Origin of the sequence: Eubacterium sp. An3 (genome assembly GCF_002159465.1) — a bacterium.
Classification (GTDB): Bacteria; Bacillota; Clostridia; order Lachnospirales; family Lachnospiraceae; genus Anaerobutyricum; species Anaerobutyricum stercoris.
On sequence record NZ_NFIR01000001.1, the window covers coordinates 345,042 to 402,712 of the forward strand.

General features: G+C 47.0%; 57 protein-coding genes and 2 pseudogenes (2 of these 59 cut by a window edge). 43 read left to right on the plus strand and 16 right to left on the minus strand.

Annotated features, from left to right (window positions below):
• The 4 genes from B5F87_RS01620 to B5F87_RS01635 form a co-directional block, all read left to right on the plus strand.
• A protein-coding gene (locus B5F87_RS01620) for a hypothetical protein (RefSeq protein WP_087275704.1) crosses the window boundary here: on the plus strand, positions 1-691 show its 3' portion. It extends 41 nt beyond the left edge of the window; the window shows 691 of its 732 coding nt (coding positions 42-732); the start codon falls outside the window, past its left edge; its stop codon occupies positions 689-691.
• Between the two features lie 312 nt (positions 692-1,003).
• Positions 1,004-2,599: a peptide chain release factor 3 gene (locus tag B5F87_RS01625; RefSeq protein WP_242964210.1), complete on the plus strand. Its 1,596-nt coding sequence runs from the start codon at positions 1,004-1,006 to the stop codon at positions 2,597-2,599.
• 11 nt (positions 2,600-2,610) lie between these two features.
• Complete coding sequence (locus tag B5F87_RS01630; RefSeq protein ID WP_087275707.1) at positions 2,611-3,546, plus strand: nucleoside hydrolase; 936 nt, start codon at positions 2,611-2,613, stop codon at positions 3,544-3,546.
• 331 nt (positions 3,547-3,877) lie between these two features.
• The gene (locus B5F87_RS01635) at positions 3,878-4,414 is read left to right on the plus strand and encodes an isochorismatase family cysteine hydrolase (RefSeq protein WP_087275710.1); all 537 of its coding nucleotides are present in this window, start codon (positions 3,878-3,880) and stop codon (positions 4,412-4,414) included.
• Positions 4,415-4,503: 89 nt separating this feature from the next.
• Here the strand turns inward: B5F87_RS01635 and B5F87_RS01640 are convergent, their stop codons facing one another.
• Positions 4,504-5,076 carry an HD domain-containing protein gene (locus B5F87_RS01640; RefSeq protein WP_087276172.1) on the minus strand — a complete coding sequence of 191 codons (573 nt, stop codon included), beginning with the start codon at positions 5,074-5,076 and terminating at the stop codon, positions 4,504-4,506.
• 470 nt (positions 5,077-5,546) lie between these two features.
• Between B5F87_RS01640 and B5F87_RS01645 the strand changes: the two genes are divergently transcribed.
• From B5F87_RS01645 to B5F87_RS01705, 12 genes and pseudogenes are all read left to right on the plus strand, one after another.
• Positions 5,547-6,176, plus strand: a complete 630-nt coding sequence (locus B5F87_RS01645) for a GTP pyrophosphokinase (protein WP_158096915.1) — start codon at positions 5,547-5,549, stop codon at positions 6,174-6,176.
• 240 nt (positions 6,177-6,416) lie between these two features.
• Complete coding sequence (locus tag B5F87_RS01655) at positions 6,417-7,352, plus strand: substrate-binding domain-containing protein (RefSeq protein WP_087275716.1); 936 nt, start codon at positions 6,417-6,419, stop codon at positions 7,350-7,352.
• 28 nt (positions 7,353-7,380) lie between these two features.
• A complete protein-coding gene (gene pstC / locus B5F87_RS01660; protein ID WP_087275720.1) occupies positions 7,381-8,232 on the plus strand; it encodes a phosphate ABC transporter permease subunit PstC in 852 nt (283 codons plus the stop codon).
• A 66-nt stretch (positions 8,233-8,298) separates the two neighbouring features.
• Positions 8,299-9,156 (plus strand): phosphate ABC transporter permease PstA, encoded by an 858-nt coding sequence (gene pstA, locus B5F87_RS01665; protein WP_242964224.1) that lies wholly within the window; start codon positions 8,299-8,301, stop codon positions 9,154-9,156.
• 42 nt (positions 9,157-9,198) lie between these two features.
• Positions 9,199-9,939, plus strand: a complete 741-nt coding sequence (gene pstB / locus B5F87_RS01670; RefSeq protein ID WP_087276174.1) for a phosphate ABC transporter ATP-binding protein PstB — start codon at positions 9,199-9,201, stop codon at positions 9,937-9,939.
• A gap of 4 nt (positions 9,940-9,943) precedes the next feature.
• A complete protein-coding gene (gene phoU / locus B5F87_RS01675) occupies positions 9,944-10,585 on the plus strand; it encodes a phosphate signaling complex protein PhoU (RefSeq protein ID WP_087275725.1) in 642 nt (213 codons plus the stop codon).
• Positions 10,586-10,690: 105 nt separating this feature from the next.
• Positions 10,691-11,671 (plus strand): annotated as a pseudogene (locus B5F87_RS01680) (Na/Pi symporter); the annotation flags it as partial.
• A gap of 142 nt (positions 11,672-11,813) precedes the next feature.
• Complete coding sequence (locus B5F87_RS01685) at positions 11,814-12,485, plus strand: response regulator transcription factor (RefSeq protein WP_087275733.1); 672 nt, start codon at positions 11,814-11,816, stop codon at positions 12,483-12,485.
• 3 nt (positions 12,486-12,488) lie between these two features.
• Entirely contained in the window at positions 12,489-13,802 is a 1,314-nt protein-coding gene (locus B5F87_RS01690; RefSeq protein WP_087275735.1) for an ATP-binding protein, read from the plus strand.
• A gap of 240 nt (positions 13,803-14,042) precedes the next feature.
• A complete protein-coding gene (locus B5F87_RS01695) occupies positions 14,043-14,906 on the plus strand; it encodes a transporter substrate-binding domain-containing protein (protein WP_087275738.1) in 864 nt (287 codons plus the stop codon).
• A gap of 73 nt (positions 14,907-14,979) precedes the next feature.
• Positions 14,980-15,765 carry an amino acid ABC transporter permease gene (locus tag B5F87_RS01700; protein WP_087275742.1) on the plus strand — a complete coding sequence of 262 codons (786 nt, stop codon included), beginning with the start codon at positions 14,980-14,982 and terminating at the stop codon, positions 15,763-15,765.
• Positions 15,765-16,511: an amino acid ABC transporter ATP-binding protein gene (locus B5F87_RS01705; RefSeq protein ID WP_087275745.1), complete on the plus strand. Its 747-nt coding sequence runs from the start codon at positions 15,765-15,767 to the stop codon at positions 16,509-16,511. Before B5F87_RS01700 ends, B5F87_RS01705 begins: the two co-directional genes overlap by 1 nt.
• A 169-nt stretch (positions 16,512-16,680) precedes the next feature.
• On the opposite strand, the pseudogene B5F87_RS01710 reads toward B5F87_RS01705, so the two are convergent.
• Together B5F87_RS01710 and B5F87_RS01715 are read right to left on the minus strand one after the other, a co-directional pair.
• Positions 16,681-17,544: pseudogene (locus B5F87_RS01710) on the minus strand (nucleoside recognition domain-containing protein); the annotation flags it as partial.
• A gap of 57 nt (positions 17,545-17,601) precedes the next feature.
• Complete coding sequence (locus B5F87_RS01715; RefSeq protein ID WP_087275751.1) at positions 17,602-18,771, minus strand: recombinase family protein; 1,170 nt, start codon at positions 18,769-18,771, stop codon at positions 17,602-17,604.
• A gap of 202 nt (positions 18,772-18,973) precedes the next feature.
• Between B5F87_RS01715 and B5F87_RS20875 the strand changes: the two genes are divergently transcribed.
• The 3 genes from B5F87_RS20875 to B5F87_RS01725 are packed head-to-tail and all read left to right on the plus strand — an operon-like array spanning position 18,974 to position 20,199.
• A complete protein-coding gene (locus B5F87_RS20875) occupies positions 18,974-19,147 on the plus strand; it encodes a hypothetical protein (protein ID WP_158096916.1) in 174 nt (57 codons plus the stop codon).
• Entirely contained in the window at positions 19,131-19,349 is a 219-nt protein-coding gene (locus tag B5F87_RS01720) for a holin (RefSeq protein ID WP_087275754.1), read from the plus strand. Before B5F87_RS20875 ends, B5F87_RS01720 begins: the two co-directional genes overlap by 17 nt.
• Positions 19,342-20,199 carry a GH25 family lysozyme gene (locus tag B5F87_RS01725; protein WP_087275757.1) on the plus strand — a complete coding sequence of 286 codons (858 nt, stop codon included), beginning with the start codon at positions 19,342-19,344 and terminating at the stop codon, positions 20,197-20,199. Before B5F87_RS01720 ends, B5F87_RS01725 begins: the two co-directional genes overlap by 8 nt.
• On the opposite strand, the gene B5F87_RS01730 is transcribed toward B5F87_RS01725, so the two are convergent.
• Together B5F87_RS01730 and B5F87_RS01735 are read right to left on the minus strand one after the other, a co-directional pair.
• Positions 20,119-21,528 carry a ferrous iron transporter B gene (locus tag B5F87_RS01730; RefSeq protein ID WP_087275761.1) on the minus strand — a complete coding sequence of 470 codons (1,410 nt, stop codon included), beginning with the start codon at positions 21,526-21,528 and terminating at the stop codon, positions 20,119-20,121. The genes B5F87_RS01725 and B5F87_RS01730 overlap by 81 nt on opposite strands.
• Positions 21,519-21,980, minus strand: a complete 462-nt coding sequence (locus B5F87_RS01735; RefSeq protein WP_343215705.1) for a FeoA family protein — start codon at positions 21,978-21,980, stop codon at positions 21,519-21,521. The genes B5F87_RS01730 and B5F87_RS01735 overlap by 10 nt, the downstream gene beginning before the upstream one ends.
• A 194-nt stretch (positions 21,981-22,174) precedes the next feature.
• On the opposite strand from B5F87_RS01735, the gene B5F87_RS01740 reads away from it, so the two are divergent.
• Positions 22,175-22,645: a methylglyoxal synthase gene (locus B5F87_RS01740; RefSeq protein ID WP_087275764.1), complete on the plus strand. Its 471-nt coding sequence runs from the start codon at positions 22,175-22,177 to the stop codon at positions 22,643-22,645.
• Position 22,646: 1 nt separating this feature from the next.
• Here B5F87_RS01740 and B5F87_RS01745 read toward each other — a convergent pair whose 3' ends face one another.
• The 4 genes from B5F87_RS01745 to B5F87_RS01760 all read right to left on the minus strand — a co-directional run bounded on the left by B5F87_RS01745 (position 22,647) and on the right by B5F87_RS01760 (position 25,550).
• Positions 22,647-23,657 (minus strand): DUF4097 family beta strand repeat-containing protein, encoded by a 1,011-nt coding sequence (locus B5F87_RS01745; protein ID WP_087275767.1) that lies wholly within the window; start codon positions 23,655-23,657, stop codon positions 22,647-22,649.
• Positions 23,650-24,330 carry a DUF1700 domain-containing protein gene (locus tag B5F87_RS01750; RefSeq protein ID WP_087275770.1) on the minus strand — a complete coding sequence of 227 codons (681 nt, stop codon included), beginning with the start codon at positions 24,328-24,330 and terminating at the stop codon, positions 23,650-23,652. Before B5F87_RS01750 ends, B5F87_RS01745 begins: the two co-directional genes overlap by 8 nt.
• Positions 24,327-24,644, minus strand: a complete 318-nt coding sequence (locus B5F87_RS01755; RefSeq protein ID WP_087275773.1) for a PadR family transcriptional regulator — start codon at positions 24,642-24,644, stop codon at positions 24,327-24,329. Before B5F87_RS01755 ends, B5F87_RS01750 begins: the two co-directional genes overlap by 4 nt.
• Positions 24,645-24,818: 174 nt before the next feature.
• The gene (locus B5F87_RS01760; protein WP_087275777.1) at positions 24,819-25,550 is read right to left on the minus strand and encodes a PepSY domain-containing protein; all 732 of its coding nucleotides are present in this window, start codon (positions 25,548-25,550) and stop codon (positions 24,819-24,821) included.
• Between the two features lie 256 nt (positions 25,551-25,806).
• Between B5F87_RS01760 and B5F87_RS01765 the strand changes: the two genes are divergently transcribed.
• The 6 genes from B5F87_RS01765 to B5F87_RS01790 all read left to right on the plus strand — a co-directional run bounded on the left by B5F87_RS01765 (position 25,807) and on the right by B5F87_RS01790 (position 31,610).
• Positions 25,807-26,517 (plus strand): DNA alkylation repair protein, encoded by a 711-nt coding sequence (locus tag B5F87_RS01765; protein ID WP_087275780.1) that lies wholly within the window; start codon positions 25,807-25,809, stop codon positions 26,515-26,517.
• Positions 26,518-26,708: 191 nt separating this feature from the next.
• Entirely contained in the window at positions 26,709-27,146 is a 438-nt protein-coding gene (locus tag B5F87_RS01770; RefSeq protein WP_087275783.1) for a GntR family transcriptional regulator, read from the plus strand.
• Entirely contained in the window at positions 27,139-28,038 is a 900-nt protein-coding gene (locus B5F87_RS01775; RefSeq protein ID WP_087275786.1) for an ABC transporter ATP-binding protein, read from the plus strand. The genes B5F87_RS01770 and B5F87_RS01775 overlap by 8 nt, the downstream gene beginning before the upstream one ends.
• Positions 28,013-30,103 carry a DUF6449 domain-containing protein gene (locus tag B5F87_RS01780; RefSeq protein WP_087275789.1) on the plus strand — a complete coding sequence of 697 codons (2,091 nt, stop codon included), beginning with the start codon at positions 28,013-28,015 and terminating at the stop codon, positions 30,101-30,103. The genes B5F87_RS01775 and B5F87_RS01780 overlap by 26 nt, the downstream gene beginning before the upstream one ends.
• A gap of 96 nt (positions 30,104-30,199) precedes the next feature.
• The gene (locus tag B5F87_RS01785; RefSeq protein ID WP_087275792.1) at positions 30,200-30,640 is read left to right on the plus strand and encodes a DUF4869 domain-containing protein; all 441 of its coding nucleotides are present in this window, start codon (positions 30,200-30,202) and stop codon (positions 30,638-30,640) included.
• 10 nt (positions 30,641-30,650) lie between these two features.
• Positions 30,651-31,610 (plus strand): translation initiation factor 2, encoded by a 960-nt coding sequence (locus B5F87_RS01790; protein WP_087275795.1) that lies wholly within the window; start codon positions 30,651-30,653, stop codon positions 31,608-31,610.
• 130 nt (positions 31,611-31,740) lie between these two features.
• Here B5F87_RS01790 and B5F87_RS01795 read toward each other — a convergent pair whose 3' ends face one another.
• The 4 genes from B5F87_RS01795 to B5F87_RS01810 form a co-directional block, all read right to left on the minus strand.
• Positions 31,741-32,127, minus strand: a complete 387-nt coding sequence (locus B5F87_RS01795; RefSeq protein ID WP_087275799.1) for a hypothetical protein — start codon at positions 32,125-32,127, stop codon at positions 31,741-31,743.
• A gap of 86 nt (positions 32,128-32,213) precedes the next feature.
• The gene (locus B5F87_RS01800; protein ID WP_087275802.1) at positions 32,214-32,858 is read right to left on the minus strand and encodes an ABC-2 transporter permease; all 645 of its coding nucleotides are present in this window, start codon (positions 32,856-32,858) and stop codon (positions 32,214-32,216) included.
• 52 nt (positions 32,859-32,910) lie between these two features.
• Positions 32,911-33,798: an ABC transporter ATP-binding protein gene (locus tag B5F87_RS01805; protein WP_087275805.1), complete on the minus strand. Its 888-nt coding sequence runs from the start codon at positions 33,796-33,798 to the stop codon at positions 32,911-32,913.
• A 57-nt stretch (positions 33,799-33,855) separates the two neighbouring features.
• Positions 33,856-34,230 carry a GntR family transcriptional regulator gene (locus tag B5F87_RS01810; RefSeq protein ID WP_087275809.1) on the minus strand — a complete coding sequence of 125 codons (375 nt, stop codon included), beginning with the start codon at positions 34,228-34,230 and terminating at the stop codon, positions 33,856-33,858.
• 314 nt (positions 34,231-34,544) lie between these two features.
• Between B5F87_RS01810 and B5F87_RS01820 the strand changes: the two genes are divergently transcribed.
• The 10 genes from B5F87_RS01820 to B5F87_RS01860 all read left to right on the plus strand — a co-directional run bounded on the left by B5F87_RS01820 (position 34,545) and on the right by B5F87_RS01860 (position 45,109).
• Positions 34,545-35,873: an AAA family ATPase gene (locus B5F87_RS01820; RefSeq protein ID WP_087275816.1), complete on the plus strand. Its 1,329-nt coding sequence runs from the start codon at positions 34,545-34,547 to the stop codon at positions 35,871-35,873.
• A 215-nt stretch (positions 35,874-36,088) separates the two neighbouring features.
• Complete coding sequence (locus B5F87_RS01825; protein WP_087275820.1) at positions 36,089-37,540, plus strand: hypothetical protein; 1,452 nt, start codon at positions 36,089-36,091, stop codon at positions 37,538-37,540.
• Between the two features lie 264 nt (positions 37,541-37,804).
• Complete coding sequence (locus tag B5F87_RS21635) at positions 37,805-37,993, plus strand: hypothetical protein (RefSeq protein WP_343215706.1); 189 nt, start codon at positions 37,805-37,807, stop codon at positions 37,991-37,993.
• Positions 37,990-38,385, plus strand: a complete 396-nt coding sequence (locus B5F87_RS01830; RefSeq protein ID WP_343215707.1) for a PD-(D/E)XK nuclease domain-containing protein — start codon at positions 37,990-37,992, stop codon at positions 38,383-38,385. The genes B5F87_RS21635 and B5F87_RS01830 overlap by 4 nt, the downstream gene beginning before the upstream one ends.
• Positions 38,386-38,413: 28 nt before the next feature.
• Positions 38,414-39,157 (plus strand): peroxide stress protein YaaA, encoded by a 744-nt coding sequence (yaaA, locus tag B5F87_RS01835; RefSeq protein ID WP_343215708.1) that lies wholly within the window; start codon positions 38,414-38,416, stop codon positions 39,155-39,157.
• A gap of 80 nt (positions 39,158-39,237) precedes the next feature.
• Positions 39,238-39,864, plus strand: coding sequence for a DUF1003 domain-containing protein (locus B5F87_RS01840; protein WP_242964211.1), 627 nt, complete (start codon positions 39,238-39,240; stop codon positions 39,862-39,864).
• Between the two features lie 141 nt (positions 39,865-40,005).
• Positions 40,006-40,974: a DMT family transporter gene (locus tag B5F87_RS01845; protein WP_087275824.1), complete on the plus strand. Its 969-nt coding sequence runs from the start codon at positions 40,006-40,008 to the stop codon at positions 40,972-40,974.
• Positions 40,975-41,039: 65 nt separating this feature from the next.
• A complete protein-coding gene (gene nth, locus B5F87_RS01850) occupies positions 41,040-41,717 on the plus strand; it encodes an endonuclease III (protein ID WP_087275827.1) in 678 nt (225 codons plus the stop codon).
• A 157-nt stretch (positions 41,718-41,874) separates the two neighbouring features.
• The gene (locus tag B5F87_RS01855; protein WP_087275830.1) at positions 41,875-42,750 is read left to right on the plus strand and encodes a phosphoribosylaminoimidazolesuccinocarboxamide synthase; all 876 of its coding nucleotides are present in this window, start codon (positions 41,875-41,877) and stop codon (positions 42,748-42,750) included.
• A 454-nt stretch (positions 42,751-43,204) separates the two neighbouring features.
• Complete coding sequence (locus tag B5F87_RS01860; protein WP_087275833.1) at positions 43,205-45,109, plus strand: C69 family dipeptidase; 1,905 nt, start codon at positions 43,205-43,207, stop codon at positions 45,107-45,109.
• An 83-nt stretch (positions 45,110-45,192) separates the two neighbouring features.
• Here the strand turns inward: B5F87_RS01860 and B5F87_RS01865 are convergent, their stop codons facing one another.
• The gene (locus B5F87_RS01865; RefSeq protein WP_087275836.1) at positions 45,193-46,119 is read right to left on the minus strand and encodes a DUF1848 domain-containing protein; all 927 of its coding nucleotides are present in this window, start codon (positions 46,117-46,119) and stop codon (positions 45,193-45,195) included.
• Between the two features lie 182 nt (positions 46,120-46,301).
• On the opposite strand from B5F87_RS01865, the gene B5F87_RS01870 reads away from it, so the two are divergent.
• Positions 46,302-46,721: a GtrA family protein gene (locus B5F87_RS01870; RefSeq protein ID WP_087275840.1), complete on the plus strand. Its 420-nt coding sequence runs from the start codon at positions 46,302-46,304 to the stop codon at positions 46,719-46,721.
• A gap of 204 nt (positions 46,722-46,925) precedes the next feature.
• On the opposite strand, the gene B5F87_RS01875 is transcribed toward B5F87_RS01870, so the two are convergent.
• Positions 46,926-47,681, minus strand: a complete 756-nt coding sequence (locus B5F87_RS01875) for a hypothetical protein (RefSeq protein ID WP_087275843.1) — start codon at positions 47,679-47,681, stop codon at positions 46,926-46,928.
• 117 nt (positions 47,682-47,798) lie between these two features.
• The gene (tsaA, locus tag B5F87_RS01880; protein WP_087275846.1) at positions 47,799-48,569 is read right to left on the minus strand and encodes a tRNA (N6-threonylcarbamoyladenosine(37)-N6)-methyltransferase TrmO; all 771 of its coding nucleotides are present in this window, start codon (positions 48,567-48,569) and stop codon (positions 47,799-47,801) included.
• Between the two features lie 142 nt (positions 48,570-48,711).
• On the opposite strand from tsaA, the gene B5F87_RS01885 reads away from it, so the two are divergent.
• From B5F87_RS01885 to B5F87_RS01910, 6 genes are all read left to right on the plus strand, one after another.
• Positions 48,712-49,662, plus strand: coding sequence for a tRNA-dihydrouridine synthase family protein (locus B5F87_RS01885; protein WP_087275849.1), 951 nt, complete (start codon positions 48,712-48,714; stop codon positions 49,660-49,662).
• A gap of 44 nt (positions 49,663-49,706) precedes the next feature.
• A complete protein-coding gene (locus tag B5F87_RS01890) occupies positions 49,707-51,839 on the plus strand; it encodes a S8 family serine peptidase (protein WP_087275852.1) in 2,133 nt (710 codons plus the stop codon).
• A gap of 9 nt (positions 51,840-51,848) precedes the next feature.
• Complete coding sequence (locus B5F87_RS01895) at positions 51,849-55,385, plus strand: DUF5717 family protein (RefSeq protein ID WP_087275855.1); 3,537 nt, start codon at positions 51,849-51,851, stop codon at positions 55,383-55,385.
• Positions 55,386-55,407: 22 nt separating this feature from the next.
• A complete protein-coding gene (locus B5F87_RS01900) occupies positions 55,408-56,523 on the plus strand; it encodes a DUF5716 family protein (protein WP_087275858.1) in 1,116 nt (371 codons plus the stop codon).
• A gap of 15 nt (positions 56,524-56,538) precedes the next feature.
• Positions 56,539-57,411 (plus strand): hypothetical protein, encoded by an 873-nt coding sequence (locus B5F87_RS01905; protein WP_087275861.1) that lies wholly within the window; start codon positions 56,539-56,541, stop codon positions 57,409-57,411.
• Positions 57,412-57,548: 137 nt separating this feature from the next.
• Positions 57,549-57,671, plus strand: partial view of a valine--tRNA ligase gene (locus tag B5F87_RS01910; RefSeq protein WP_087275864.1) — the 5' end (the start) only. Its footprint extends 2,520 nt past the window's final position; 123 of the gene's 2,643 nt are visible here — the first part of the coding sequence; it begins with the start codon at positions 57,549-57,551; its stop codon lies beyond the right edge, outside the window.

A 57,671-nucleotide genomic window follows, 5' to 3' on the forward strand; every position in this document is an offset into this window, starting at 1 on the left:
TCTGCTCTCTGTCACAGACGTAAAGGATGGCAAAAAGCTGGAAAAAATATTTGATGAAATGCATCTGCCGATTTTTTATCAGTGCCGCGGTAAGGGAACGGCTCCTTCGGAACTCATGGACATTTTCGGCCTGGGAGGTTCCACCCGCCTGCTGACGCTCGCTATTCTTCCGAAATGCAAAGTGCAGGAGCTCTTTTCTGAGATGAGCAGAAGGCTTTCCTATCGGCATAAGGGAGGCGGTATCGCCATCAGTCTGCCGGTGACCGGACTGCAGAATCTTGTGGCGCGTATGATCGGCGGGGAATCCGGGGCGCCGGAAGTCTCCATGGAAGACAAAATAAAAGAAAGGGTGAGGAAGGATATGAGCGAAGTGCGTAAAAAATCAAAGTATACGGTGATATGGGTCTCTGTTGCCAGCGGATACAGTGATGATGTGGTTGATGTGGCAAGGGAGGCAGGCGCCCGCGGCGGCACAGTTATGAAAGGGCGCAGAAGAAGCTCTGAGCGGGCAGGGCAGCATCTGGGTATTGCCATGCAGGATGAGCAGGAGTTTGTGATGATCGTGACGCCGACAGAGAAAAAGAGCGAAGTCATGGCAGCTATCGGAAAGTCCTGCGGTTTGTGCACGCCGGCTCATGGTGTGATGGTAGCGTTGGCTGTGGACGAGGCCATCGGTCTGGATGAACAGTGAGTAAAACATCAGTCGAAGGGGCGCACATTGTCTGAGGACGAAGCCGCGTCCGTGGAAAATCACTGAGGAAAAATGGCAGAAGCGATTGATTTTTTGCAAAAAGCAGATATAATTAGGAATGTGTTGTTTCTGCCGCTTAAGGGGGAACGCCGGAAACGGTGTTCCTTTTTTGCTGTGTAGGAAACTGCATTTCTGTAAAACAAAAAGCCCTCTGCGGAGATTATTGGAATCTTCGTGAAATAAAGGATCTTTTGGCAGAAGATTTGAGTATGAAAAATATTTAGAGTAAGATAAGAGATAAGGAGAATCGGTATGAACAAGAGCATGACAGAGGCAATCAGAAAACGACGGACCTTTGCGATTATTTCCCATCCGGACGCCGGAAAGACGACGCTGACGGAGAAGTTTCTTTTATATGGAGGAGCTATTAATCAGGCAGGTTCCGTTAAAGGAAAGGCTACGGCGAAGCACGCGGTATCCGACTGGATGGATATTGAAAAAGAGAGAGGTATCTCGGTAACCTCTTCCGTATTACAGTTTGAGTACGGCGGATGCTGCATCAACATTCTGGATACGCCGGGTCATCAGGATTTCTCGGAGGATACCTACCGGACGCTGATGGCGGCAGATTCCGCCGTCATGGTCATCGACGCTTCCAAGGGCGTGGAGGCGCAGACCAGAAAGCTTTTTAAAGTCTGTGCCATGCGCCATATCCCTATCTTTACATTTATTAATAAAATGGACCGGGAGGCGAGGGATACCTTTGACCTGCTGGATGAGATCGAGAAGGAGCTGGGGATTCCGACCTGCCCGGTCAACTGGCCTATCGGCTCAGGTAAACAGTTTGCCGGAGTTTATGACCGGAAGAAAAAGGTCATTGATCTCTTTGAGGACACCATGAAGGGAACCCGCATGGGAACCATGAAAGAGGTGGCGCTGGACGCGCCGGAGGTGACTTCTTATGTATCCGAAGATGCGCTGGATGTGCTGCAGGAGGAAATCGAGCTGCTGGACGGCGCCAGCGCCGAGTTTGACCAGAGCGAGGTGGATGCGGGACGACTGTCTCCGGTGTTCTTCGGCTCTGCCCTCATGAACTTTGGTGTGGAGACTTTCCTGAATTACTTCCTCGATATGACGACCTCCCCGCTGCCGCGAATGACCGAGCAGGGGCTGGTGGACCCGATGGAGGAGGAAGATTTCTCCGCCTTTGTGTTCAAGATCCAGGCCAATATGAATAAGGCGCACCGGGACCGTATCGCCTTCATGCGTATCTGTTCCGGACGATTTGAGGCGGGAATGGACGCTTTCCATGTGCAGGGCGGCAAAAAAGTCCGTCTGGCGCAGCCGCAGCAGATGATGGCCAGCGAAAGAAAGATGATTGAGGAAGCGTACGCCGGAGATATCATCGGTATTTTTGATCCGGGCATTTTCTCCATCGGTGATACTTTGACCACTTCCGAGAAGAAGTTTGCCTATGAAGGCATCCCGACCTTTGCGCCGGAGCATTTTGCCCGGGTACGACAGGTCAACACCATGAAACGGAAACAGTTCATCAAGGGTATCAATCAGATTGCCCAGGAGGGCGCTATCCAGATCTTCCAGGAGTTCAACACCGGTATGGAGGAGATCATAGTCGGCGTAGTGGGAACTCTGCAGTTTGACGTGCTGAAATACCGGCTGAATCATGAATATAACGTGGAGATTATCATGGAGGGGCTTCCGTATGAATACATCCGCTGGATTGAGAATCCGGACATTGATCTGGATAAGATTCGCGGAACCTCTGATATGAAGAAGATTAAAGACCTGAAAGGAAGACCGCTGCTGCTGTTCATCAACAGCTGGAGTATCGGCATGACCCTGGAGCGAAATGAGGGACTGGAGTTATCTGAGTTCGGACGGTCATAAGGAGGGCAGACATGGAAAAGATAAACATCTGGATTGACTGCGACCCGGGCATCGATGACGCCGTCGCCCTTGCCATGGCGGCGGCCAGCCGGGACAGGCTGCATATTCTCGGCATATCCACGGTGGCGGGTAATCAGACCAGCGACAGGGTGACAGGAAATGCATTGAAGCTGGCGTCATTTCTCGGTATGGACGACGTGCCGGTGGTACGCGGGGCGCGCGGTCCGCTGGTTCGGGAGGTAGAACCGGCCGGCGACATCCACGGAGCCACCGGTCTTGGAAACTGCGAGTTGCCGGCGACGACGAAGCAGACGGCGTCCGATAGCGGCATCTTTTATATATATTCCCGTATCATGGAGCTGCCGGAAGAGGAGAAGGTGACGCTGGTTCCCACGGGACCGCTCACCAACATCGCTCTGCTCCTTCGTACATTTCCTCAGGTGCAGGCGCGCATTGAGAAGATCGTGCTGATGGGAGGCTCCTCCTCAGGAGGAAATGTGACGCCGGCAGCGGAATTTAATATCTGGGCTGACCCCGAAGCGGCTCAGATGGTCTTTGCTGCCGGCCTGCCCACCGTCATGTGCGGTCTGGATGTGACGCTGAAAAGCGGCCTGAACAACGGACAGATTGAGGAACTCTGCCGCAGCCGCCGCAAGGTGGAACAGGCCTGCGGACAGATGCTTGCGTTCTATCTGGACACCACCAGACACGAAGGCGAAGAAAATATGGTCGCCATCCACGACGCAGTGACCATCCTCTATCTCACCAATCCGGAACTGTTCTCCGGAAGAAATGTGTCGGTGAGCGTGGACTGTTCCTGGGACGAAGAACGCGGACGGACGATATGTACAGCGGACGGGCAGGAGCAGAAAGTTTATCTTCTTGATCAGGTGAATCTGCCGGAGTTTCAGCGGGTATTGCTGGCGAAGCTCAGGAGTCTTTCGTAGACAGCGAAAGTCCGGCGCAGAAGAACAAAGAGTTCTGCTCGGCAGAACTCTCGCGCCGAGCGCGGTCGCTTTAGCGACAAAGTTCGTTTGCGCGCGAGTGCGCATCCCGCCCGGAGGTTCCACAACAAAAGAGAGAAAAGTATGAAAAAATTTATGAGTCCAAAACGTTGTTCGTTTTGTGATTTATACTATACAGGGAGTGTATGAACAACCTGTGAATTCTAAATCAAAATTTCGTGAAGGATTTCTGAAGAAATTCTGACGAGACTTTTTTGTCGGAAAAATTATCCGTCAGGGTGAGAGAGACATTTTATGAGTAAAGGAGGTTATCATGAAAGGAAATGTATTGATTGTCATTGACATGCAGAAGGATTTTGTGGACGGCGCGCTGGGAACCGCTGAAGCGCAGGCGATTCTGCCGGCTGTGGAAGAAAAGGTGAAAAACTGGCCGGGAACGGTGATTTTTACCAAGGATACCCACGAAGAGGATTATCTCTCCACGCAGGAGGGCGGACTGCTTCCGGTAGAGCACTGTATCCGCGGCAGCGAGGGATGGCAGCTGGCAGGCTGCCTGGAACAGCTGCGGCAGGAACACGAGTGGCCGGTTTATGAAAAGCCAGCCTTCGGTTCCATGGAGCTGATGGAAGCAGTAAGAAAAATGCACAGCGAACAGCCGCTGGAGAGCATTGAATGTATCGGCCTTTGCACAGATATCTGCGTGGTATCCAATGCGCTGCTGTTAAAAGCCGCTCTGCCGGAGGTGCCGGTTTATGTGGACGCCTCCTGCTGCGCGGGCACGACGCCGGAGAATCATCAGGCTGCGCTGACGACTATGGCGTGCTGTCAGGTACTGCCGGTGGATAATTAATCGCCTGGATAAACGAAGCAGTGCCGGCGATTATACTGCCCGGCGGAAGAGGCAGCCGCCCAGCTTCGCCGGCACCGGCTATGTCGCGGTTACTCGTCCGGTGTGATTTTTCCGGCTGCCAGATTCGGCAGAATAAAATTTTCATAAGCATAATCCCAAAGCTGGGAGGAGCCTTTGGAGGTCTCTTTATTGCGGTTCAGAATCTGCGAGAGATGCACTCCGTGCTCCTCCCAGCTTTTTCCGTGGGTGGCGGCGTTGAGCATCAGCGGCTGGATGTGATCCATGGCCCGGGCAAACCGGGATTCCGGTGTATCGCCGGACTCAAATTCTTCCCACCAGGAGCGCAGGCGGCTGCCCTGATCCTCCGGCAGCATGCCGAACAGCCGGTCTGCGGCGGCTGTTTCCCGGGCGTGCTGGGTCTTCTTGCCTTCCTCATCGTAAGCATACGTATCCCCGGCGTCAATCTCCACCAAATCGTGAATCAGCAGCATGCCCATGGTTTTTAAGACGTCAATCTCTTCGTTGGCATACTCACTCAGAAGAAGCGTCATGATAGCCATATGCCAGGCATGCTCCGCATCATTTTCCTTTCGTTCTCCGTCAGACAGATATGTCTGGCGTCCGATAAATTTCTCCTTATCAATTTCCAGACAGAACGCCATCTGGCGGCGCAGCCGGTCTTCCCGCTCCAGGGCGGCAGCATGGGCGTCTGCTTCCCCGGCTGTGCGGGCGGTCGATTCCGGAGCGATGGTATTTTGTTGATTCTTATCCATAAAAGTCAGTCCTTTCAAAATATATTTCGGGCGTTTTCAGAGCACGATTCTCATGATAACGTTATCCTAATTATATAAGAAAGAATGGTATTTATGAAGCGCTTTTTTGTCTGAAAAAACATCACTTTTTTCTCATAATATTTACAGAAAAATTTCATAAATATTGAACAAAATTTACATACTACAGCTATACTATTGCCATCTGGCAGAGATTTAAGTGGTTTTTTATGAAGAAAACAAAAAGAAACAGGATGTGTTCGTAGAAAATGTACAAAAACAGACGGATGTTCTTGTAACTGCCGGAAATATACTTATGAAAAAAAGAAAAAACAGGAAAAATGAGGGAGGAATGTAATTTAGTGAAGGAAGACTCTTTTGAACAAAAGAAAAAGCAGATAGAGCAGGAACTGGAGGAAAGCGGGCTTAAGAATATTTATTCGGAGGTCATATGGGATATTATTCCGGAGATAAATGAAGTCAGCCGCCGGATTTCCGCGGAATGCGGGCGGCAGGTCATGGATAATATTACCTGGCGTATAAAGTCGCCGGAGAGCATCGCCAATAAACTGCGGAGAAAAAACCGGGAGATTTCTCTGGACTGCGCACTGAGGACATTAAATGATATGGCTGGTATCCGGGTAGTGTGTCCGTTTCAGGATGATGTATACCGGATGGCAAAAGCGATCCGGAAACTGCCGGGGCTGAAGGTGATCAAAGTAAAGAATTATATTTCTCATCCCAAAGCCAGTGGATACCGCAGTATTCATGTGATTGTAGAAGCGCTTCATAATGAAGAAACAGTGCGAGTGGAGATTCAGGTGCGTTCGGTGGCTATGAATTATTGGGCGATTCTGGATCATCAGCTTTGTTATAAAAATGAAAGGAAAGAAACAGAAAAGCTCAGAAGAGAGCTGAAAGCATGTTCTATTGATATTGCGGAGATTGATAAGCGATTTTTAAAGTTGAGAAAGCAGATTGAAAAATTATGAGAATCCGACGTGGCATTCCCCGGGGAATGGGCGGCGGGTTCCTTTTATTTTTGCACATTGTTCTTGTAGAAAAACAAAAGTGTAGGAAATATAAAATAATATACAAAAACTTTTCACAGATTTTACATAACTCGGGTTTTGGACTTTACAAAAGGGTAATAATCTATGGGGGAAGCAAAGGTAAGGCTTTGAGAAACAAAATTCAAAAAATTCAGTAAAGAGAAGAAAGGAAATTTCATTATGAGAAAGTTTTTAGGTACAGCATTGGTAGTAGCATTATCTGCAGCATGTTTAGCAGGCTGCGGCGGTAACACAACAACAGAGAATGGAGGCGCAGAAGGCGGCGCTACAGAAGCAGCAGCTAATGAGAGCGCAGGCGGAGCAAGCGGAGCTATCACCGTATTATCCAGAGAGGATGGTTCAGGTACAAGAGGAGCTTTCATCGAGCTGTTCGGTATCGAGCAGGAAGACGAGAGCGGCGAGAAAGTGGATATGACCACAGTGGACGCCAGCATCACAAACAGCACAGCCGTTATGATGTCCTCCGTTGCAAACGACCCGAACGCTATCGGATACATTTCCCTTGGTTCTTTAGATGATTCTGTAAAGGCAGTCAACATTGACGGCGCCGCAGCATCTGTTGAGAACGTAGAGAACGGTTCTTATAAAGTAGTAAGACCTTTCAACATTGTGGTAAAAGAAGGCAACACCAACCCGGCCATCACAGACTTCACAAACTATATCATGAGCGCTGAGGGACAGGCAGTTGTAGAAGAGCAGGGTTACATCCCGGTAGGCGAGGCTCCGGCTTACGCAGCAGACGCAGCAGCAGAGGGTAACATCGTTATCGGCGGTTCTTCTTCTGTATCTCCGGTTATGGAAGCAATCATCGAAGCTTACGGCGAGGCTAACCCGAACGTGACAGTTGAACTTCAGACCACAGACAGTACTACAGGTGTTTCCTCTACTGTAGAGGGCAGCTACGATATCGGTATGGCTTCCAGAGAAGTAAAAGAGGACGAGCTGGCTCAGGGCGTAGTTCCTACTACTATCGCACAGGATGGTATCGCAGTTATCGTAAATCAGGAGAACGCATTAACAGATTTAACAAGCGATCAGGTTATGGGTATCTTCACCGGTGAGATTACAGACTGGGCAGATGTTTCTGCTGAGTAATATTAATATATAAAGGAGCAAATGACACATGGCAAAGTATAAAGAAAAAACAATGGAAGTTGTCTTCCTCGTCGCTGCCTGTGTCTCTATCCTTGCTGTCGCATTGATTTGTATATTCTTATTTGCAAATGGTGTTCCGGCTATGAAGGAAATCGGCTTTGCCGATTTCCTTTTAGGTAGAGAATGGAGACCGGGAAATGATATTTACGGCATTTTCCCGATGATTATCGGCAGTATTTATGTAACGGCAGGAGCAATTGTGATTGGTGTGCCGATCGGACTTCTCACAGCAGTTTTTCTGGCTAGATATTGTCCGGCCGGCATTTATAAAGTAGTGAAACCAGGTGTGGAACTGCTGGCAGGTATCCCGTCTGTTGTCTATGGTTTCTTCGGTATGGTCGTGATCGTACCGTTTATCAGAAATAATTTCGGAGGTGGAAACAGTATCCTTGCTGCATCCATCCTTCTGGGTATGATGATTCTCCCGACCATCATCAGTCAGTCCGAGGCATCCATTCATGCCGTGCCGGAAAGCTATTATGAAGGCTCCCTGGCGCTGGGGGCCACCCATGAGAGAAGCGTATTCTGCGCGGTTCTGCCTGCAGCCAAATCCGGTATCCTGGCAGGTATCATCTTAGGCGTAGGACGTGCCATCGGCGAGACCATGGCGGTTATTATGGTAGCTGGAAACCAGGCGAGAATGCCGGGAAGTATTTTAGAAGGCGTTCGTACCATGACGGCAAATATCGTAATTGAGATGGGATATGCAGAAGGTCTCCACAGAGAAGCGCTGATTGCGACAGGCGTGGTGCTTTTCGTATTTATTCTGATTATCAACCTGGCATTTTCCATTGTGAAGATGCGTGGAGAAAGGAATTAGGACATGGCTGTTTTAGATAATATTGAAGAAAATGTACAGGAAGTTATTCCGGAGAATATTGACGCCATGAACCGTCAGTCCTTAAAGGATCGTCTTCTTTCCTACAGAAGAACACCGGGATCTCTGATCGTGATGATTCTGGTCCTGCTGGCGGCGGCGCTGACCATTGCCGCGCTGTTATTCCTTCTGGTATATATATTGATTAATGGTATTCCGTATCTTAACGCGGACTTATTCTCCTGGGAGTATAACTCAGAAAATGTATCCGTGGTGCCCGCTATGATTAATACGGTCATCATGGCTGTGATTTCCCTGATCTTCGCCATTCCGTTCGGAATCGGTTCTGCCATCTATCTGGTGGAGTATGCGAAGAAGGGTAATAAACTGGTAAAGGTAGTCCGTGTGACTGCCGAGACGCTGACAGGTATTCCGTCCATCGTGTACGGCCTGTTCGGTATGCTGTTTTTTGTAACGGCACTGCACTGGAGATTCTCCATTCTGGCCGGCGCCTGCACCCTGGCAATCATGGTCCTGCCGGTCATCTTAAGAACAACAGAGGAAGCGCTCATGGCGGTTCCGGATTCCTTCAGAGAGGGAAGCTTCGGTCTTGGAGCAGGAAAGCTCCGTACGATCTTTAAGATTATTCTGCCTTCGGCTGTGCCGGGCATTCTTTCGGGCGTTATTCTTTCCATCGGACGTATTGTCGGTGAGACGGCCGCCCTCATGTATACAGCGGGTACGGTAGCAGCGATCCCAAAGAGTCTGTTCTCCTCAGGAAGAACACTGGCGGTACATATGTACGTGTTGGCCAGTGAGGGACTTCATGTGGATCAGGCTTACGCCACGGCTGTTGTATTACTGGTACTGGTTATTGTGATAAATGCGTTATCATCGTTCCTGGCTAAGAAAATCCAGAAATCATAACGTAAGAATTGTGGAAGGAGTATAGCTTTGAGTACAGCAAAAATGGCAATCGAAGGTCTTGATTTGTACTATGGCCAGTTTCATGCATTAAAAGATATGTCTTTAGATATCTATTCCAATGAAATCACGGCTTTCATCGGACCTTCCGGATGCGGAAAATCTACATTATTAAAATCATTAAACAGAATGAACGACCTTGTAGAAGGTTGTAAGATCACGGGTAAAGTTACCCTTGACGATACAGATATTTACAGAGATATGGATGTAAATCTCTTAAGAAAAAGAGTCGGTATGGTATTCCAGAAACCGAATCCGTTCCCGATGAGTGTATATGACAACATTGCATACGGTCCGAGAACCCACGGTATCCATTCCAAGGCAAAACTGGATGATATTGTGGAGGATTCTCTGCGCAAGGCGGCCATCTGGGATGAGTTAAAAGACAGACTGAGAAAAAGCGCGTTGGGATTATCCGGTGGACAGCAGCAGAGACTCTGTATCGCCCGTGCTCTGGCCGTACAGCCGGAGGTTCTCCTGATGGATGAGCCGACTTCCGCTCTGGACCCGATTTCCACCATCAAGATCGAGGAACTGGCTACGGAACTGAAGAAGGATTACACCATCGTCATGGTGACTCATAATATGCAGCAGGCAACCCGTGTTTCCGATAAGACCGTCTTCTTCCTTCTGGGAGAGATTATCGAGACTGGAAAGACAGAAGAACTGTTCTCCATGCCAAAGGACAAGAGAACAGAAGATTATATTACAGGAAGGTTTGGTTGATGTTATGAGACTTCATTTTGACGAACAGCTGGAATTGCTGAATAAAGAAATTATCAATATGGGCACTCTGGTGGAGCAGGCCATCGGTATGGCCATCGAAGCTCTGATCAAACAGGATGTGGAGAAGGCAAAACAGGCCATGGAGTTTGATGAGGAAGTGGATGCAAAGGAAAAGACCATCGAGAATCTGTGTCTGCGTCTTCTTCTGCAGCAGCAGCCGGTGGCAAAAGATCTGCGGGTAATCTCTGCAGCTCTGAAAATGATTACAGATATGGAAAGAATCGGAGACCACGCTACAGATATCTCTGAGCTTGCCATTGTTTTATCTGAACTGCCTCATATCGAGCAGCTTACTCACATCGAGCAGATGGCAAAAGAGACCATGGTCATGCTCATTCAGGGTGTGGAGGCATACGTAGAAAGAAATTATGACAAGGCGGAGCAGGTCATCAAACACGATGATGTCATTGATAATCTGTTTCTCGAAGTGAAACAGGAACTGATTGACGTGATGAGAGAGAAACCGGATTGTGCCAATCAGGCGGCCGATCTTCTGATGGTTGCCAAGTATTTCGAGAGAATCGGAGATCATGCGGCCAATATCGCAGAATGGGCAATTTTTTCTGTTACCGGCAAGCATGAATAAATCAGCAAAATCTGCATAGAATCCATATAAAATCCTTTGTTCATTTACATAGAAGCATATATGACTGACATACAATCAATATGTAAATAACAAAGGAGAGAGTGTATGGATTTTTTCAGTATTTTGACGATGCTTGGAGGTCTGGCATTATTCCTTTATGGAATGGATGCCATGGGACAGGGATTATCCCGGCTGTCCGGCGGAAAAATGAAGAGACTTCTCGGGAAGCTCACCTCTAATAAAATTATGGCGGTGTTGTTGGGGACTGGTGTGACTGCGGTCATTCAGTCTTCTTCTGCTACCACCGTGATGGTTGTCGGATTTGTGAATGCAGGTCTTATGAAGCTGTCTCAGGCAGTAGGAGTTATTATGGGAGCCAATATCGGCACTACGATTACCTCCTGGTTTCTTAGCCTTGCAGGAATTGAGGGAGACAGTTTTCTGATCCGGATGCTGAAGCCATCATCTTTTGCGCCGGTTCTTGCGATAATCGGCGTTTTTTTGATTCTCTTTGTAAAAAATCAGAGAAAAAAAGAACTGGGAATGATTTTGACTGGATTTGCGATTCTCATGACGGGTATGGACACCATGAGTGGAGCAGTGAAGCCGCTGGCGCATAATGAGAGATTTACAGGGCTTCTTACCATGTTCTCTCATCCGCTGCTGGGAATGGCCGCAGGAACGGTTATCACGGCGGTGATTCAAAGTTCGTCTGCCTCCATCGGCATACTGCAGGCGCTGTGCGCCACGGGAGCTGTCGGATATGATACGGCGATTCCCATTATAATGGGGCAGAATATAGGTACCTGCGTGACAGCGATTTTGTCCAGTATCGGAACGGGGAAAAATGCCAGAAGAGCGGCGGCAGTTCATCTGTATTTTAATATAATCGGAACCGCTATTTTTTTGATCACATTTTACCTGTGCAATGCAGCGTTTCATTTTTCTTTTATGGGCGAGGCGGCAAATGCCGCGGGGATAGCGGCGATACACAGCCTGTTTAATATTTCTGCAACGATGCTCTTGCTTCCCTTTGCCGGAGGACTTGAGAAGCTGGCAATTCTGACGATTCCCGATAAAAAAGAACAGACGGGCAAAAAAGGCAATGTTTCTTGCCATTGAGCCTTTATCAGGATATAATATAACACAGCCTGCGGGGAACATTCTCCGCAGGGCTCTATACATTTTGCAACAATGATGTAAAATGCAGCAAAAGAAGGATGAGATTATGGCAGTAATTTATGTAGTGGAAGATGATACAAATATTCAGGAAATTGAGGCGATTGCATTAAAAAACAGCGGGCATAAGGTGTATACTTTTGATGATGCAGCGCATTTCTACAAGAAAATCAAAGAAAAGGTGCCGGATCTGGCGATCCTTGATGTGATGCTTCCGGATGAAGACGGATATGAGATTGTAAAAAAGATCCGCCAGAATCCGATCACAAAGAAGATGCCGGTTATCATGGTAACAGCCAAAACTTCGGAGATTGACATGGTTCGGGGACTTGACATCGGGGCGGACGATTATATTAAGAAACCGTTCTCTATCATAGAATTTATTACCCGTGTCAAAGCAGTTCTCCGCCGAACGGTAGAGCAGTCGGAGAATAAATTTATGACCATCGGCGATGTATTTCTGGATGACGAACGTCATATGGCCTATTCTCAGAATGAAGCCGTGGAGCTTACATATAAGGAGTATGAGCTTTTAAAACTTCTCATGCGGAATGCCGGCATTGTCATGACAAGAGAGATGATCATGCAGAGGGTGTGGGATACAGAGTTTGAGGGCGAGTCAAGAACTGTTGATATGCATATCAAGACCCTTCGCAAAAAGCTGGGTGAAAACGGCGCGCATATCAAGACTGTTCGTAACGTTGGTTATGTTATGGAGTAGTGTATGAAGAAAAAAATAAATTTACAGCTTATTGGTATTTCTGTGCTGGCGGTAGTGGTGACAACCCTCGTTATGTTTCGCATTTTTTACGATGTGTACAGAGATCAGGTGAGGGATGATCTGGAGACGGTGGCGCAGACTCTGAAAGATACGCACATTTTTCAGGAGGGAAATCAGACCGGTTATTATTTTAATGCGGACACGCTCCGCGTAACCTGGGTGGGCGCTGACGGGAATGTTCTCTATGATAACAGCGCAGATGAGACCAATATGGAGAACCATGCCGCGCGGCCGGAGATCCGGGATGCATTTCGTTATGGATCGGGAGAATCAGTCCGGGAGTCGGAGACACTGAACCGGAGTACATATTATTATGCGCTGCGTCTGGATGACGGCTCTGTACTGCGGGTTTCACAGGATGAAGAAAATGTGTGGAGCATTGCCAATAATATGATTCCTGCCATTGCGGCCATGATGGCTTTTATGGTGATCTTGTGTATTGTTCTGGCAAGAATCCTGACCAGAAGTATTATCGATCCTATTGAGGAGATGGCTGTAAATATTGATGATTACAGTATAGCGCCGGCCTACAAAGAGCTGGTGCCTTTCGCCCAGCTGATCCGCAAGCAGCATGCGGATATTCTGGGAGCTGCAAAAATGCGGCAGGATTTTACCGCCAATGTGTCCCATGAGCTGAAAACTCCGCTGACGGCTATTTCCGGCTATGCGGAGCTTATGGAAAACGGTATGGTAGGAGCAGATGAAGTTGCATCATTTTCTTCGAAGATCCGACAGAATGTGGAACGGTTATTATCGCTCATCAACGATACCATCCGGCTGTCAGAACTGGATAATGGAATGACTCAGGATATTATGGAGACATTTGATCTGAATGAGCTGGCAGAGCGATGCGTGGACAATCTGAAAATGTATGCCCACAAAAATGAGGTAAATATCGCGTGTATTGGCGTGTCTACCTGTATTACTGCCAATAAGGAAATGATAGCGGAACTTATAGATAATCTCTGTAATAACGCCATTCGTTATAATAATAAAAACGGCAGCGTTATGGTAGAAGTAGGCACTCATGAAGGACATGCTTTTCTGAGGGTGAAGGATACCGGCATCGGTATCCCGAAGGAACATCAGGAAAGGGTGTTTGAACGATTCTACCGGGTGGATAAAAGCCGGTCGAAACAGACTGGAGGCACCGGTCTGGGGCTTGCTATCGTGAAGCATGTTGTTGCTATTCACAACGCATCCCTCTCTCTGGAGAGTGAAGAAGGAAAAGGGACAGAGATTACCGTCACTTTTTAATAAAACATAGAAAAAAGCAATTGCAGTTTCGAAGGGGAAGTTTCGCAAAGAAATTTCCTCTTTTTGCAATTTTTAGTCGATTATCCTGCAAAAATGTTTGCTTTGTTCTGAAGAATCTGGTAACATAGGAGCATGTATGTTCTTTTACAACGGAAATATGCCGGAAAATTGAGAAAGGACATAGAGATATCATAAAGAAACAAGATGTTTTTTACTTTTTACAAGAGAAGGAGAATAGGTATGAAGAAGAAATTATTAAGTGTGGTTCTTGCAGCAACCATGGCTGTAGGTCTGGCAGGCTGCGGCGGTTCCGGAGACAATGCGGCAGAGTCCACAGGATCTGCAGGCAGCAGCGATAAAACTCTTACGGTAGCCATGGAGTGCGGCTATGCGCCGTACAACTGGACACAGTCCGATGATTCCAACGGCGCTGTGCCTATCAAGGACAGTAATGATTATGCCTACGGATATGACGTCATGATGGCAAAGAAGATCGCCGAGGAGCTGGGCTATGATCTGGAGATCGTAAAGCTTGACTGGGATGCTCTTGTTCCTGCGGTACAGTCCGGCAGTGTGGACTGCGTGATCGCCGGTCAGTCCATCACTTCCGAGAGACTGCAGATGGTAGACTTTACAGAACCTTATTATTACGCTTCCATCGTTACACTGGTGAAGAATGACAGCCCTTACGCCAATGCCAAAGGAGTGGCAGATCTTGCCGGCGCAACATGTACTTCCCAGCTGGGAACTATCTGGTATGACGTATGTCTGCCGCAGATTCAGGACGCCAACATTCTGCCGGCTCAGGAATCCGCACCGGCCATGCTCGTTGCCCTTGAGAGCGGACGTACTGACGTGGTCGTAACGGATATGCCGACCGGTATGGCAGCTCAGGTTGCTTATCCGGACTTCCAGCTTCTGGATTTCGCAGGAACTGACGATGATTTTGAAGTGTCCGAGGAAGAGATCAACATCGGAATCTCTGTACAGAAAGGCAACACAGAGCTGCTGGATCAGATCAACTCCGTACTGGCGAACATGACCACAGAGGATTATGACGCTATGATGCAGGAAGCGATTTCCGTGCAGCCATTATCTGAATAAGGATAAGAAATAATTTCGCGTATCGGGGCAAAGGATTTTGCCCCATATGCTATGTATGAGAAAGGATGAAACAATGATTTCCGAGATGAGCTTTCTGGAGAGGATCGTTTACCTGCTCCAGAATTATGGTATGTCGTTTTTGCAGGGAGCCGGCGCTACGCTGGCCATCGCTGTCGTCTCCACCATTGTCGGATGTATCATCGGTTTTGGTGTGGGCGTTGTGCAGACTATTCCTGTTGATACGAAGAGAGACAGCCTGCCGAAACGGGTTCTGCTTAGAATTGTAAAGATTATTTTCAAGGCGTATGTGGAGATCTTCCGCGGAACGCCAATGATGGTACAGGCCGTATTTATCTACTATGGCGCGGCTCAGGTGTTTGATATCCATCTGGGTATGTGGCAGGCAGCCTTCTTCGTTGTCTCCATCAACACCGGAGCCTACATGGCGGAATCGGTCCGCGGCGGTATTATTTCCGTGGATCCGGGACAGATGGAAGGCGCAAAGGCCATTGGTATGACACATTTTCAGGCAATGATCCATGTGGTTCTGCCGCAGGCACTGCGTAACATCGTTCCGCAGATCGGCAATAACTTTATCATCAATATCAAAGACTCCTCCGTGCTGTCCGTAATTGGTGTTGTCGATCTGTTCTTTGTACATAAGAGCGTATCAGGAGCGCTGTACACCTACTTTGAATCCGCTACTATTGTTATGTGTATTTACCTTGTCATGACGCTGATTTCCTCCCGTCTGCTTCTGCTCTGGGAGAAAAAGCTGGACGGCAATGATAATTACGAGCTGGTAGACACTATGGGTGTGGGAACCCAGTTCGGTCAGGACGGAAAGGGGAGATTATAATGGAAAACACAAATAATATTCTGGAGATCTCCCATCTGGAGAAGAGCTTCGGTACTCACGAGGTACTGAAGGATATTGACTTTACCGTGAAAAAGGGAGACGTTATCTCCATCATCGGAGCCTCCGGCTCCGGCAAATCCACCATGCTGCGCTGTATCAATCTGCTGGAGAATCCGACAGGCGGCAGCATCCTCTATCACGGGGAGGATATCACCGATCCGAAAATGTCAGTGCCGGCATACCGGGAGAAGGTGGGCATGGTGTTCCAGAACTTCAATCTGTTTAATAATCTGACGGTATTGGAAAACTGTATGATCGGCCCGGAAAAGGTGGCCAAAAAAGATAAGGCGACAGCGGAGAAGCTGGCCATGCAGTTCCTGGAGAAGGTAGGCATGGAGCAGTTCATCAACGCAAAGCCTCGTCAGCTCTCCGGTGGTCAGAAGCAGAGAGTGGCCATCGCCAGAGCTCTCGCCATGGAACCGGAAGTGCTGCTCTTTGACGAGCCGACCTCCGCCCTTGACCCGCAGATGGTAGGCGAGGTGCTGAACGTCATGAGCACCCTTGCCGAGGAAGGCATGACCATGCTCATTGTCACCCACGAGATGGCCTTCGCCAGAGACATCTCCAGCCATATCATTTTCATGGCCGACGGCATCATCGAAGAGGAAGGTACCAGCGAAGAGCTCTTCCGTAACCCGAAGAAAGAAAAAACAAAAGAATTTTTGAGCCGTTTCAGAAATCTCTGATTCTGCATAAAATAAAAAGATACTGCCCGCCGGCAGTATCTTTTTTGAAGAGAGAAAAGTATGAAAAAATCTATGACTATCAAAACAGCTCTTGTTGTTTTGATGGTCTTAGTATAAACGATAATTGTATAGATTGTGTCAATTTTTTCTCACGATTTTCTGACGATTTTCATAAGAAGAATGAAAGACTTTTCATAAGCGTGCTGCTGAGGTTCACAATCATACATGAGATTATTCCCAGGGAAGCTGGAAGAAGGGCGGCGAGTATCGTCCATTTCCAGCTTCCCGTTTCTTTTTTGATGGTCAGGAGCGTGGTGGAACACGGCCAGTGCATGAGAGAAAAGAGCATGGTGCACAGCGCTGTGGTCATCGTCCATCCGTGGGAGACGAACAGCGCTTTCATTTCCGGCAGACTTCCGGTCTCTGCTATGCTCCCTTCCGCCAGATAGGCCATGACAATGATTGGCAAAACAATTTCATTGGCAGGCAATCCCAGAATGAACGCAAGCAGAATCACGCCGTCAAGCCCCATGAGCCGGGCAAACGGGTCAAGAAAACCGGAGCAGACGGCGAGCAGACTTGCTCCGTTCACCGATACATTTGCAAGAATCCACAAAACCATGCCGGCGGGAGCGGCGACGGCGGCCGCCCGGCCCAGTACAAAAAGCGTGCGCTCCATGATGGAACGTAAGATGACCTTGCCCACCTGCGGACAGCGGTAAGGCGGCAGCTCCAGGGTAAAAGAAGAGGGAACTCCTTTCAGGATTGTGCCGGACAGAAATCTTGTCACAAAAAAAGTGATTCCGACACTGAACACGATCACGCCGGTGAGCATAAAGGATGACAATACAGAATCTCCGAATGAGCCTCCTGTTCCCACGAAAAACATCGTGATAAGAGCGATCAAAGTCGGAAAGCGTCCGTTGCACGGCACGAAACTGTTTGTCAGTATGGCCAGCAGCCGTTCCCGCGGCGAGTCGATAATACGGCACCCTACCACGCCCGCCGCATTGCAGCCAAAGCCCATGCACATGGGCTTTTTTTAATGGATAGGAAATTTTGCTGGAATTCCTATAATATGAAAGTCTGTTTACCGGAGAAAAATGTTGATTTCATCGTCATCCAGATATATTTTCTCGATGAGAAGAGACAGGCAGGCACGTTTTCTGATGAGAGGGCCTTCTGTCAGCAAACGCTCAAGGGCATCGCCTGGAGAAAGAACGGCGGTATCGTCTTTTTCAAAATGCATATGGCATACTGTATGAATGATGAGAGAGTCCAGTTCGCTGATCTTCCATTTACGGTTTTGGCAATGGGGATCCCGTATATATTTTTTTGATCCCTTGCTGCGGCTGTAACAGGAATAGCTGCCGTGTTCTCCGTGAAACCGGGCGCCGCACCTGCCGCACCATAGAAGACCGGAGAGCAGGGTTCTCGGTGCGAAAGGACGGCCTGAAGAATGAGAACCGGATGTGGAATTGTTCCTGGAACCACGACGGAGCATTTCCTGTACTTCATAAAAAAGAGATTCATCGATGAGCGGTGTGTGGCGGCCGGGATAAGACTGCTGCTGAAATTTTACTTTTCCGATGTATACCTCGTTGCGCAGTACATTTCTTACGAGAGTTTCACTGCTCCAGCCGCTGGGGCCGGTGCCGTAGCGGGACTGCATATATAACCAGCAGTCATGGATGGAATGACCCTGACGGAATCGTTTGAACAGCTCCCGCACCTGCATTGCCGCATCTTTGTTTACGATGAGCCGGCCATTGATATAGTCGTAGCCGGTTGGAGCGGTGGAACCGCCATGATAGTATCCGTTTTTTGCTCTGGCGATGCGGCCCATGGTGAAACGCTCTGTAATCTGATCTTTTTCCAGCTGGGCAAAAACAGACAGCATGCCGATCATGGCGCGGCCCAGCGGCGTCGAAGTGTCAAAATTCTCACACACAGAGATAAAATCTACTTTCTTGGCAAGAAAATAATCTTCAATCAGCAGAAGCGTATCTTTCTGACTGCGGGACAGCCGATCCAGCTTGTAGACGATGACTACATCATACTCCGTCAAGTGAGCAAGCATTTCCTGAAGAGCCGGACGGTTCAGATTGCCGCCGGAATATCCACCGTCCGTGTAAAATTTTCCGATGGTAATATCTTTGGCTTCGCAGAATGCCCGGAGGCGTGATATCTGTTCCTGAATACTGTAATTTTCCCGCTGATGTTCTGTGGAGACCCGCACATAACAGGCGGCAGTCGGCATGACGCGACCTCCTTTTGCGGCGATGGCGCTGTGCGTCTGTGGCCGCAGACTTTTCTGTGTTCTTTTTTAGAGTATGACTCAGCCGGCAAATCATTCTCATAAGTATTTATTTTGCGCCGCTTAATGCAAAGGGGGATTTTTTTTCACAAAAAGGGACATGGACAATTCTTACGGCATACAGATACAGGGGAGGGGATTCACGATGGCTAAAATTATAATCCGGACGCATGATGGCAAAGAACAAAACAGACCGGAAAATATTCTCATAAAAAGAAATGGACAAAATGAAGAGTTTTACAAGATGCTGGAAAAAGTTTGGCAAAATATGCACAATAATGTAACGAATATGGAGGATGTATATGAAAATAAGCATTAAAACAAAAAATTGGCTCAAATGCGCCGGAATTCGCGCCGCCCGGACCGTAGCGCAGACAGCGGTAGCCGCCATAGGAACGGCAACAGTTTTTTCAGAAGTCGATACGATGATGACCATATCGACGGCGCTCCTGGCGGGCGTCATTTCGCTTCTTACGTCCGTGGCGGGACTTCCGGAATGCAAGGAGGAGTCAGATGAGTAAATATTACCCGGACATTTCTCATCATCATACGGTGGCAGACTGGAAAGAGGTGGAGAAGAACTGTCCGTTTCTGATCACAAAGGCAACGCAGGGAACCTCGTTTGTGGACAGCGCCATGGAGGGGATTGTGAGACAATGTGAAAAAAGAGGAATCTCTTACTGGCTTTATGCTTATCTCAACAAGGGGGACGAACTGGCGCAGGCGAGATTTCTGGTAAAAACGTGCAAAGACAAAGTGGGAGAATATTTCATGGGATATATTCTGGATGTGGAGGCCGGAAACAGTGCCTCCGGCGTACAGAAGGCCATGGATTATCTGAAGACGCTGAATGAGAAGATGATGATTTACACGATGTACGCACAATATGACAAATATAAAAATATCATAGCGGCACGACCGTCCAGATGTGCCTGGTGGGAAGCCAGGTATGGACTTAATAATGGAAAATACAGCTCGTCTTACCCGTGTCATGCGGGCGCAGATCTGCATCAGTACACCTCCGATGGAACTTGTCCGGGATTCGGAGAAAAGATTGATCTGAATCGGATTACCGGTCAGGGAAAAGATGAGACATGGTTTGCTGTTCCCCAGAATAAAAAACCAGATAAGCCGGAAGGAGAAGATAATGTGAAGTATTTCAGCACCATAAAAAAACAAACAGTCAGCAATATTACAGAGTTTCTGCATAACAGAGGATTTGGAGCCGGTGAGAAAAATATGTCCAGAATCGCGGCGGAAAATTGTCAGTCCAAAGAAGTGAGATCGGCTTTATTTGAACTGGCAAAACAGGGGAAACTCATAAAGCCGTCGGGACTCAACAAAAGAGAAGAAACCGAAGAAAAATCTTAGAGCAATCGCAGACAAAAAGCCCATGCACATGGTCAGTGCCTGTTTGCCGCAGGCATGACAACAGTGAAAAGGTTTATCGAGATTGTAGGCAATCCGGGGCAGATAGCCGGCGTCTTCCAGCAAAGTAAAAAGCGGGAAAAAAATAGCCATAGGCGGCAGCATCACTGAAACGACCCAGGCGAGAACCCGGTAGAGCCCTAATACAAGAAGACCATGAAGCCAGTCGGGAGCGTGAAGCCATTGAAAAAGATCCGTAAGCCGGTCCTGGATAAAGAACAAACCGTCAGAAAGCAGAGCAGACGGATAATTGGCGCCATAAATGGTGATCCAGAATATAAGCGCCAGCATCAGGAGCATGACAGGAAAGCCTGTCATGCGGCTGGTGAGAAGACGGTCCGCAGTAAAATCCAGCTTCCGGTAGGAGGTATTCTCATAGGTTATCACATCCTTACACAGTTTTTCAGCAGTGGAGACAATTGCGCCTGCGACTGCATCGTCCCACTGTTCCCGGCTGCTGATATCCCGGGAAAGCTGTTTTCTTGCCAGAGTTATGCCCCGGAGCAGTTCCGGATCCCTGAGAAAATCATTTCCCAGACAGCCGGACAATTCTCTTAGAAGAGAGCTGTCCTGACAGAGAAGACGGAGACTCAGCCAGCGGCTGTTGAGTCTGCCGCCGGTCTTTTCTTCGATGAGGGGTTCGATCATCCGGACGGCATGCTCAATGGTTTTTGGATAATGGATTCTGGCGGGGTGGGTTTCGCAGGCAGGGGAGGTTATCTGATCAAGTGCGTGGAGCAAAGCATCCAGGGAGCTTTTTTTCCGGGCGGAGGTGCCAATGACAGGAACCCCCAGGCGGCGGGAAAGAAGCGGAAGATTCAGCCGGATTTTTTTGCGCCTGGCCTCATCCATCAAGTTGACGCAGACAATGACCCGGGAGGATATTTCCATGGTCTGCAGGACCAGATTCATATTCCTTTCAAGGCAGGTGGCGTCGCAGACTACCACAACAGCGTCCGGTTCTCCAAAACAGATAAAGTTTCTGGCAATCTCTTCTTCGGCAGAATGAGCCATCAGTGAGTAGGTACCTGGAATATCCACCATAATATAAGAATTTTTTTCGGATTCACAATGCCCCTGCGCATTGGAAACTGTTTTGCCCGGCCAGTTGCCCGTATGCTGATTCATGCCGGTGAGCGCATTGAAAATAGTGCTTTTTCCCACATTTGGATTGCCGACCAGAGCGATAACCTTATCAGAAGGATGTTTTTTTACAACGACAAGATCAGAATCCAGAGTATGCATTCCGACAGATTGATTGGTTAGTCCCATGATACTGCCTCCGACGCGTGATTTCTGTCAATGTGTTCTCTATACCCGGGAGAGAGGGATCTGGATGAATTATTCTGTCCGTCGCCGGTAATCAGAATGTCCCGGCAGTCTTTCCGGCGCAGGGCGATCACAGCGCCGCGAATGAGAAAGGCAGACGGATCACCCAGCGGACTTTGCCCGATACATTTTATCTGTGTACCGGGCGTCAAACCAATATCCAGAAGCCGGCGCCGCATGTCTCCGCCGGAGAGCAGAGAGGAGACGACGGCGTGCTGGCCAGGGACAACATCGGCTAAAGTCAGCTCAGCCGGCTTAGATGCCGCCGGCTTTAGAGTCATTGCCTCTGCGGTTGCCGGTTCCACCGCTTCCGGATGTTCATGATATATTTTATGGAAACAGGAGCGGCCTGCGGCTGATGGTCTCCTGTCATTACAGCAAAGTAGTGCGTACATTTCTGTACCTCCTTGTAGGAGTTTCCTATTTTATGGTATTCAATAAGACGCGAAGGAGTGAGAAATGACACAGATTTCCCACAGAATATTGACACTCTTCTCACAAATCCGGAATATATTTTCGGGGAACCGGTGCTTACAAAACCGGTTGATTCATGTATAATAGATACAAACACAGGAAAGGGGTTTTTTGTATGGCACAGGAGACAATTACTTTGACGATTGAGAAACAGAAGAAGATTGCGTTAATCGCCCATGATAATAAGAAAGAAGAACTGATTCAGTGGTGTGACCGGAATCAGGATATTTTGAAAAAGCATTTTTTATGTGGAACAGGAACCACCGCCCGTCTGATTACTGAGAGGACATCGCTTCCGGTCAAGGGATATAACAGCGGTCCTCTGGGCGGCGACCAGCAGATCGGCGCAAAGATTGTGGAAGGTCAGGTGGATTTCCTCATATTCTTTTCCGATCCGCTGACAGCACAGCCGCATGATCCGGATGTCAAGGCGCTGCTCCGTATCGCTCAGGTGTATGATATACCGATTGCCAATAATATGGCGACTGCTGATTTTATGATTCATTCCTCTTTGATGGATCAGACATATGATCACGAGGTGATGAATTTTAAGAAAAATGTGGAGAACCGTGTCAACGAGTTTTAGTTTATTTTAAAGTGATATCTCCATCATCACAGGCAACCGATAATGTACCACCCTCTGCAGTTCCGGTTTTTTCATATCGTTTGGCGTCTTCATCCTCAAACTGGGTAAAGGCGCCGTTTGGCAGAGATTCTGTGATCGTGATGTCGCCGTAGTCTGTCTGAAACTCCATGGAGAGAGCAGCCTTCTGCTGGTCGTCCAGACGGAAGAATGCATCGCCGTAGGCAAGAGTGAACTCACAGTTGCTGGTGAAGGTGTTATTCTCGCAGGTGACGTCTCCGTCTCCGGCGTGTAAGGTGACTGCGCCGAAGGATGAATTTTTCACAGTGACATCTCCGTAGGAAGTATCAAAATCTACCTGCTCCAGGGTGACGCTATCCATATCGGCGTCGCCGTCTCCCAGAGAGAAGCTGGCGGACCGGGCGCTTGTGTCGGAAAGTTCCAGATTGCCGTAGGAGGATTCCAGTGTAAACTGATCCGCCTGCAGGCCACGGATGGAGATGTCTCCGTCCCCGCCGGAGATAACCGCGTCGTTCAGCTGTTTGCCGGCAGGAAGATAAAGAGTCATGCTGTCATATTCCGGGTCAGGACCGTCGGTGACGATGCGCCCGGTCAGAACCTGGGCGAGAAAGCTGTAATCAACGCCCACAAAAAACTGTGATGCGGCAGAATGATCTTCCCTGATGGAAAGGGTTCCGTTGCTGATCGTGTACTTCAATGGATTTTCTTTGATGCTTCCGGAAACATTATAGGAAAGATAGCAGGAATCGTCCTCCGAAGGCAGAACGGTGAGATCCAGGTAGGCAACGTCAATGTTCAGACTGGAGAATTCATCAAGTTTTGTTTTGTTTTCCTCATAGAGTTTACTGGATGAAGCGATGGGTTCCATGGTAGTTAAATTGGTGGAGGCCAGGAACCGCAGTCCGCCGGAACCGATGCCGACGGCCAGAAGAATTCCGCCGATCACACAGAGAGCAGCGGCTGCCAGTAAGGTACGTTTTGTAAGTTTATTCATCTTTTTTTACCCTCCTTTTTTCAAGCATGCGCTGGATGAGTTTTGCCAGTCTGATCACAAGCCACTTGCAGAAAAAGATGCCGGCGACAAACAGAAGGACGCCGAGGCCGATAGCCAGCAGGCTGCTCCCTGATATGATAAGAAATGCGGGAACAGAAGCGGAGGCAACGGCAAAGCCCTGAACCAGCGAGTAAGCTCCTGCTATGACAAAGCAAACGCTGAATATAAAAATGCATAATACTGCGCAGAGAACTACGACAACACCGCACACCAGGAGAACAAGTGCTGCCAGCGCCAGCGGAGCTGCAATCGGAGCCGCGCAGATGGCCAGGCAGGCAATGAGCAGGATGGAAAGAGGTGAAGACTTTTCCTTTGCTTCCGGCACAGGATCGCCTGCGCGGAATCTTCTGCCCCGGCGGCCGTCTCCATCTGCTCTGGCGTCCGATGCGTCAGAAAATGTGGAGGAAGAGGCATCGCCTGTCTTCTGGTTCAGCAGAGCCGCCAGAAGATCAGACGCTGCTTCCCGCGGGCTGCCCAGTTCCCGGATGGCTTCTTCGTCATTGCCTGCGTCATCAAAGTATTCTGTGAAATACTCCATAGCATTCTCATAGTCGTCTTTTGGAAGACGTTTCAGATATTTCCGCAATTCTTTTAAATAGGTTTCACGATTCATTTTTTCAACCTCCCCTCAATGATACCGTCAATAGTTTCTTTATAAATGTCCCATTCTTCTTTCAGATAAAGCAGCTGCTTCCTGCCTTCCTCAGTGATGGAATAGTACTTACGGTTTCTTCCCTGAAATTCCTGATTATAGGTCGAAAGATAGCCGTTTTGTTCCAGTTTTCTGAGAATCGGATAAAGAGAAGATTCCTTGATACTGGCTGCCAGCTTGACGGTCTGGCTGATCTCATATCCGTAGGAATCGCTGCCTGCCACTATGGAAAGAATGAGACATTCAATTAGTACGGATGAAACAGGATAGTACATGCGGACACTCCTTTCTACAATTTTGTATATATAAAATTTTTATATATCAAATAATAAAGCATATACGGAATTTTGTCAATCTATTTTTAGATGATTTTTTGTAAAATAAAAAACCCGGATTTCCGTGTGGGAAACCCGGGTTTTTTTAAAAGATGAAAGGAAAGAGAAAAGGAATTAGTCGTCGTATACAGATTCGCTGCTCCAGTCGATGATGTCGCCGGACTGTGCGTCGATTTCAAATTCGTATTCCATCTCATTGTAAATGATGGAACCTTCATATACGGTTCTTCCGTCATCAGTATCCTGATGGATGCGGAGGTCGCTTTCTGTGGCGCCGTCAACCTGACCTAAAGCAATCTTGCTGGCTTTTTTCTCAGAAATCAGTCCACTGTTGTTCTGGTTATTATTCTGGCTGCCGCTCTGGCCGTCGTCCCAGTCATCATCATCGTCTCGTTCGCTGCTCTGGGAAAGGATATCGCCGGTCTGTGCGTCAATCTCGAAATCGTATTCTACACCGTCGTGGAGAATGGAAACTTCGTAAATGTTCCGGTTGTCGTCATTGTCTTTATTGATCCGAAGCTCATCTTCCGTAGCTCCGTCCACCTGGGCCAGTGCGATGGAAGAAGCTTCTTCTTCGGAAATATATTTGGAGCCCGTGCCGGAATTGGCAGCTGCTGTAGTTGCTGCGCTGCCGTCATCGGCGTTATCATCTGTTACGCTGCCTGCCGCTGTGGTTGCCGCGCTGCCGTCATCAGCGTTGTCATCGGCAACATTCTGATTCTCTGTCTGTGTTATCACATTATTATTGTCATCGGCCTGTGTGTTTCCGGAATTGCCTGAGCAGCCAGTCATGATTCCGATGGAAAGAACAGATGCTGTTAATAAAAACATAATTTTTTTTGTCATAATGATTCCTCCTTGTTTTAAGCACTTTATATTACTTGTGTTTTTTGTTTCTGTTGTGTTGATGGTTACATATTAGCAGTTAAATTTAAATTTAAAATAAACAGATTTTATGTTTTTTGAAAAATTTTTTTCTATAAATTTTATGATGACCCCAAATATATGAAATAATTCGTCCCGTTATTAAAAAAGAAACGCTGAAACTTTGGTGGTCAGAGAGGATAAAATGTAATAAAATGTGGATCAGGAGGTATATAAAATGAATGAACACAGAGAAGAGAAGCATCTGGAGGAATCTGTCAGAAAAAATCTGTTTGCCATGCAGGATACCGGTTATAAAGCATTTCATGAGAAACTTGTGCCGACCGTGGATCCGGGGCGGATCATCGGCGTTAGGACGCCTGAGCTTCGCAAATATGCCAGAGCATTTGCAAAAAAGGAGGAGGCGCAGGAATATCTTCGTATTCTGCCGCACTATTATTATGAAGAAAATAATCTGCACGCATTTATTATTGAGACCATAAAAGACTATGAGCGCGCCATGGAGGAGACGGAGCGTTTTCTGCCTTATGTGGATAACTGGGCTACCTGCGACAGCTTTTCCCCGAAAATATTTAAGAAGCATCCGGCGCAGGTCTATGAGAAGGCGAAGGAATTTATCGGCAGCGGGAAGGTGTACACCATCCGCTACGGCGTCGGTCTGCTCATGACCAACTTTCTGGACGAGGAATTCCGGCCGGAGATGCCGGAACTGGTGGCGGGCATTGTGTCCGACGAATATTACGTCAACATGATGTGCGCCTGGTACATGGCCACGGCGCTGGCGAAGCAGGAACAGGAGATTCTGCCATATCTCACGGAAAACAGGCTTCCTGTCTGGGTACATAATAAAACCATCCAGAAAGCGGTGGAGAGCCGGCGTATTTCCCCGGAGATGAAGGAATATCTCCGGACGCTGCGTAAAAAATAATAAACAGAGCACAAAATATACAGTTGACAAAGCCCGTATGGATAAGTATACTAAGTGTACTAGATGTATTAATACACTTGGTTTTCTGTGTGGGATTTTTTTGTACGAATAAAAGTTCTGCGCAAGAAACAAAAGGAAGGGTTTACAGGCAGCCCCAAAAACCTGAATACATGATACGAGGAGGCGGACATGTGATTATCCTTGACTATAACGATAAACGTCCCATTTATGAGCAGATCGTGGATAAGATGCAGGCGCTCATTGCGGGAGGCGTGCTGGAACCGGATTCCAAACTGCCCTCGGTGCGTTCGCTGGCGGTGGAGCTGTCTATCAACCCCAATACCATACAGCGGGCGTACAGCGAGCTGGAGCGGAGCGGCTTTATCTATTCGGTAAAGGGCCGGGGCAACTTTGTCCGGGCGGATGAACATTTGAAGGAAAAGCAGCAGAATAAGCTGCTGCGCGCACTGGAAAAACAGTTGATAACCTGCAGGGAGCAGGGGATAACCAGAGAAAATATCATATCCAGTGTGGATAAAGTCTATGAAAAGAGGGAAGATTCCCGTTCGGCGGACGCTCCGCAGGGAAATGACGGAACGGATCTACATGAGGAGGTGCAGGATGATTGAAATAAAGAACGTCAGCAAGAGCTTTGGTGAGATCCAGGCGGTCTCTCAGGTGAGCCTGACATTAAAGGAGCAAAATGTATTCGGCATGCTGGGAACCAACGGCGCCGGCAAGAGTACCCTGCTTCGCATGATGGCAGGAGTGATGCGGCCGGACGAAGGTGAGATTCTCATTGACGGAGAAAATGTATGGGATAACCCGGAAGCCAAAAGAAAGATTTTTTACATTTCCGATGATCAGTTTTTCTTCCCAAATACCACGGCGGAAAAGATGGCGGATGTGTACAGCGTGTACTATCCGGGCTTTGACCGGAGACGGTTCATGAAGTTCCTGCTGCGGTTCGGCCTGGACGGAGAGCGGAAGATCCAGACTTTTTCAAAAGGAATGAAAAAACAGCTGTCCCTGCTGCTGGGTATCTGCGCCAATGTGTCTTACCTGCTTTGTGATGAGACCTTTGACGGTCTCGACCCGGTGATGCGCCAGGGAATCAAAGGTATTTTTGCCAAAGAGATCGATGAGAAGGGGCTGACCCCGGTCATCGCGTCCCACAATCTCCGGGAGCTTGAGGACATCTGCGACCATATCGGCCTGCTTCACAAGGGCGGCGTTCTTCTGTCGAAGGATCTGGAAGACCTGAAATGGAATCTGCACAAGATTCAGTGCGTGCTGCCGGAAGAGCTGGATGAATCCTTAAAAGAATCTCTTGACATTTTATCCATGACCAGAAGAGGAAAGCTGCTGACTCTCACGGTGCGGGGCAGCGAGGAAGAGATACTGAGCAGGATTGGAGAGCTTCAGCCGGTATTTATGGAAGCGCTCCCGTTGTCTCTGGAAGAAATCTTTATCAGCGAAACGGAGGTAGTTGGATATGACATCAAAAACATCGTTTTCTAAATTACTGAAAGAACATATGCGCCATCGGCTGGGCGTCACGGTGATAACATTCGTGTATTTTCTGTTTGCCCTCATGTTTTTTGTGATAACCATTCAGAACTCCATGGCCTACGAGGGCTGGACGAGAGCCGAGGTATATGCAACGGTGCTGAACGCTTCGGGACCGAACAGTCTTTTGATTCTGTGCGCGGCCCTCGGAGCACTCACGGCGATCTGCGGATTTGCTTATCTTCATTCCAGAACGAAGATAGACTTCTTTCATTCTCTTCCGGTAAAGAGAAAAGATATGTTCCGGGTGATCACAGCCAACAGTTTCCTTGTTTTTGCGTCGGGACTGCTGGTCTCCACGGTGATTGAAGCGGTGATCACCGTTGCCCTTGGATATTTTACAGGAAATGTACTGAGCAATTTGCTGCTGGCGATCCTCTGTAATCTGCTGGCCTTTGCCGCGGCCTTTTTCACGGCGGCCCTCGCCATGATCATGACGGGAAATGTAGTGGTGGGCGTCCTTGGAACGGCGGTATTTGTCACCTGGGCGCCGGTCCTCATAAAGTATGCGCTGCTTGAGCTGCCGAGAATATTCTTTTTCTCCTATGTGGAGCCGCCTGCATTCATGAACTATTTTGATTACGGTTCCCCGGTTTATCTGGCCGTCCGTATGCAGCCTGCTGCCTCCGGATGGAATCTGTCCGAAAAACTGCCGGTGATGGCGGTGGTATGCGTGTGGATCATTGCCCTTGCGGTTTTGTGTCAGTATCTTTTTGATATACGGCCGTCAGAGACGGCAGGGAAAGCCATGGCGTTCTCGAAAATCAACCCGCTCATCCGGATTCTGCTGGTGATTCCGGCAGCTCTGTACACCGGAAGCTACCTGTACAGCCTCACTTTGAGTTCTTCAAAGATTTGGATTGTCATCGGAATCGTGTTCGGAACAGTGCTGTTTCACGGAATCATTGAGTGCATTTACCAGTTTGACATCCGCGGTATGTGGAGCCACTGGAAACAGATGCTCGCGACCATGGCGGTGGTGCTCTGCCTGACGGGCTCCTTCTATCTGGATTTTTACGGCTACGACAGCTATGTTCCGGCTGCCGGCGGAGTGAGCAGCGTCATGGTGGAGGATGACGGCTTCACTTACAGAAAAGAGTATTTTTGGGGTGACAGCGAACAGAGTATCACCGGAAAGGACATGGAAAATGTACTTGATCTCATCAAAGATGCTGTGAAAGAAGAACGTCAGAACAGGTTCCCGGGAGGCCCGGAACAGGCGACGGACGGAGCGGTGACTGACAGTTCTCCGACCATCTACTATACGGATAACGGCGCCAATGCCGCGGAGCAGGAAGGCAGAAAGTACGTGGGAGTCACTTATTATATGAAAAACGGAGAGACGATCAAAAGAAGATTTGATATGAGCGATGCTCAGGCCAATGCGATTATGGAAGCTGCCTGTCACTCCGAAAGTTTCCGGAAAAGCGTATATTCCCTGTATACAGCGGACTGGAGCAAGATCAAGTCCATTTCCTGGAACAGCTTCATCGAGAACCAGAATCTGCGCCTCACCGAGGAAGAACAGAAGCAGTTCCTGACAATCTACCTCAGCGAGCTGGACACTCTCGACTATGAGACTATGCGGACAGTTCTCCCGGTGGCAGAGCTGAACATAGAGCATGAAGTGGAAGATAGAATGGATTTTACCGACGATTTTTATTACATTTATCCGTCCTTCACAAAGACTCTCGCCTTCCTGGAAAGCAAGGGCTGTGCGGTAGACCGTACCCTTGCCGACATAAACATCACGCAGATTGACGTCAATGATTATACTGGCGATGAGCCAAAGAACTGGACCGTGACCGACCCGGCCATAATCCAGTCCGTGAAAGGAAAGCTGACAATCAGCAACAGCAATTTCACTTACTATTCTTCAGGTTACGAGGGTGAAAGCCCAACGCCTGACTATGATATTACGGTGTATTATAATGAGGGATATGGAGAAAATACGCTGAACGTGTGGACAGACGCGGAGACGCTCAAGACGCTGATCGCAGGAGAGAGCGGGGAGTAAAAACGTTTCCTGTGATTTTTCTGATAGGGATAGCGAAGAACCGGAGGATATGCTAAACTGTAAGAACAGTGTATACAAGATAGGAGTGATATAACTATGCTGCGTATATATTTGGGAAAAATGGAAGAAGCCATTTACTATCCTCCGGTTTATTTCGATAATCGCTATGAGGATGAGTGGATTACGGAAGAATTGTCAGTTGAAATGATTCGCGACGTGGATAAGTCAGAAGTGGTGGGACCGCATTTGATTGAAAGTCCGGTGCTGGGACCGATTTCTGTAAAAGAAATATCAGGCGGTGTGAAGACACTGATCTTGATGGCGTTTGATGATTCGGGAAATGTATTTAATGCCTCAGCTTGTGGTGATAATTGTGCAAAATGGATTTTGAAGATTGGAAAAGAAAAAGATCTGACGATTAATCTCAGGCACATTATGGATTTTGGCGACGGGGAATTTGAAATTCAGATTCTCAATACAGGAGAAATGGTCCATAATATGCTGGAATTTATCCGGATTGCAGGGAAATATGTATAGGTGATAACGTATGAAGGGAAGTCATAGAGTTATAATTCAGAACAACCGATTACATTATGAATTTGATATTAAAAGGAATATTACCATTATCCAGGGAGACAGCGCCACAGGAAAAACCACTCTGATCAATATGCTGCGGCAGGCGGAGAATCTGGGAAAGTCGAGCGGCATCGATGTGATCTGCGATGTGCCATGTAGAGTTCTGGAAGGCGCCAACTGGAAATTGCTTTTAGAAAACATTTCCGGAAGCATTCTTTTTACAGATGAAGAAAATGCATTTATCAACACGGAAGAATTTGCGGCGTCTGTTCGTGACTCTGATAATTACTTTGTGCTGATTACAAGAGAAAACCTTTATAATTTGCCGTACAGTGTGGAGGAAATCTATGGTCTGCATTCTTCGGGCAGATACCAGAATACGAAAAAGGTATATCAGCAAATGTACAGAATATACGCAAACGTACAGAATGTGCCGGTAAAGCCAGAAAGAATTATTGTGGAAGATTCCAATGCGGGATATGATTTTTTTCATGCTGTGGCCAATGAGTCCGGAGTATCGTGCGAAAGTGCCGGAGGAAAATCTAATATTTTTGCCATGTTGGAAGAGGCTCAAAAAGAACAAATCTGTGTAATTGCCGATGGAGCGGCAATAGGCCCGGAGATGAGTCGATTATACAAAATGGCAGAAAAAATGAAAAATATCAGCTTATATTTACCGGAGTCTTTTGAATGGATTATCTTATCGTCTGGACTCATTGACGGAAAAGAAGTAGAAAAAATATTAGAAACACCAGAGAATTATATAGACAGCAAAGAATATTTCAGTTGGGAAAGATTTTTTACCCGATTGTTGATGCAGGAAACAAAAGATTCTTATTTGAGCTATAAAAAATCCAGATTAAATAAGACTTATCTTCATCCAAAGAACAGAAATGCAATTTTAAAAAGCATAGAAGGGATTACTTTCTAAGTAAGACAAAGATAAAAAAGAGATTATAATATCACACAACACGGGCACGGATTTTTATCCGGGCCCGAAGTATGTTCAAGAAGTAAAAAAAGTATGTCCAAGAAATATGTCCAAAAGTATGTTCTTAATATTATGCCATCTGTGTCATCACGCCGAGGATAACACAGACTGCGGCCACCGCCAGGGCAATCCCGATCTTCTTCCAGGAAAAGCTGTAGAGCATATCCGGCTGAAGCGCATCGTAGCGGATAGTGATCTTTGTTCCCACTTCCGCACTCATGGGAATCTGAATCCGGTTATAGGAAATGTATCTTTTGCCGTTCACTTTGTAGGCGATTTTAGCCCACTTGGAATTGCGGAAACGCATCTTCTCCGGTCCCGGCGTCCAGATGGAATACACGGTGCCTTCAGTGACCGTGCATCTGGCACGCTTTACAAAGAAACCGTAGGCGTTGCCGATGGCGTAGACCACCGCAGCAGCAGCGATAATATAAAGAAAAATACTGTCGTTATTCATAGTGAAACCTCCGATATAGTGTTTATAATGATACGGCCGGGCTAACGCGACCTGCGTCCCCCAATATTATGTCAGATCCCCGTGATCTATGCCAGATCTTTGTGGTCATAGATACGGACAGAGATCAGCGCCGACAGGACAAAAATCAAGAGCCCCGTGATGAAGATTGCTGCTCCGGCGAAATCAGGAGAAACTGCCATGAACAGCCGGGATATTGTATCTTCAATGTTAAATCCTATCAAAACCGGCAGCAGGTACGACAATCCAAGAACGATGATCACATAGACAAACTTCGTTTTGTCATACCCGAAATAATAGCAGATGGGCAGATATATTCCGCACAGCACGGCAATGAGCAAAAATGCCCCTCCTGCCAGCGGCAGAGACAAATTGCCAAGCTGAGGCAGAAGCAATGTCTCCAGCCAGAATATAAGAGCGCAGAAGAGGTAGACAATGATGCAGAAAAAATATTTGGACAGCACCAGATACTTCCGCGGATAAGGCGTGGTACACAGATAGGCGGACGCCTTTTTACACTGATATTCTGCCAGACATATATAGGATAACATGATAAATGTACCATAAATCACAGCAAAAACAAAGCCCAGATAGTTGGCGTACTGCGGAAGCTTCCAGAGCATAAAAAGCGGTATAAGAGCGATTAATCCAACCATCCAGAGAGTCTGTTTTTGTATGACGACAAATTCTTTCTTTATTAAATGCAGCAGCATAGAGTTCTCCCCTTTCTAAAACGTGTTATGCGGGTCTTTTATGGGCGGCGGCTCAGCGACGCTCCTTTGCCGGTACATTTTCTCCGATGACGCCCAGCATGATATCTTCAATGTGCGGCCGCTCCATAACTGCTTCGGGCATCATTGCCAGCACCCGCGCCGCCTGCCCGGTGAGCGCAGTGAAACCGAAAGCAGTTTCAGAAACATTTATAAAAAGCGGACGGGTGTCTGCCGTCAGCCAGCAGACGTCACCCTTCACGATCCGGTACGAATCCAGAAGCACATCTTTTTCTTCCTGAAAGAGAATCTTACCATCGTCAATGAGAATGAGCGTATCTGCAATCTTATCCAGATCGGATGTGATATGTGTGGAGAAAAATACGCCGCGTCCCCCGTTTTCCATGTAATCGGCTAGAATTCCCAGCACCTGACTTCGTATCAGAGGGTCCAGCCCGCTGGTGGGCTCGTCCATGATGAGAAGTTCTGCTTTGTGGGAGAGGGCCAGGGTCAGCGCGTATTTCACACGCATTCCTTTGGAAAGCGTCTTGATGGTCTGCTTTGGATTCAGAGAAAATGTACGAAGATACCGCTGGTAATCTTCTTCGCACCACCGGGAATAGGCGGGCGCAATGATATTTTTCATCTGATTGAGGGTCAGCCCTTCGTAAAAGCAATTACTGTCCAGCACCACGCCGATTCGATTTTTTATCTCCTCGGCCTGTTCCCGCATATCCATGCCCAAAAAGCGGATCTCGCCGCTGTCCGCCCCGGTCAGACCCAGAAGCGTATGGAGCGTGGTCGTTTTCCCTGCGCCGTTGGCTCCGATAAAGCCGGTGATACAGCCCTCCGGCAGAGAAAAAGAAACGTCCTGCAAAGCAAAATCTTTGTAAGATTTATTCAGATGATGTACCTCCAGAATCGGATGTAATATCGTGTTCATGTCAATCCCCCTTTCAGGAAAATACTGTGCGGCCTGCTGCGGGTAAGCCCTCCGCTCTTATTCTTCCTCATATAAAATGTCCATCATTTCCATAAGCTCTTCTTTGGTGATGGAAAGTGACTTCGCCGTGTGAATCATATCCTGCATTTTTTCTTCCACCAGCCGCCGCTTGGAATCCCGCAGCAGATCCAGATTCCCCGCAGAGACGAAAGTGCCGATGCCCACCTGGCTGGTCACGAAACCTTCCTTCTCCAGCTCCTCATAAACCCGCCGTATGGTGAGAACACTCACCTTCAGATCATTGGCAAAGCTTCGGATAGAAGGAAGCGCGTCTCCCTGGGTGAGCTCCTCCCGGAGAATAGCGTCCTTGATCTGATCTTTGATCTGCTGATAAAGAGGAAGGTCTGATGTGTTGGAGATTACTATCTTCAAAACGCCGCCTCCTTTGGTATGATGTTATTATATGCACACTATATACTATAGATACGGTGGTGTCAAGAGATTTCTGCCGGCGGGGAGTGTGCAGCGGCCCAAATATTTGATTGGTTCGCGCCGCCGGAGGTCGTCACATCATAATCCATACGATAAAAAGTGCGATTTTGCAGGAAAACGTGAAAATAAAAAGTGCGATTTTGCAGGAATTTGCCTTGAAAAAAAGTGCGATTCTGCATATAGTATATAATAGAGATAAAAATCAGCACGTTGGGAATGAAATCTTGTATCTGTAGATCCAGGAGGTAACGCTTATGTTTAAAAGAAAGATATACAACAAACTGCAGCAATGGAAAGAAGAATCTCAGGGGAGAACAGCATTATTAATTGAAGGAGCAAGGCGGGTAGGTAAATCCACCGTGGTGGAAACATTTGGAAAAAATGAATATGCCAGCTATATTTTAATTGACTTTTCGGTTGCCTCTCAGGCAGTAAAAGAGCTTTTTTATGATTTGTCAGATTTGAATTTCTTTTTTTTACAACTTCAGCTTCAATATAAGACGGATTTAATAGAAAGAGAATCTTTGATCATTTTTGATGAAGTGCAGTTATTCCCTCTGGCGAGACAGGCGATAAAAGCGTTGGTGAAAGATGGAAGATATGATTATATTGAGACGGGCTCGCTTATTTCCATCCGTAAAAATGTGAAGGATATTCTGATTCCCAGTGAAGAGAGAAAAATCAGCATGTATCCCATGGACTATGAAGAGTTTCTCTGGGCGAAGGGCGATAATGTGACGACAAACCTGCTGCGAAGCGTATTTGAAAGCAGGAAACCGGTGGGAGAAAAAATGAATCGAAAATTGTTGAGAGATTTTCGGCTCTATATGCTGATAGGAGGAATGCCTCAGGCAGTGGACGAGTATTTGCGGACAAATAATTTTCATAAGGTGGACATCATAAAAAGAGATATTTTAAATCTTTATGAAGATGATTTCCGTAAAATAGACGCAACGGGAAGAATTTCCATGTTGTTTGACGCAATACCGGCGGAATTGAATAAAAATACTTCCAGATATCAGGTTTCAAGTGTTCTTGCCAATGAAAGAGCGGATAGTATTCTGGAATTGATTGCACAGATGAAAGATTCCAGAACAGTCCTTGTGGCTTATCATGCCAATGATCCCGGCGTTGGAATGTCTGCTCATAAAGATTTGAGGAAATTTAAACTATTTCTCGCCGATACCGGGTTGTTTACGACGTTGACCTTTAAAGACAGAGATTTTACAGAAAATACGATTTATGAGAAACTGCTTAATGATAAACTCAGCGCCAATCTTGGATATTTATATGAAAATATTGTCGCCCAGATGCTGACAGCCAGCGGAAATGAATTGTTTTATCATACGTTTGCCAATGAGAAAACAAAGCATAACTACGAGGTGGATTTTATCCTGTCAAAGAAAAATAAAATCTGCCCCATTGAGGTGAAATCCTCAGGATATAAAATTCACACGTCCCTGGACCGGTTCTCAGAAAAATATTCGGAAAGAATTCTGGAGAAATATCTGATTTATACAAAGGATTTACAGAAAGACAAGGATGTTCTGATGCTGCCGGTCTATATGGTGCCGTTTCTGTGATCTGGAAAAATTATTACGGAATGTGGACATATAAACAAATCATAGAGAAATGTAATAAGACGATTGAAAATAAATTCCTAATCATTTTGGGAATTTATTTTTTTGTTTTTGACGTATGATATTATCAATACTATACATAAAAAATAAATATTTACCGGCATAATGAGCAAAATTTCGAACGGATGGCTGCCGGTGAAAGAGAGAGGAGAAAGACTATGAGAAACATTTTGCAGCGTATGGGAACGGTATTTCTTGCCGTGCTTCTGGTATGTACTCTTTGTCCCGAAATAGGTGTGGGTAGCGCGCAGGCGGCGACCGTCACATTAAAGGATCCGGTTACAGACGGGAATACCGTTACCTGGGATTGCGTCTGGTTCGGAAGTTATCCGCAGACGGAGATTTTGCCGGGAAGCAGTGAATATACCGCGCTGGCGTCTGCCAGCGGATGGTCCAATGATGAGATTCGAATCAGTGGAGAAAAGTATCGAAGGGTGAGAAAAACTGACGCGGAAGATTCCACTCATTCTGGAGAAGCGGGGTATTATAATTGGGGCAGCGTCAGCGACTGGCATTATTTCCGTTATGAACCGATGAAGTGGCGGGTATTAGAGGCAGGAAATGAACTGTTTTTGATGGCAGATGAAGCTGTCGATGCGAAAAATATCTTGTCCAATGACAGTAATATATGGATGAATCATTCTTTAAGAAAATTTTTAAACAGCACATCATTGGAACAGCATGGATTTTTGGCCAGCGCCTTTACGACCGAAGAGCAGGCAGGTATTATCCAGACGGATGTGGAGAATCAGTACACTCCGGACGGAATATATAATCTACCTACAATGGATAAAGTTTATTTGCTCTGGGGGTTTGAGCTGGACGAAAAATTTGATGACACTGCCGTGCAGCATGGATTCCTTTCCGATGCTCACAGAATTTGCCGGCCAACGGAGTATGCCAAAGCGATGGGAGTATATTATGGGACCGGCTCCTGTGGCTGGTGGAGCCGAATGCTGGCGTATGAAGATGGAGGAACTCCATATCTGGGTGTGTACGGGGTTGATGAGAACGGAGAATTCGGTTACTATGAGGGCTGGTATTATGATGAACAGGATCCGCAGGGAATCCGGCCAGTACTGCATCTGGATGCATCGGCTGACAGTATATATTCTTATGCGGGAACGGTCAGCTCCGACGGGACGTCAAATGAAGATAATGCCGCGATGGGAAATCAGACAGGCGGCAGCAGTAATACTGGAACCAGTAACGTCAACAACGCCAATGTTGGAAATAGTTCTCAAAACTCAAGTATAACCAGTGGAGGGAGCAATGACGGGATTTCTTCCGGTGTTGGCTCTGAACTGAAGCGTATAAAGATTAAGTCTGTGGCGGCTTCCGGGAACAGAACAGTGAAGGTAACGGTCAAACGGGACAAAAATGCCTCCGGATATCAGATTCAGTATTCTACCAGTAAGAAGTTTAAGAAAAAGAAAACAAAAACGATAATTTTAAAAAAGAATAAGAAAACCAGTAAAGTCATTAAAAAACTGCAGACCGGAAAAAAATATTATTTCAGAGCTCGGTCGTTTAAAAAGAGTAAATCAGGCGGCACAATCATAAGGACTTATGGGAAATGGAGTAAAATCAAAACAAAAATGGTTCGGTAAATATGCGGATGTAAAAAATGAATTATAAAAAATTTCTCCCGGACAGAGGAAATGCCAAAGTATCATTCTCATCCGGGAGATTTTTTATTTCCTATATACATTTGTGAATTTCTCAAGAGTTTTTCCGTATACATCCCTTATTGACTCAATCTGTCCCATTGGTTAAAATTACAGTATAGATAGTATGAAATTACAGTATATTTACTATGATGGGAGTGAATATTTCCGTCGGAAGAATTTGCCTGCCGGGAGAGGGGTGGTGATGTGAAGGAAAGAATAGAAATGCTGATGTGCGGCAAAACGTTACGGACGGAACTGGATGAGCAGATTGTGTACAATCAGCTTGATCAGGACGAGAGCGCTATCTGGAGTCTGATGGTTGCAAGCGGTTATCTAAAAGTGAAGGATGTGGATGTGCAGGAGGACGCGGTTTTGCAGATGCGGAAGCCATGAACGTATATATGAACCGGGTGTCCCTGGCGACATTCAGCTTCTTTGACAGCGGCAGTCATCCTTCCGGGGACAGCGAGCCGGAAAGATTCTATCATGGTTTTGTCTTCGGGCTGATGGTGGAGCTGGAAGAACGGTATATTCTGACTTCCAACAGAGAAAGCGGTTTCGGCAGATACGATGTCATGCTGGAACCGAAGAATGGAGGTGATAATGCCATCATCATCGAATTTAAAGTACAGAGCAGAAGGGAAAACAGTCTGGAAGAGACGGCACAGGCTGCTCTTTGTCAGATTGAAAAGAAACGATATGATGAATCTCTGATTGCCAGAGGTTTCACGGCGGAGCAGATACGAAAGTATGGTTTCGTTTTTATGGCAAAAAGGCGCTCTTAGAAAGCAGTAAAGGAGAGGAAGAAGACATATGCTGAAAATCATCATCTCTCCGGCGAAGAAAATGAACGAAACGGACATTCTGCCGCCGGAGGGACTGCCGCATTTTCTGGAGCAGACGGAGTATCTTCTGGGACAGATGAAGCAGATGACTCCGTCAGAACTGCAGGAAATGTGGAAATGCAACGACAAGATTGCTCTTGAAAATGTTGAGCGGATTACATCCATGAATCTTCGGGAGCGGCTGACGCCGGCCATTCTCGCCTACGAGGGCATCCAGTATAAATACATGGCGCCGGCGGTGTTTGACGAGAAGGCGTACCGCTATCTCCAGAATCATCTGTACATTTTGTCGGGCTTTTATGGGGCGCTCCGGCCCTTTGACGGCGTCACGCCTTACCGGCTGGAGATGCAGGCCCGCTTCCACCGGCAGGATCTGGATTCGCTGTATGATTTCTGGGGCGATGCCATCGCCGGGGAAGTACTCGCCGGATGCAGCCTTCTGGTGAATCTGGCGTCCAAAGAGTACAGCAAGGCGGTTTTAAAATATCTGCCGGAGAATATTTCCTGCGTCACCTGCGTGTTCGGAGAACTCATTGACGGCAAGGTTAAAGAAAAAGGAACCTACGCCAAGATGGCCCGGGGCGAGATGGTACGTTTCATGGCGGAACAGAAGGCGGAGACCGCGGAGGAACTGAAAGGCTTTGACCGGCTAGGATACCGTTTTGCGGAAATGTACTCCGATGAGAAGAATCTGGTGTTCTTAAAGTCGTGACCGGGACGCCGGGAATAAAATTCGATTGAAAATAAAAAATCCGGGCATACTGTTTTAAAAGAGAGCAGGAGGACAGCAGTATGTCAAAACGAAAAAAAATGGCGCCGCCGGAGCCTGCCGCCAGCATTTCGGCCGGGCAGAATATCAGAGATTCAGCGGAGCCGACCGCGGCTTCAACCGGAAAGAATCCCGGCGCCGCGCCGGATAAAACGCTCACTGCCGATGAGAAGCTGGAACTGGTGCGGGTACTGGTGGACAATGTGGCGGAGGACTTCGATGAGGAGGATATCCTCCATATGATGCTGGAAAAGAAAGTATCGGTAGATCTGGAGCGGAGCCTCCATGCTGCCAGTACATTTGGGCAGCGGACCGCGGACAAAATCGCAAAGTTTGCCGGAAGCTGGGGCTTTATTTTTTCTTTTACGGCCCTGCTTTTGTTCTGGATGTTCGGCAATAACCTGATGAAAGACAACGCATTTGACGCGTATCCGTACATTTTACTGAATTTGGTCTTGTCCTGCGTGGCAGCCATTCAGGCGCCGCTCATCATGATGAGTCAGAACCGCCGGGAAGAGAGAGACCGGGAGCAGGCGGAGAACGCCTATAAAGTGAATCTGAAGTCAGAATTTATTCTGGAAGATCTCCATAAGAAGATGGACCGGATTCTTGAGAACCAGGAGCGGCTGCTGGAGGATAAGCCGCATTAAAGCGGTGTTTTCCGGTTTTCCTGCACATTTTCCCCGAAAAATAATAAACGGTTTTCCCGTACATTTTCCCTGAAATATATTAAAAAATCCTGCGGGTTGTGTTATACTACCACTCAGATTTAATAAAAGAGGGGAAAATGTATGACACAGAAGAAGAGACAGATCAGAGGAGTTATCCTCACATTAACTGGCGGTGCAGCCTGGGGATTTTCCGGTACCTGCGGCCAGTATATTTTTGCCAACAGCCAGATGGAATCAGGAATGCTGGCGGCGATCCGTATGCTGGGAGCTGGCGTGATTCTGCTGCTGTTTACGTTATTTGCAAAAAAGAAAGAGACGTTCGCCGTCTGGAAAAAGCCGGCGGAGGCAGTGCGGCTGGTGATATTTGCCGTAGGCGGTCTGATGTTTTCCCAGTTTGCCTATCTCACCGCCATCAGTTATTCCAATTCCGGTACGGCCACAGTATTTCAGAACACCGGAATTATACTGGTAATGATCATATCCTGTATCCTCGCCCGGCGGCTGCCGCGGGGCAAGGAGATAACGGCGGCGGTTCTGACGCTCATCGGCGTTGTGCTTCTCGCCACCCACGGTCGTCTGGACGGACTGGTGATCTCCGGCGGCGCTCTGACCTGGGGCGGTCTGGCGGCGCTGGCGCTGGTCACCTATACTCTGCTGCCGGGGCAGCTTCTCAAGAAATGGGGAACACCGCTGATCAATGGTTTTGCCATGCTGATCGGCGGTATCGTGCTGGCGGTCGCTTTTCGCATCTGGGAGAAATCCTGGGATTTTGATCTGCATATCGTGCTGGCGCTGCTGGCTATGGTCATTCTGGGTACTGTCATTGCCTTTTCCTTCTATCTGCAGGGAGTGGCCGATATCGGACCGGTGAAGGCAAGCATGCTGGCGTGTATCGAGCCGGTGGTGGCGACAGTGATTTCCGCCCTCTGGCTGGGCACGGAATTTGCCACGATTGATTTGCTGGGTTTTGCTCTGATTATCGGAGGATGCCTGCTGGTGTCCATGAGCGGAGAGAAAGACGCGCAGGCAGACGCGGAAGATGCGCCGGAAAGCGCCCGGGCAGTTGTCAGCGGAGCGGATACAGAATAGGATGAAAAGCAATAAAATGGCCCGAAAAGGACGGTCGATCAATTTGCATTATTGGAGGTATACATATGACAAAAAAGGAGAGAGCCGCCATTGCCATCGAGCGGCTGAAAGAGGAATATCCGGACGCCGGGTGTACACTGGATTACAACGAAGCGTGGAAGCTTCTGGTCAGCGTTCGTCTGGCAGCCCAGTGTACGGATGAGAGAGTAAATGTGATCGTGCAGGATTTATTTGCCAAATATCCGGGTGTGGACGCGCTGGCAGCGGCGGAGCCGAAGGACATCGAGGCCATCGTCCGTCCATGCGGTCTCGGCAGGAGTAAGGCACGGGATATCAGCAAATGTATGCGGATGCTCCGGGATGAGTTCGGAGGACAGGTGCCGGATAATTTTGACGACCTGATGAAATTGCCGGGCGTCGGAAGGAAAAGCGCCAACCTCATCATGGGAGACGTGTTCGGTAAACCGGCCATCGTTACTGATACTCATTGCATCCGGCTGTGCAACCGTATCGGTTTGGTAGATGATATCAAAGAACCAAAAAAGGTAGAAATGGCGCTCTGGAAGATTATCCCTCCTGAGGAGGGCAGCGATTTCTGTCACCGGCTTGTATTCCACGGAAGAGAAGTCTGTACAGCACGGACCACTCCTTACTGCGAGCGATGCTGTTTAAAAGATATCTGCAAATCTTATCCGGGATATCAAAAGCAGTCAGAAGAAAAGGCGTCAAAAAAGAAACAGTGACGATATGATTGACGATGGAAAACTGGAAAAAATCCAAAAACTGAAAATCAGGACAGAAAAAAAGAGAAAAAGAATTGTTTTCCGGAAAAGATTGTAGTACAATTACCCGGTAAAAACCATAGAAATCAAGCATCATGATAAGAAAAGGATGAGTGGAATGAAAGAATTTAAACCGATGAAGGAAGGAAAAGTACGTGAGATTTATGATAACGGCGACAGCCTGATCATGGTAGCCACGGACAGAATTTCCGCATTTGACGTTATCTTAAAGAACAAGATCACCGATAAAGGCGCTGTGCTGACACAGATGTCCAAGTTCTGGTTTGACTATACAGAGGATGTGGTACCGAACCACATGATTTCTGTCGACACCAAAGATATGCCGGAATATTTCCAGCAGGAACAGTTCAGAGGAAAGAGCATGATGTGCAAGAAGCTTGAGATGCTTCCAATCGAATGTATCGTCCGCGGATATATTACAGGAAGCGGCTGGGCAAGCTATCAGGAGAACGGAACTGTCTGCGGTATCAAGCTGCCGGAAGGTCTTCAGGAATCTCAGCAGCTGCCGGAACCGATCTACACTCCATCCACCAAGGCAGAGATTGGCGACCACGACGAGAACATTTCCTATGAAAAGTCCGTGGAGATCCTCGAAAAGGCTTACCCGGGCAAAGGCGAGTTCTATGCCAACGAGCTGAAAGAGAAAACCATCGCTCTTTACAAAAAATGTGCAGAGTACGCTCTCAGCAAAGGCATCATCATTGCCGACACCAAGTTTGAGTTCGGACTGGACGAAGACGGCAACGTTATCCTGGGCGACGAAATGCTCACACCGGACAGCTCCCGTTTCTGGCCAAAAGAAGGCTACGCACCTGGCAAAGGACAGCCATCCTACGACAAACAGTTTGTAAGAGACTGGCTCAAAGCCAACCCGGACAGCGACTACAACCTGCCGCAGGATGTTATCGATAAGACCATCGATAAATACAAAGAAGCATACGAGCTACTGACAGGCAAACCGCTGACCATCTGATAGTTCTGTCCTATAGAACGTTCAGTTGAAATTTATTATAAAAATGCAGGAAAAGTACTGTACTCTTTCTTGAGAGAACGGTACTTTTCTTTTTTGTCCACAAATATTTTGCTTATCAAGGCGAGAAGATTTTCTCTTAAAACAAAAAATAATATAAAAATATTGCTTGCATATAATAATGAAATGCATAAATGATTATAAAAATGTAAATAAAATGCAATGATAACGACATAAGATGCATAAATATGTAAAAATTCATTGACGAAATGTAAAGAAAGTATTATAATGGCACCGTTGCATCAGGATAAAAATGACAGAAATTCTGTTGCCGTTTTGGGAAGTCCCTGCATTTTCAGAAAGAAAATGAGACTGCGCTGTCATGAAGAAAAAATAATCAGCGCACAAAAAAGAAGGGAACTGCCTGTAAAACTGCAAAACACAGGAGGAGAGAAAAGTGAAAAAAGCATTATTGACCATGCTGGCAGCTGTCGGCTTCACCGCCCTGGCAGCCGTTCCGGCAAAAGCCTGTACATCCTACTACGTAGGTTCCGACCTGACAGAAGACGGGTCCACACTGTTTGGAAGGACGGAGGATATTGGAGCCGGATATGATAAGGTGTTTCAGGTGATCGAGTCCAAGGAGATTCCAGCAGACCGCATGTGGGTTGATGAAAGCGGAGCTACTGAGTTTAAAGCTCCTTATTATAATGAGGATTTAGAGGAAACATATCGTTATACGGCCTGCCGGGATAATGAAGAAGAAGGAGCCGGATTATTCGGTGAAGTTGGTGTAAATGAGATGGGTGTATCCATGTCAGCAACTACCACTGCAGGTAACAGTGCCGATGCACAGAATGCAGATCCTTTTGTAGGACCAGCAGGTGTTTCTGAAGAGAACTATGTAGATTATATTCTTTGCCAGGCATCAACCGCCAGAGAGGGAGTAGAGATACTCGCAAAAGCAATTGATGATTATGGCGTATGGTATACAGCTGATGGTGTATTTATTGCTGATAATAATGAAGTATGGTACATGGAAATCCTTTCCGGGTATCAATATTGTGCAGTAAAAATGCCTGATGATAAAGCAGCGATTATCCCGAACTGTCTGGTACTTGGGGATATTGATGTAACGGATGATGACGTGATTGCATCAAAGGATATTATAACTAAAGCGAAAGCAGGCGGAATCTATCATAAGTCGCTGACAGAGCCTGATAATGAGAATGCTCTTAATATCAAGCTTACTTACGGTGGTAATGGATATGCTTCTGGAAATGCCGATCGTATTCGTGCCGGCCAGTATATTTTAACCGGTGAAGATAATACAGATATTTATACGGATAATTATCAGGATATTTTCTTCGATGTTCCTTCAAAAAACGTTACAGTTGAAAAGTTATATCAGCTGGCAGGAAGTCAGTACGAAGAATTTGAGGACTTTGCAGATGGAAGACCGCGTGGGTTGGGAAGTATTAGATATATCGGCGTGGCAAGTTCTGCTGAATGTCATATTATGCAGATTCGTTCCGATATGTCTGCGCAGCTGGCAACAGTAGAATGGCTGAGTTTAGGCAGTGCAGCCTATGCTCCGATGGTTCCGTTTTATGGAGCATTATTGACAGATGCACCAGAAGCCTATAAAGAAGAAGCACATGATTACAGTGCGACATCTGCATATTGGATTTTTCAGGATTTAGATACCTATGCAAGAAAAAATGTGAACACTGTAGGAGAAAAAGTAAAAGCTTTCTACAAAGGATATGTAAACAAATTAGAAGCAGACCAGAAAACTGTAGATGCTCAGATGATGGAAGTTTATAACAGTAATCCTTCTCAGCTGGAGCAGAAAGCAACAGATTTAGGAATTTCCATTGGAGACCAGACAGTGGAGATGGCGAAAAAATTAAATGCGGAAGTGATGTCCGAAGACTACACCCTCGACTTCAGCACCGATTACAACGACATCAACTACTCCCTGACATCTAAACCGGCGGAGCCGGAAACCCCATCCCAGCCGCAGCAGCCACAGACCTCCGAGCCGCAGGCTCAGGACGTTGCCGCTCCGGCCAAAACAGCCATCAAAAAGCTGAAAAACCGCAAGGGAAGAAAAGTGCAGGTGAAGTTTAAAGAGGTTGCCGGCGCTGATGGATATGAGATCGCTTATTCCACAGGCGTCAACTTCGGAAAGAAGAAAACTACAGTGAACTCCTACAATGCGGCAAAGAATGTCCGCACTGTCAAGAAACTCAAAAAAGGTAAACGCTACTTTGTGAAGGTTCGCGCTTACAAGATGAACGGAACTGAGAAGGTCTACAGTAAGTGGAGCCAGGTAAAGGTAGTGAAAATTAAAAAATAGTTGAAAAACTACTAAGACAAACACGAATAAGAATCGGGGCAGCGGGAAACCGCTGCCCCAAAGTATTTCCTGCGGGAATTATTTTATCCCTGACGTTTGGCCGCCAGAAAACTTTTCTGGGCTCCCTGTATCACAGTGTCGTCAGGTTTCAGATCGCCCAGCAGCAGAGAGGACATAGGATCGTGCCGTTTATAATTATCGAAAGCTTTGCGGGGCGTTCTATTGGCGTAACAGTATTTGCAGCCGTTCATGCAGGTGTCGTATGCGCCGATGTCCCGGCTTTCAATACAATGGCAGCCTTGGCGCATCCCCTTATGTTTTAGTTTTCTGAAGGTGATATCGTTGGCCTTGCCAAGGATATCCAGGGTCATGCAGCCGGAAGAGTGAATACCGTATTGTGTAAATTTATCATCGGTCCCGCAGGTCTGGATAAAAATACCGTGTTTTTCAGCAGTGGCGCCAAGTCCCTGTGCCAGCGTCTCCATGTCCTGATCGGTCAGCGGAATCAGTTCCGGCATATTGATCTCTACCTTTTTATACATTTCCACAAAACTGAAAATGCACCGGTCTATGTAAGGTGCAAGGGCCTTTGCCATATAATCAAAGATCTCCAGATGGCGTTCGACCGTGTACTTCTCCGTCAGCAAAACGGGGTCATATCTCCATGCAACGCGTTGTTTTCCCACCTGCTCTGACAATGCAATCAGTGTTTCGATACTCTTGTCAATGGACGGTACGCCCGGCTCAATGTCCTTGCCATATGCAGTAATGGTATAGTGGAAATATGTGTGAAATCGGTCTGTGATTTCGTGTAGCCGCGGCAGGATCGGCCTGTAATTCTTTGAGCAGAATACAACGCAGTCAACCTTGTCCGGCGTCAGCTCATAGCGCGTCACCTTGTGCGGAAATAAAGGATTGTGCGATAGCACATACCCTTCCGAAAAGCGGTTCAAGAGCCAGTCTGTGTAATACTGGACGGTATCAGTCCGTCCACCCGTGTTGATGATCATTTTTATCCCCCGTTTCCTGATACATCAGATCAAAGCGCTTATTTGCAAATATTTGTGCATGATTATTCGTAAATGTCTGTGCATTTTTTTCTATTGATTTTTACAGGATTTCATTTTAGTATATACTACGTGTTTTTTCTACTTGAGAAGCAAATTTTTTATGAGAATAACAGGAGCAGACAATGTTTACAAAATTAATGGAAATGTACAGAAAATACAAAGAAATTATCCTTTACGTTTTCTTCGGAGGACTGGCCACCGTAGTCAGCATCGGCTCCTTCGCCTGGTGCGATGTGGTCATGCACATGGATCCGCTGGTAGCAAATTTGATCTCGTGGATTCTGGCAGTGACCTTCGCCTATATCACCAACAGCCTGTGGGTATTTGACGCCAGACCCCACGGCATAAAGGAGCTGCTCTGCCAGGCAGCGGGATTCTTCGGCGGAAGAGTCCTGACTCTGGTCATCGAGGAAGCCATTCTGCTGATCTTCATCAACGGCCTTGGCCTGCCGAGCGTCGGCGTAAAGGTCGGCGCACAGGTGGTCGTTCTGGTCAGCAACTATATCATCAGCAAATGGATCGTGTTTAAGGAGAAAGAATAGGGGATTGCCGGGGTGGAAAGAAATGATATCTGTGTTGTGGAAAACCATTCTTTCCACCGCTGCAATAACTTCGCAACACCTTGCAATACAGAAAATATTGTTGGCGCTGAGGGTATCAGGTTCTAGATAATAGCCTGCGCTTACAAGTCTGATTTTTTCATTGTAAAATCTCCGTTTAATTCGACAACTTAGGATTTATATATCTCAAGATAATTTTGAGGCAATTTCATCTGACTTTTCAATAATCGTTTCTTCATATTGAGCAATCATTTCATCTCGATTATGTATCATTTGGTTTAATATACTCTTTTCATCATTCATGTATTTATATGGTTCTGTTCGCTCAAAGTACAAACCATATATTTTTAATAAAAGATTATACTTTAATCCTGAGTGTGCGAAGTATTTCATACTAGGTCTATTCATAGAACGTATTAGCTCTTTGTCAAATCTTTTGTACCATTTGCGTATTCCTCCATACAGCGGAACACTGGCCCAACGTAATTCTTCATCAGAAATCCCAGCTTTATTATACTTTAAAGCATAGTCCATAAGAAAATTTTTAATATATACTAAATAAATCACAGATGTATGTCTCAAACAATATCCAAATTCTCCATGTAAATCATTTAATATACTTGAAATTTTCATAAGTGTTTCATAAGAATAACAGCAGGCTGGTGTATATACTTTTTGACCAATATTTTCGGGAATTAATGAATCTTCTGTTTCAGTAACACACAGATTTTCATATTGTGACAGTATAGTGATTTCTTTCCTGATTTTTGTAATTCCTTCATATTTTCTTTTTGAAAGTTCACTTGTGATTTTCAATTTTTCCGTATAACTCAATTTGAAATTACCCAAGAAATGAGTTAATAAAGTAGTGAACAAAGCAACAACAAAGGATATAGTTGCTGTTACAATTTCACTTTGATATGTAATAAAAAAATCTTTCATATTAAATAATTCTCCTCATCTAGTAAATCAATATATGCATTATTAATTAAACTTTATCAATGTATTCTGCTTCATTAATTAATCCCTCTACAAATTCCAACTTGCCCATTTATTAGATTACTTTTTATTCCGAACAATCTCCCTCACATCCAATTCCATCCCATCTACGCAGAATCGCACGCACCAGTCTCCAAAATCCATTCCATAAATGCGCTCCGGATCGTCGTGGTAGGCCGGGCGGGGGTCAAGGGCCAGAATCTCAAGGAGAGCCTCCCGCTTCTCCGGTGGAACGACCGACAGCAGATGGTCGGGACAGTGGACAGTCAGGCGATGTTTGATGGCGTCGTGGGTAAAGGAGCCGGAGGCGTCCGGGTGGCTGTCAAAGAGTGGCGCGTAAGGCTTTATGTCGTAGATCGGCGTGCCGTCCATCAGATCTGCCCCGGAGATAAAGAGTACCGGGCCTTCTGTGCCGGCAGGCCGGGAATAAAAATCTGCATCGCCCGGGCCGTTGCTGCCGTCGTCCAGCAAAACTTTTTTCAGCCGCACGGAGGAAAGTCCCAGAGGATTCGGACGGAATGGTGAACGGGAGGCGAATACGCCGGTGTGTACGTTTCCGCCCAGCCGCGGCGGGCGGACGGTGGGCGACCAGCCCTTGTCCTGATTCTCTGAGAAACCCCAGATGAGCCAGAGGTGGGTGAAGCGTTCGATATCCCGAAAGCAGTCCGGGTTCTGGAATTCTTTTTCGAAGGTGATATACGCCTGCAGCGACGGCACCAGTCCGCTCTGGCGCGGAATGCCGAACTTTTCCGGAAAGTCCGTGTGAATGTGTCCGATAGGCCGGATAGTCAGAATGTCCGATGAATTGGCGGTCTTATGTTTATTTTCCATAAAATTGTCCTCCGTGAAGATAATGTAAATTTACTTTAGAGCGTTTCTGTGGTAATGTAGTAAACAGTGTATTTCTAGCTGCCGGATGCGGTTTCCGCCGGCATGATACACAACATTACATACATTTACAAAGGAGAATCCCATGAAAATTTACGCTGCGCCAATGGAAGGCGTTACCGGTTACGTGTACCGGAACGCACACCGGCATTATTTCCAGGGAATTGATAAATATTATACACCATTTCTGACGCCTAAGAAAGGAAAAGGATGGACCTCCAGAGAAAAGAATGACATTGCGCCGGAACATAATCAGAATATTAACTTGGTACCTCAGATCCTTACCAATCAGGCGGATGATTTCGTGCGGATGGCGGAGAAGCTGGCCGACTGCGGCTACGAAGAGATCAATCTGAATCTTGGCTGTCCTTCCGGCACGGTAGTGTCCAAAGGAAAAGGCTGCGGCTTTCTCGCCGACCGGGAGAAATTGCTTCGTTTTTTTGAGCAGGTATTTGATAAGGTCACCGTGAAAGTGTCGGTGAAGACACGGCTGGGACTGGACAGTCCGGAGGAGATTGAACCTCTCATGGCAATTTATAACCAGTTTCCGCTGTCGGAGGTGATTATTCACGCGAGAATCCATAAAGATTTTTACAAAAGGCCCGTGAACAGAGAGGCCTTTCGAAAAGGTTTCTTGCTGTGCAGGCACCCCGTGTGCTACAATGGAAATATCTTTGCGAAGGCAGATTTTGAACGGTTCCGGGAAGAGTTTCCGGAGGTGGACAGGATCATGATCGGACGGGGGCTGATCGCCAATCCCCAGCTGGCAGAGATGTTCACAGAGGACGGGCGGCCCGATAAAGTCAGGTGGAAGGCTTTCCATGATGAGATATGTGCGGGTTATGAAGATATTATGTCCGGTGAGAGAAATGTACTCTTTAAGATGAAAGAACTTTGGAACTATATGCTCCCCATGTTTGAAGATGGAGAGAAGATTGGGAAAAAAATAAAAAAATCCGTCAGACTTCAGAATTACAAAGAGCTGGTGGATATGTTATTCCGGGAGAAAGATTTCAGACAGCATGTGGAGAGCTGATACGGTGTGCTGCGATACGGCCCGGAAAGGAAAGGGGCAAAAGAATGAGAAAAGAAGAATATAATAAATCAGGAATGTGGAAAAGGAGAAGTCTGGCTGTTGCGATGAGCGTGCTGATGGCGGCAGGCGGAGTGCTGGGGAGTGTTTTCTCAGTACCTGTGGAAGCCGGGACAGCAGATGCGGCGCAGGAAAACCTGTCCGGCGATACGGATACGGCGGGAGACAGCGGCAGTAATGCTGTTGACGCACAGGAGATTACGGACAATAAGGAGATGGCAGAGATCATTTCCGATACCTGGGATGAAGATTATTTTGGAACAATGACTGTGGATACGGAAGCCGGAGAGGTAGAAATTGACGGGGAGACGGAAGACCTTCCGGAAACCGGCACAGATAAAGGAAAATCCAGAAAGAAAATATCCGGAGAATCGGAGGAGATACTGGAAGAATACATGGATACGCTTCCGGAGGATACGCTCTATGATGTGGAAGAGACCGACAGTGGCGAATATGAGATAACCGCTCCTTTCCAGACAAAGCGTCTGATTGTGGAGGCGTCCGGTCTGGAGGAAGACTACGGGGCAGAGGAAGTCTATTATAATACGGAGCTTGGCGAGACCATTCTCCAGTTTGATACAGAAGAGGAGACAAGAGACGCCTTTGAGGCTCTCTGTGAAAAATATGGCGAGGAAAACTGTTATCCGGATCAGGTTTATTATGTGGATGATATTCTGACGGACGATGCGTCTCTTGCCAGCAGCGGCAGCTATTCCTGGGGGACAGCCTATATGGGAATGCACACACTGAAGGATCAGGCAGAAGGAAAATACGGAGCGGTGACTGTAGCTATTCTGGATACAGGTATCGACAAGTCCAACTTTATGTTTCAGTCCAGAAATATTTCTTCCCAGAGCTATAATTTCATTGACAACAATAAAAATGTGACGGACAATCATGGCCATGGCACTCACGTGGCTGGAATTATCGCGGACTCAACTCCGTCCAACGCCCGTTTTCTTATATTAAAGATATCAAACAGCAGCGGATATTCTTCTCTGCTGACCATTAAGACGGCTCTGCAGTATGCATTGAATCAAAATGTTTCCGTAGTTAATATGAGTCTTGGATTTGTGGCGGCCAACGCCATGTCGGTTACATATCTTGATTCGCTGATTAATAAGGCGTACCGCAGCGGTATTGCCATCTGTACGGCGGCAGGAAACAACGGCGTGGATGTGGCGTTTTGTTATCCTGCCTGCAACAATAAGACGATCGCAGTGGCGGCCTTTGGCCCTAATGAGCATGCGGCCTCCTACTCAAACCATGGAAGCAGAATTGATTTTTCTGCGCCGGGAAGCGAGGTTGTAAGCGCCGCGGCAGGCGGAATGCTGATCGGAATGTCAGGAACCTCCATGGCAGCGCCGCATATTACCGCTGCAGTGACTTATCTGAAAATGATGCAGCCTGATCTTTCTGTGGAAGGCGTATATAATGAGCTGAAAGCGCGGTGCAAAGATCTGGGGACGACAGGGAAAGATGATTTTTTTGGATGGGGATGCCCTATTCTCACGAATCTGCTGAACACAGGAATTCTTGATAAAACTAATGTGGTGTCAGAGAAAAACAGCAGCGTGTCAACGCCGGTGCTTAAAAAAGCAAAAGGTGTGAGCAGCGGGATTAAAATTGTCTGGAAGAAAGTAAAAAAAGCAGATAAGTACGTAATTTACCGGAAAAAAGGAAATGGTTCTTTAAAGAAGGTAAAAGAGGTGTCTGGAAAGAAAAAGTCATGGACAGATAAAAATGTCGCACAGGGGAAAAAATATACTTATGCTGTGAAGGCGGTAAAAAATAATAAGTCCAGCAGCAAGAGCAACAAAAAAACTGCAGTGTGGCTGAAGCGGCCGGGCAAGGTAAAGGCTCGCAGCAGGAAAGGCGGCAGACTCATTGTTTCCTGGGCAAAGCAGTCCGGAGTTTCCCGCTACGAAATTCGTTATTCCAGAACGAAAAATATGAAAAATGCCGTGACAGTGACTGCGTCAGGCAAAGCCGCGCGAAAAGTAATACGCGGCCTGAAGAAGAAAAAGATATATTACTGCAAAGTCCGCGCTGTAAAAAAGGCGGGGGGAACCCAGTATCGCTCCGCTTGGTCGGCAGTGAAGAAGATCAGATTGAAGTAGGCGGATCGCGTGAAGGTTGAGATAAATAACAGGCGGGTATGTGAAGTGAGAGAGACAAATAATATAATAGAAGAAGGAACAGAGGAAAGCAAACTGCCGGTTTTGCGTATTTCCGTGACGAATCTGGAAATTACCGTGGAAGAAGGCAAAGTATACCATAGTTCTTTTATAGTTGAAAGTGAAAATAAAATACCGGTAAAAGGAATTGTTCGTTCCACCAACGATAAAATAGGTCTGGAAAAGACAGAGTTTGATGGAATACGGACAGAGATTCCTTATTATTTTAAAGGAAAACTGGCAACGTCAGGCAACGAGTTTGAGGGAGATTTCCTTCTGATTACCAACGGAGGCGAATATAATATCCCTTATCGTGTGGTTGTGACGCCTGTCATGGCCGACACCTCCATCGGGCGCATCTGCCGGATGGAAGACTTTGTGCGGCTGTATCATGAGAATAGGCAGGAAGCCATGGAGCTGTTCTTCCTCCCGAATTTTTCCACTATATTTCTGAAGGATCTGCCGGAGCAGGACGCCATGTACCACAGTCTTATGAAGAGCCGGTCCAGAAATATGATCGTGGAGGAATTCCTGACGGCGGCAGGATGGAAAGAACCTGCCGTCCTCGCCATAGAGAAAAAGCAGGTTGTTCTCGACGCGGGAAAAGATAAGGAGACAATCTGCATCACTCTGACGGCAGATGGTTATACGGAAGGAACCATCACTGCGGAAAAAGGGCAGGTTCAGATTTCTGTACTTAAGTTTACCAGCGCGGATTTTGAAGAAGGCAGGCTGGAACTCACTGTGGAGAAAAATCACAGTTATGCCATGGGAAGCGATGTGATCCGGATTCGTACCGTTCGTCAGGAGTTTGAGATACCTGTGGAATGGTGGGGCACCCTTCCGACGGTGTCCAGGGAGAGAGAAGTCAGAAGCCGCATCAAAAGACAGAAGGCGGAATTGATGCATAATTATCTGTTTTTCCGTACAGGAAGCATCGGATTTGAAGATTTTGCGGAGGAATCAGAACATGTGCTGGATGAGCTGATCCATCTGACAAAAGGCGTACAGTGGCAGATGTATCGCATACATCTTCTGATCATGGAAGAACATCCGGAGGAAGCGGAAGAATTGCTTCAGAAGATAGAAGAAGAGCAGCGGGAAGGGGAGACGGAGCCGCTGCTTGAAAATTATCTGCTGTACCTGAAGGCGATGCTTTACCGGACGCCGGAGACCATATCGGCGGCTGTCATATCTATCCGGGATTTTTACGAGGTGTCTGCATACAAAGCAGAGGCGTTGTGGATGCTGATTTATCTGGACAGAGAATATGTTTATAATAAGCGTCTGCAGTATGATACTATCCGCCAGCTTTTTCAGGAAGGGAAAAACAGCAGTCTCTTATTCTTTGAGGCATGCGAGATTCTCAATGAAAATCCAAACTTTATGGAAGAGCTTGGCAGTTTTGAGGTTAGTATTTTCCGGTGGGGCGTCCGTTATGGGTATATTTCCATGGCCTTGGCTTACCAGTTCGCAAGGCTGGCGCTGAGGATGAAATATTACAGCAGCGCGATATTCTTTATTGCCAAAAAGTTATATGAGATAGAGCCTGACGAGCGGTTTTTACAGGTCATCTGTTCTCTGCTCATCAAGGGAAACCGCAGCGGCAGGGAATATCATGAGTATTTTAGAAAAGCGGTGGGCGCTAATCTGAAAATCATCGGACTCAATGAATTTTTTATCCGAAGCATGGATTTTAACAGCTTTGAGATCATTCCGCATCGGGTGCTCATTTATTTTACTTACAGCAACAGTCTGGATTCCACGGAGAAGGCATACCTTTATTCAAATGTACTGGAGAATAAGGATGCCTGTGATGAGGTGTTCGGCGCTTATTATTCCAAAATGATCCCCTTTGTGGAGGAGCAGCTTCTGAAAGGCCGGATGAATGAGCATCTGGCTTACCTGTATCATTATTTTCAGAAAGAGATTCTGGAGAAGCCGGCAAATACCAAAGCGGTCTGCGATATATTATTTTACAGGAAGATTATATGCAGCAACAGGAATATGATCGGCGTTTATGTTTCCCGTCCGGAGACCGGAGAGGAATTCTATTATCCGTTGTCCGGAGGATTCTGCTATGCGGAGATTCCTACCCGCCGGGCACAGCTGTATTTTGTGGACAGCAATGAACAGAGATATGTGTCGGGAATTTCTTACAGGGAGGAACCGTTTCTGTCTCCGGAACAGTTCCCGAAGGAATGGATTCAGAAAAACATGGCTAACAAAAGAATCCTTCTGTCTTTGTCTGATAAAATAGGAGGAGATCTGAAAGCGGAAGATATGCCGATTCTGCAGAAAATAGCTTTTCATGAGGATTATCAGCCGTGGATCCGGCGCCAGGCAGCTGAGGAAATGCTGCTGTATTATCAGAAGCATCAGGAAAAAGAGGCGCTGGCAAAATGGCTGGACAGAATTGATTATTCCAATGTGACAGCCGGTTTTCGCAAGACTTTGATGGATTATTATATGGAAGTCGGAATGATAGAAAATGCCTTTTTCGGCATTGAACTATATGGCTGCAATATTATGGGCGCAGTGAAGCGTCTGCGTCTGGCGTCTTTCGGCGTCGCTCACAGCGAAGGGGAAATGGATGAGACTACGCTGTATCTTGCCTATTCAGCCTTTGTGAGCAAAAAATATAACAGGGATACGCTGTCGTATCTTATGACACATTTTGAAGGCGAGCTGGAAGATCTTCTTCTTATCTGGGAACGGAGCCGGAAGTTTGCTCTGGAGACAACAGCCCTGGAACAGCGGATGCTGCGTCAGAGCATGTTTACCGGGAATGACGCCGACGGCCTCTTTTCTGTCTTTGAGGTGTATTACGATCAGAATGAAGGAGATCAGGTGACGGAGAGTTACCTGCAGTATGCTTCAGAGCGGGAACGGCGCGGTATTCTTGAACTGCCGGAATCGATTCATGGAATCATTGGCCGTGAGATTCTCGCAGGAAGAATCCGTGACCGTCAGACCATGATACATTTTCTCTACTATTTTGCGCCGCGGGAAGCGTGGATGGAGAAAATTAAGGACGCGGCAGTGTTCATTATAGGAAAGTTCCTGAAGGAAGAATATTACCTGCCGGTTTTCTACGCCTACCGGCAGTGGATCGCTCTTCCGGTGGAATATCTGGAGAGGACTTTTCTGACCTATTACGGAAACCGCGGGAGCAATGTGGTGCTGTATTATCAGGTGGAAGGAGAAGATGTACTCGTTCGAAAGAGACATCTTCAGGAAATATTGCCGGGAATGTATGTCTGTACCATGTTCTTCTATCAAAATGATCATGTTAATTACCGCCTGGAAGACGGCGGCGAGGTGGTCAGCGACGAGACGGTCATCCGTTTCGATACCTTTGAGTCAGAAGGGGACGAGAGCCGCTTCTTTGCTCTCAATGATCTGAGCGCGGAGAGCTGCGCTCCGGAAGAGCTTGCACAATATCTGATAAAAACGTATTTTACAGATTATATGATGAAAGTATTATAACATCGCCTTCGCAGGAGGCGGAATGGAGTATGTTATGGGAGAACTTGAAACAAGAAAATTTGCCGGGATCGATCTGGGGAAATATGCGGTACAGCTGAGTGTCTATGATGAAGCGGCGGCGGAAACCACCGAGGAAAGTTTCCCTCTGCCGGAAAAGGAGCAGGAGGATTACATTGCCAGCGGACTTTTTTATATCCGGCGTTATATGGAGGCCAATCACATAAACTGGGAAATGTACCAAGGCGTTTACTTTACCATGGAAGACACCTCGCGACAGTGTCGGAAACATCTGGAAGAACTGTTGGACGAAGATTTTAAGAAAAGGCATTCTGTGAATGTGATCACTCATTTCCGTTCTTTTGTGGAATATGTATTTCATCAGGAGCGGGCGGTATGGGACAGAAATACCCTTCTTCTTGATTACTCAGAAAATGTACTCCGTTACATTTTGGTGGAGCAGATCCGTCCTTCCAGACAGAAAGCTTATCGGGCGGTGTTGAAGGAGATGAATCTGGAGGAACAGGGCATCCACGAGGATGACGAGAACCGGGATTATCATTTCAGCAGACTGATGAAACAGTTTCTGGTGAAGAATCCGGCACATATAATTTTTCTCACAGGAAGAGGATTTGAAGGCAATTGGATGAAGAAAACACTGACATATCTGTGTGCCGGAAGAAGAGTCTTCATGGGACAGAATCTGTACGCCAACGGGGCATGCCTGCTGGGGCTTGGCCCGGTACAGCTGATGGAGGACGGCATGCTGCTGATGCAGGGACCGGACATGGTATATCACACCATCGGCATCCTCACGCAGGAGTCGGGAAAGGCAAAATATGTGCCGATCACGTCCATCGGCCGGGAGTGGTATAATACCGTCGGAACTGTCGATATTATTCTGGATAAAAGCCAGAAGGTGGAATTCTTCTATCATAATACGAAAGAAAATGAGATGGAAAGCGCCGCCTGCGAGATCAGGGATCTCCCGGCGCGGCCGCCAAAAACAACCAGAATCCGCATTGAGGTACAGTTTACCGCACAGACAGAAGGCGTGATTCTGTTGAAAGACATGGGATTTGGTTCCATGTTTCCCGGTACGGGAAAGGTAACGGTTTTTCCATTTAAGCTGATATCGTGATAAGGAGGAGACTATATGCGGGAATCGATTATCTGTGTCGGACGGACTGGAAAAGAGCCTTATCGTTTTCCGGAGACGGGCGTACAGATTTTTTCCTATGAAGAACTGTGTTATTATCTGAGCGGACACATGCTGCTCTATTTATATACGCTGCCGGAGGAGGAGCTTTTGCTTTACATCCGTGATGAGCTGGGCCTTGAGAAGCTGTACCGGCAGCTTTCGAAATTAACAGATCCTGGAAGAGACCAGATGAAATATTTTGCTGCGCTTTTCCGGGAGGGGAATTATTTTTCTGAGGAGGAAATACGCGAGATCCTGGATGAGTACAGGGATTTAAAAAATACGCCGTATCCTGTACAGTGCAAATGGACGGGCGATATGCTTCTTGAAGCGGGACGGGCGTCCATGGCCATCCATTATTATAAAGAGGCTTTGAAACCGGAAACTATGGGAAAGATGGATACCGGTGCCGCCTATCACAACATGGCGGTGGCGAAATCACGGCTGTTTCGTCTGGAGGACGCTAAGATTGATTTTGTGAAGGCGTACCAGTATGCGGGTGATGAAGAGTCTCTTTTTTACTATTATGCGCTTATCGCATTTACGGAAAATATGGAAAAAGCAAAAGAAGAGATGGAATCTTTTAAGATATCGGAGTTGTCGCAGGAATCTTTTGAGAACCGTTTTGCAGCTATTGCCGAGGCTTATCATTGCAGCAGTCTGGCTGAAAAACAGAAAAAAATCGAATATTTGCTGCAGAGGGAAAAAACTGAGGAAGCAGAGAATATTTATGAAAGATTTGTGCGGGAGCTGCAAAAGGACTTCCGCCCTGAGATGGAGATGGAAGATGATTTGCTGACTGCAGGGCTTCCTGTGCGGAAAGAATAGGTAAAAAGATACACACAAGGCTGAAAACTTGTGGTATAATAATTGCGCTTGTGCGCGACTAAAAGCGATTGCATCGCTTCTGATTGCGGAGCATTTTTATAACATGACAATTTAGTATTCCAGGAGGACATAGATTTATGGCAACAGAGATGAATAAAACTTACAATCCTGCTGAGATTGAGGACAGACTCTATCAGAAATGGCTGGATAAGAAATATTTCCATGCGGAAGTGGACCGCAGCAAGAAACCGTTCACCATC

Bases quoted from the DNA above. Each gene is read 5' to 3' on its own strand.
- B5F87_RS01625 (WP_242964210.1), top strand. From the start codon at position 1,004: ATGAACAAGAGCATGACAGAGGCAATCAGAAAACGACGGACCTTTGCG.
- B5F87_RS01630 (WP_087275707.1), top strand. From the start codon at position 2,611: ATGGAAAAGATAAACATCTGGATTGACTGCGACCCGGGCATCGATGAC.
- B5F87_RS01635 (WP_087275710.1), top strand. From the start codon at position 3,878: ATGAAAGGAAATGTATTGATTGTCATTGACATGCAGAAGGATTTTGTG.
- B5F87_RS01640 (WP_087276172.1), bottom strand. From the start codon at position 5,076: ATGGCGTTCTGTCTGGAAATTGATAAGGAGAAATTTATCGGACGCCAG.
- B5F87_RS01655 (WP_087275716.1), top strand. From the start codon at position 6,417: ATGAGAAAGTTTTTAGGTACAGCATTGGTAGTAGCATTATCTGCAGCA.
- pstC (WP_087275720.1), top strand. From the start codon at position 7,381: ATGGCAAAGTATAAAGAAAAAACAATGGAAGTTGTCTTCCTCGTCGCT.
- pstA (WP_242964224.1), top strand. From the start codon at position 8,299: ATGAACCGTCAGTCCTTAAAGGATCGTCTTCTTTCCTACAGAAGAACA.
- pstB (WP_087276174.1), top strand. From the start codon at position 9,199: ATGGCAATCGAAGGTCTTGATTTGTACTATGGCCAGTTTCATGCATTA.
- phoU (WP_087275725.1), top strand. From the start codon at position 9,944: ATGAGACTTCATTTTGACGAACAGCTGGAATTGCTGAATAAAGAAATT.
- B5F87_RS01685 (WP_087275733.1), top strand. From the start codon at position 11,814: ATGGCAGTAATTTATGTAGTGGAAGATGATACAAATATTCAGGAAATT.
- B5F87_RS01690 (WP_087275735.1), top strand. From the start codon at position 12,489: ATGAAGAAAAAAATAAATTTACAGCTTATTGGTATTTCTGTGCTGGCG.
- B5F87_RS01695 (WP_087275738.1), top strand. From the start codon at position 14,043: ATGAAGAAGAAATTATTAAGTGTGGTTCTTGCAGCAACCATGGCTGTA.
- B5F87_RS01700 (WP_087275742.1), top strand. From the start codon at position 14,980: ATGATTTCCGAGATGAGCTTTCTGGAGAGGATCGTTTACCTGCTCCAG.
- B5F87_RS01705 (WP_087275745.1), top strand. From the start codon at position 15,765: ATGGAAAACACAAATAATATTCTGGAGATCTCCCATCTGGAGAAGAGC.
- B5F87_RS01715 (WP_087275751.1), bottom strand. From the start codon at position 18,771: ATGCCGACTGCCGCCTGTTATGTGCGGGTCTCCACAGAACATCAGCGG.
- B5F87_RS20875 (WP_158096916.1), top strand. From the start codon at position 18,974: ATGGCTAAAATTATAATCCGGACGCATGATGGCAAAGAACAAAACAGA.
- B5F87_RS01720 (WP_087275754.1), top strand. From the start codon at position 19,131: ATGAAAATAAGCATTAAAACAAAAAATTGGCTCAAATGCGCCGGAATT.
- B5F87_RS01725 (WP_087275757.1), top strand. From the start codon at position 19,342: ATGAGTAAATATTACCCGGACATTTCTCATCATCATACGGTGGCAGAC.
- B5F87_RS01730 (WP_087275761.1), bottom strand. From the start codon at position 21,528: ATGGGACTAACCAATCAATCTGTCGGAATGCATACTCTGGATTCTGAT.
- B5F87_RS01735 (WP_343215705.1), bottom strand. From the start codon at position 21,980: ATGTACGCACTACTTTGCTGTAATGACAGGAGACCATCAGCCGCAGGC.
- B5F87_RS01740 (WP_087275764.1), top strand. From the start codon at position 22,175: ATGGCACAGGAGACAATTACTTTGACGATTGAGAAACAGAAGAAGATT.
- B5F87_RS01745 (WP_087275767.1), bottom strand. From the start codon at position 23,657: ATGAATAAACTTACAAAACGTACCTTACTGGCAGCCGCTGCTCTCTGT.
- B5F87_RS01750 (WP_087275770.1), bottom strand. From the start codon at position 24,330: ATGAATCGTGAAACCTATTTAAAAGAATTGCGGAAATATCTGAAACGT.
- B5F87_RS01755 (WP_087275773.1), bottom strand. From the start codon at position 24,644: ATGTACTATCCTGTTTCATCCGTACTAATTGAATGTCTCATTCTTTCC.
- B5F87_RS01760 (WP_087275777.1), bottom strand. From the start codon at position 25,550: ATGACAAAAAAAATTATGTTTTTATTAACAGCATCTGTTCTTTCCATC.
- B5F87_RS01765 (WP_087275780.1), top strand. From the start codon at position 25,807: ATGAATGAACACAGAGAAGAGAAGCATCTGGAGGAATCTGTCAGAAAA.
- B5F87_RS01775 (WP_087275786.1), top strand. From the start codon at position 27,139: ATGATTGAAATAAAGAACGTCAGCAAGAGCTTTGGTGAGATCCAGGCG.
- B5F87_RS01780 (WP_087275789.1), top strand. From the start codon at position 28,013: ATGACATCAAAAACATCGTTTTCTAAATTACTGAAAGAACATATGCGC.
- B5F87_RS01785 (WP_087275792.1), top strand. From the start codon at position 30,200: ATGCTGCGTATATATTTGGGAAAAATGGAAGAAGCCATTTACTATCCT.
- B5F87_RS01790 (WP_087275795.1), top strand. From the start codon at position 30,651: ATGAAGGGAAGTCATAGAGTTATAATTCAGAACAACCGATTACATTAT.
- B5F87_RS01795 (WP_087275799.1), bottom strand. From the start codon at position 32,127: ATGAATAACGACAGTATTTTTCTTTATATTATCGCTGCTGCTGCGGTG.
- B5F87_RS01800 (WP_087275802.1), bottom strand. From the start codon at position 32,858: ATGCTGCTGCATTTAATAAAGAAAGAATTTGTCGTCATACAAAAACAG.
- B5F87_RS01805 (WP_087275805.1), bottom strand. From the start codon at position 33,798: ATGAACACGATATTACATCCGATTCTGGAGGTACATCATCTGAATAAA.
- B5F87_RS01820 (WP_087275816.1), top strand. From the start codon at position 34,545: ATGTTTAAAAGAAAGATATACAACAAACTGCAGCAATGGAAAGAAGAA.
- B5F87_RS01825 (WP_087275820.1), top strand. From the start codon at position 36,089: ATGAGAAACATTTTGCAGCGTATGGGAACGGTATTTCTTGCCGTGCTT.
- B5F87_RS01830 (WP_343215707.1), top strand. From the start codon at position 37,990: ATGAACGTATATATGAACCGGGTGTCCCTGGCGACATTCAGCTTCTTT.
- yaaA (WP_343215708.1), top strand. From the start codon at position 38,414: ATGCTGAAAATCATCATCTCTCCGGCGAAGAAAATGAACGAAACGGAC.
- B5F87_RS01840 (WP_242964211.1), top strand. From the start codon at position 39,238: ATGTCAAAACGAAAAAAAATGGCGCCGCCGGAGCCTGCCGCCAGCATT.
- B5F87_RS01845 (WP_087275824.1), top strand. From the start codon at position 40,006: ATGACACAGAAGAAGAGACAGATCAGAGGAGTTATCCTCACATTAACT.
- nth (WP_087275827.1), top strand. From the start codon at position 41,040: ATGACAAAAAAGGAGAGAGCCGCCATTGCCATCGAGCGGCTGAAAGAG.
- B5F87_RS01855 (WP_087275830.1), top strand. From the start codon at position 41,875: ATGAAAGAATTTAAACCGATGAAGGAAGGAAAAGTACGTGAGATTTAT.
- B5F87_RS01865 (WP_087275836.1), bottom strand. From the start codon at position 46,119: ATGATCATCAACACGGGTGGACGGACTGATACCGTCCAGTATTACACA.
- B5F87_RS01870 (WP_087275840.1), top strand. From the start codon at position 46,302: ATGTTTACAAAATTAATGGAAATGTACAGAAAATACAAAGAAATTATC.
- B5F87_RS01875 (WP_087275843.1), bottom strand. From the start codon at position 47,681: ATGAAAGATTTTTTTATTACATATCAAAGTGAAATTGTAACAGCAACT.
- tsaA (WP_087275846.1), bottom strand. From the start codon at position 48,569: ATGGAAAATAAACATAAGACCGCCAATTCATCGGACATTCTGACTATC.
- B5F87_RS01885 (WP_087275849.1), top strand. From the start codon at position 48,712: ATGAAAATTTACGCTGCGCCAATGGAAGGCGTTACCGGTTACGTGTAC.
- B5F87_RS01890 (WP_087275852.1), top strand. From the start codon at position 49,707: ATGAGAAAAGAAGAATATAATAAATCAGGAATGTGGAAAAGGAGAAGT.
- B5F87_RS01900 (WP_087275858.1), top strand. From the start codon at position 55,408: ATGGAGTATGTTATGGGAGAACTTGAAACAAGAAAATTTGCCGGGATC.
- B5F87_RS01905 (WP_087275861.1), top strand. From the start codon at position 56,539: ATGCGGGAATCGATTATCTGTGTCGGACGGACTGGAAAAGAGCCTTAT.